The 55,780-nt window shown below is 70.9% G+C and carries 56 protein-coding genes and 4 pseudogenes (1 of these 60 running past the window's edge); 34 read left to right on the top strand and 26 right to left on the bottom strand.

What is annotated here, in order from left to right; translation table 11 throughout:
- From IEY93_RS03585 to IEY93_RS37795, 3 genes are all read left to right on the top strand, one after another.
- On the top strand, positions 1 to 414 hold the 3' portion of the coding sequence (locus IEY93_RS03585; protein ID WP_189161488.1) for a diacylglycerol/lipid kinase family protein. The gene continues 525 nt to the left of window position 1, outside the view; 414 of the gene's 939 nt are visible here — the last part of the coding sequence; its start codon lies beyond the left edge, outside the window; the stop codon is at positions 412 to 414.
- A 70-nt stretch (positions 415 to 484) separates the two neighbouring features.
- Positions 485 to 1,789: a WD40 repeat domain-containing protein gene (locus tag IEY93_RS03580; protein ID WP_229690820.1), complete on the top strand. Its 1,305-nt coding sequence runs from the start codon at positions 485 to 487 to the stop codon at positions 1,787 to 1,789.
- On the top strand, positions 1,786 to 2,085 hold the full coding sequence (locus IEY93_RS37795; protein WP_229690819.1) for a DUF6247 family protein: 300 nt from the start codon (positions 1,786 to 1,788) through the stop codon (positions 2,083 to 2,085). Before IEY93_RS03580 ends, IEY93_RS37795 begins: the two co-directional genes overlap by 4 nt.
- 77 nt (positions 2,086 to 2,162) lie before the next feature.
- On the opposite strand, the gene IEY93_RS03570 is transcribed toward IEY93_RS37795, so the two are convergent.
- On the bottom strand, positions 2,163 to 3,356 hold the full coding sequence (locus IEY93_RS03570; RefSeq protein WP_229690818.1) for a MalY/PatB family protein: 1,194 nt from the start codon (positions 3,354 to 3,356) through the stop codon (positions 2,163 to 2,165).
- A gap of 202 nt (positions 3,357 to 3,558) precedes the next feature.
- Here IEY93_RS03570 and IEY93_RS03565 point away from each other — a divergent pair, with 202 nt between their 5' ends.
- Together IEY93_RS03565 and IEY93_RS03560 are read left to right on the top strand one after the other, a co-directional pair.
- Complete coding sequence (locus tag IEY93_RS03565) at positions 3,559 to 3,927, top strand: DUF5335 family protein (protein WP_189161485.1); 369 nt, start codon at positions 3,559 to 3,561, stop codon at positions 3,925 to 3,927.
- 168 nt (positions 3,928 to 4,095) lie between these two features.
- Positions 4,096 to 4,533: an HIT family protein gene (locus IEY93_RS03560; RefSeq protein WP_189161484.1), complete on the top strand. Its 438-nt coding sequence runs from the start codon at positions 4,096 to 4,098 to the stop codon at positions 4,531 to 4,533.
- A 60-nt stretch (positions 4,534 to 4,593) separates the two neighbouring features.
- On the opposite strand, the gene IEY93_RS03555 is transcribed toward IEY93_RS03560, so the two are convergent.
- From IEY93_RS03555 to IEY93_RS03540, 4 genes are all read right to left on the bottom strand, one after another.
- Entirely contained in the window at positions 4,594 to 5,679 is a 1,086-nt protein-coding gene (locus IEY93_RS03555; protein WP_189161483.1) for a hypothetical protein, read from the bottom strand.
- 132 nt (positions 5,680 to 5,811) lie between these two features.
- On the bottom strand, positions 5,812 to 6,768 hold the full coding sequence (locus tag IEY93_RS03550) for a GlxA family transcriptional regulator (protein WP_189161482.1): 957 nt from the start codon (positions 6,766 to 6,768) through the stop codon (positions 5,812 to 5,814).
- Positions 6,769 to 7,087: 319 nt separating this feature from the next.
- Entirely contained in the window at positions 7,088 to 7,918 is an 831-nt protein-coding gene (locus tag IEY93_RS03545; RefSeq protein ID WP_189161481.1) for an oxidoreductase, read from the bottom strand.
- A gap of 16 nt (positions 7,919 to 7,934) precedes the next feature.
- Positions 7,935 to 8,810 (bottom strand): NmrA family NAD(P)-binding protein, encoded by an 876-nt coding sequence (locus IEY93_RS03540; RefSeq protein ID WP_189161480.1) that lies wholly within the window; start codon positions 8,808 to 8,810, stop codon positions 7,935 to 7,937.
- Positions 8,811 to 8,971: 161 nt separating this feature from the next.
- Here IEY93_RS03540 and IEY93_RS03535 point away from each other — a divergent pair, with 161 nt between their 5' ends.
- Positions 8,972 to 9,598 (top strand): TetR/AcrR family transcriptional regulator, encoded by a 627-nt coding sequence (locus IEY93_RS03535; protein WP_189161479.1) that lies wholly within the window; start codon positions 8,972 to 8,974, stop codon positions 9,596 to 9,598.
- Between the two features lie 22 nt (positions 9,599 to 9,620).
- Here IEY93_RS03535 and IEY93_RS03530 read toward each other — a convergent pair whose 3' ends face one another.
- Positions 9,621 to 10,289, bottom strand: a complete 669-nt coding sequence (locus IEY93_RS03530; RefSeq protein WP_203967941.1) for an HD domain-containing protein — start codon at positions 10,287 to 10,289, stop codon at positions 9,621 to 9,623.
- A 518-nt stretch (positions 10,290 to 10,807) separates the two neighbouring features.
- Here IEY93_RS03530 and IEY93_RS03525 point away from each other — a divergent pair.
- Positions 10,808 to 11,386, top strand: coding sequence for a carbonic anhydrase (locus IEY93_RS03525; protein WP_189161478.1), 579 nt, complete (start codon positions 10,808 to 10,810; stop codon positions 11,384 to 11,386).
- A 212-nt stretch (positions 11,387 to 11,598) separates the two neighbouring features.
- Entirely contained in the window at positions 11,599 to 12,543 is a 945-nt protein-coding gene (locus tag IEY93_RS03520) for a GlxA family transcriptional regulator (protein WP_229690817.1), read from the top strand.
- A gap of 96 nt (positions 12,544 to 12,639) precedes the next feature.
- On the opposite strand, the gene IEY93_RS03515 is transcribed toward IEY93_RS03520, so the two are convergent.
- Positions 12,640 to 13,290: an NAD(P)-dependent oxidoreductase gene (locus IEY93_RS03515; RefSeq protein ID WP_189161477.1), complete on the bottom strand. Its 651-nt coding sequence runs from the start codon at positions 13,288 to 13,290 to the stop codon at positions 12,640 to 12,642.
- Between the two features lie 213 nt (positions 13,291 to 13,503).
- Between IEY93_RS03515 and IEY93_RS03510 the strand changes: the two genes are divergently transcribed.
- Together IEY93_RS03510 and IEY93_RS03505 are read left to right on the top strand one after the other, a co-directional pair.
- Positions 13,504 to 14,421, top strand: coding sequence for a helix-turn-helix transcriptional regulator (locus tag IEY93_RS03510; RefSeq protein ID WP_189161476.1), 918 nt, complete (start codon positions 13,504 to 13,506; stop codon positions 14,419 to 14,421).
- A 139-nt stretch (positions 14,422 to 14,560) separates the two neighbouring features.
- Complete coding sequence (locus tag IEY93_RS03505; protein ID WP_203967942.1) at positions 14,561 to 15,139, top strand: HD domain-containing protein; 579 nt, start codon at positions 14,561 to 14,563, stop codon at positions 15,137 to 15,139.
- Positions 15,140 to 15,224: 85 nt separating this feature from the next.
- Here IEY93_RS03505 and IEY93_RS03500 read toward each other — a convergent pair whose 3' ends face one another.
- Positions 15,225 to 15,857, bottom strand: coding sequence for a permease-like cell division protein FtsX (locus tag IEY93_RS03500; RefSeq protein ID WP_189161474.1), 633 nt, complete (start codon positions 15,855 to 15,857; stop codon positions 15,225 to 15,227).
- A 135-nt stretch (positions 15,858 to 15,992) separates the two neighbouring features.
- On the opposite strand from IEY93_RS03500, the gene IEY93_RS03495 reads away from it, so the two are divergent.
- The gene (locus IEY93_RS03495) at positions 15,993 to 16,382 is read left to right on the top strand and encodes a VOC family protein (protein WP_203967943.1); all 390 of its coding nucleotides are present in this window, start codon (positions 15,993 to 15,995) and stop codon (positions 16,380 to 16,382) included.
- 34 nt (positions 16,383 to 16,416) lie between these two features.
- On the opposite strand, the gene IEY93_RS03490 is transcribed toward IEY93_RS03495, so the two are convergent.
- Positions 16,417 to 16,827, bottom strand: a complete 411-nt coding sequence (locus tag IEY93_RS03490) for a type II toxin-antitoxin system VapC family toxin (RefSeq protein ID WP_189161473.1) — start codon at positions 16,825 to 16,827, stop codon at positions 16,417 to 16,419.
- A 5-nt stretch (positions 16,828 to 16,832) separates the two neighbouring features.
- On the opposite strand from IEY93_RS03490, the gene IEY93_RS03485 reads away from it, so the two are divergent.
- A complete protein-coding gene (locus IEY93_RS03485) occupies positions 16,833 to 17,102 on the top strand; it encodes a hypothetical protein (protein ID WP_189161472.1) in 270 nt (89 codons plus the stop codon).
- Between the two features lie 207 nt (positions 17,103 to 17,309).
- Here the strand turns inward: IEY93_RS03485 and IEY93_RS37790 are convergent.
- Both IEY93_RS37790 and IEY93_RS37785 read right to left on the bottom strand, forming a co-directional pair.
- Positions 17,310 to 17,564 (bottom strand): annotated as a pseudogene (locus IEY93_RS37790) (IS110 family transposase); the annotation flags it as partial.
- Positions 17,565 to 17,734: 170 nt separating this feature from the next.
- Positions 17,735 to 17,961 (bottom strand): annotated as a pseudogene (locus IEY93_RS37785) (transposase); the annotation flags it as partial.
- 4 nt (positions 17,962 to 17,965) lie between these two features.
- On the opposite strand from IEY93_RS37785, the pseudogene IEY93_RS03480 reads away from it, so the two are divergent.
- Together IEY93_RS03480 and IEY93_RS03475 are read left to right on the top strand one after the other, a co-directional pair.
- Positions 17,966 to 18,193: pseudogene (locus tag IEY93_RS03480) on the top strand (transposase family protein); the annotation flags it as partial.
- Positions 18,194 to 18,525: 332 nt separating this feature from the next.
- Entirely contained in the window at positions 18,526 to 19,818 is a 1,293-nt protein-coding gene (locus tag IEY93_RS03475; protein WP_189161470.1) for a chymotrypsin family serine protease, read from the top strand.
- 92 nt (positions 19,819 to 19,910) lie between these two features.
- Here the strand turns inward: IEY93_RS03475 and IEY93_RS03470 are convergent.
- Positions 19,911 to 20,659, bottom strand: a pseudogene (locus tag IEY93_RS03470) (IS5 family transposase).
- Positions 20,660 to 20,874: 215 nt separating this feature from the next.
- On the opposite strand from IEY93_RS03470, the gene IEY93_RS03465 reads away from it, so the two are divergent.
- Positions 20,875 to 21,087 (top strand): hypothetical protein, encoded by a 213-nt coding sequence (locus IEY93_RS03465; RefSeq protein ID WP_189161469.1) that lies wholly within the window; start codon positions 20,875 to 20,877, stop codon positions 21,085 to 21,087.
- Here the strand turns inward: IEY93_RS03465 and IEY93_RS03460 are convergent.
- Complete coding sequence (locus IEY93_RS03460) at positions 21,061 to 22,662, bottom strand: NsdA family TPR-like regulatory protein (protein WP_189161468.1); 1,602 nt, start codon at positions 22,660 to 22,662, stop codon at positions 21,061 to 21,063. The two genes, IEY93_RS03465 and IEY93_RS03460, sit on opposite strands and share 27 nt — an antisense overlap.
- Positions 22,663 to 22,890: 228 nt before the next feature.
- Between IEY93_RS03460 and IEY93_RS03455 the strand changes: the two genes are divergently transcribed.
- The 7 genes from IEY93_RS03455 to IEY93_RS03425 all read left to right on the top strand — a co-directional run bounded on the left by IEY93_RS03455 (position 22,891) and on the right by IEY93_RS03425 (position 30,272).
- On the top strand, positions 22,891 to 23,460 hold the full coding sequence (locus IEY93_RS03455; protein ID WP_203967944.1) for an ATP-binding protein: 570 nt from the start codon (positions 22,891 to 22,893) through the stop codon (positions 23,458 to 23,460).
- Positions 23,461 to 23,582: 122 nt separating this feature from the next.
- Complete coding sequence (locus IEY93_RS03450) at positions 23,583 to 24,776, top strand: sensor histidine kinase (RefSeq protein WP_189161466.1); 1,194 nt, start codon at positions 23,583 to 23,585, stop codon at positions 24,774 to 24,776.
- 138 nt (positions 24,777 to 24,914) lie between these two features.
- Positions 24,915 to 25,688, top strand: a complete 774-nt coding sequence (locus IEY93_RS03445) for a LytR/AlgR family response regulator transcription factor (RefSeq protein WP_189161598.1) — start codon at positions 24,915 to 24,917, stop codon at positions 25,686 to 25,688.
- On the top strand, positions 25,685 to 26,380 hold the full coding sequence (locus IEY93_RS37780; RefSeq protein ID WP_203967945.1) for a DUF485 domain-containing protein: 696 nt from the start codon (positions 25,685 to 25,687) through the stop codon (positions 26,378 to 26,380). The genes IEY93_RS03445 and IEY93_RS37780 overlap by 4 nt, the downstream gene beginning before the upstream one ends.
- 7 nt (positions 26,381 to 26,387) lie before the next feature.
- Positions 26,388 to 28,118: a sodium/solute symporter gene (locus IEY93_RS03435; RefSeq protein WP_189161465.1), complete on the top strand. Its 1,731-nt coding sequence runs from the start codon at positions 26,388 to 26,390 to the stop codon at positions 28,116 to 28,118.
- 218 nt (positions 28,119 to 28,336) lie between these two features.
- On the top strand, positions 28,337 to 28,669 hold the full coding sequence (locus IEY93_RS03430) for a DUF485 domain-containing protein (RefSeq protein WP_229690816.1): 333 nt from the start codon (positions 28,337 to 28,339) through the stop codon (positions 28,667 to 28,669).
- Positions 28,662 to 30,272, top strand: a complete 1,611-nt coding sequence (locus IEY93_RS03425; protein WP_189161463.1) for a monocarboxylic acid transporter — start codon at positions 28,662 to 28,664, stop codon at positions 30,270 to 30,272. Before IEY93_RS03430 ends, IEY93_RS03425 begins: the two co-directional genes overlap by 8 nt.
- A gap of 118 nt (positions 30,273 to 30,390) precedes the next feature.
- On the opposite strand, the gene IEY93_RS03420 is transcribed toward IEY93_RS03425, so the two are convergent.
- From IEY93_RS03420 to IEY93_RS03410, 3 genes are all read right to left on the bottom strand, one after another.
- Positions 30,391 to 31,584 (bottom strand): sulfite oxidase, encoded by a 1,194-nt coding sequence (locus IEY93_RS03420; protein WP_189161462.1) that lies wholly within the window; start codon positions 31,582 to 31,584, stop codon positions 30,391 to 30,393.
- Positions 31,585 to 31,700: 116 nt separating this feature from the next.
- The gene (locus IEY93_RS03415) at positions 31,701 to 32,357 is read right to left on the bottom strand and encodes a response regulator transcription factor (protein ID WP_189161461.1); all 657 of its coding nucleotides are present in this window, start codon (positions 32,355 to 32,357) and stop codon (positions 31,701 to 31,703) included.
- The gene (locus IEY93_RS03410; RefSeq protein WP_189161460.1) at positions 32,354 to 33,502 is read right to left on the bottom strand and encodes a sensor histidine kinase; all 1,149 of its coding nucleotides are present in this window, start codon (positions 33,500 to 33,502) and stop codon (positions 32,354 to 32,356) included. The genes IEY93_RS03415 and IEY93_RS03410 overlap by 4 nt, the downstream gene beginning before the upstream one ends.
- An 86-nt stretch (positions 33,503 to 33,588) precedes the next feature.
- Between IEY93_RS03410 and IEY93_RS03405 the strand changes: the two genes are divergently transcribed.
- Entirely contained in the window at positions 33,589 to 35,076 is a 1,488-nt protein-coding gene (locus tag IEY93_RS03405) for a DUF1349 domain-containing protein (protein WP_189161459.1), read from the top strand.
- A 141-nt stretch (positions 35,077 to 35,217) separates the two neighbouring features.
- On the opposite strand, the gene polX is transcribed toward IEY93_RS03405, so the two are convergent.
- The 3 genes from polX to IEY93_RS03390 all read right to left on the bottom strand — a co-directional run bounded on the left by polX (position 35,218) and on the right by IEY93_RS03390 (position 38,447).
- Complete coding sequence (gene polX / locus IEY93_RS03400) at positions 35,218 to 36,906, bottom strand: DNA polymerase/3'-5' exonuclease PolX (RefSeq protein WP_189161458.1); 1,689 nt, start codon at positions 36,904 to 36,906, stop codon at positions 35,218 to 35,220.
- A gap of 113 nt (positions 36,907 to 37,019) precedes the next feature.
- The gene (locus IEY93_RS03395; RefSeq protein WP_189161457.1) at positions 37,020 to 37,994 is read right to left on the bottom strand and encodes an aldo/keto reductase; all 975 of its coding nucleotides are present in this window, start codon (positions 37,992 to 37,994) and stop codon (positions 37,020 to 37,022) included.
- A gap of 78 nt (positions 37,995 to 38,072) precedes the next feature.
- On the bottom strand, positions 38,073 to 38,447 hold the full coding sequence (locus IEY93_RS03390; protein ID WP_203967946.1) for a winged helix-turn-helix transcriptional regulator: 375 nt from the start codon (positions 38,445 to 38,447) through the stop codon (positions 38,073 to 38,075).
- Positions 38,448 to 38,506: 59 nt separating this feature from the next.
- Between IEY93_RS03390 and IEY93_RS03385 the strand changes: the two genes are divergently transcribed.
- The gene (locus IEY93_RS03385) at positions 38,507 to 38,896 is read left to right on the top strand and encodes an isochorismatase family protein (RefSeq protein ID WP_189161456.1); all 390 of its coding nucleotides are present in this window, start codon (positions 38,507 to 38,509) and stop codon (positions 38,894 to 38,896) included.
- A gap of 134 nt (positions 38,897 to 39,030) precedes the next feature.
- Here IEY93_RS03385 and IEY93_RS03380 read toward each other — a convergent pair whose 3' ends face one another.
- From IEY93_RS03380 to IEY93_RS03365, 4 genes are all read right to left on the bottom strand, one after another.
- Positions 39,031 to 39,969, bottom strand: coding sequence for an asparaginase (locus IEY93_RS03380; protein WP_189161455.1), 939 nt, complete (start codon positions 39,967 to 39,969; stop codon positions 39,031 to 39,033).
- Positions 39,970 to 40,053: 84 nt separating this feature from the next.
- Complete coding sequence (locus tag IEY93_RS03375; RefSeq protein WP_189161454.1) at positions 40,054 to 40,929, bottom strand: amino acid ABC transporter permease; 876 nt, start codon at positions 40,927 to 40,929, stop codon at positions 40,054 to 40,056.
- Positions 40,930 to 40,969: 40 nt separating this feature from the next.
- Positions 40,970 to 41,614 carry an amino acid ABC transporter permease gene (locus IEY93_RS03370; RefSeq protein WP_189161453.1) on the bottom strand — a complete coding sequence of 215 codons (645 nt, stop codon included), beginning with the start codon at positions 41,612 to 41,614 and terminating at the stop codon, positions 40,970 to 40,972.
- A 13-nt stretch (positions 41,615 to 41,627) separates the two neighbouring features.
- A complete protein-coding gene (locus IEY93_RS03365) occupies positions 41,628 to 42,536 on the bottom strand; it encodes a glutamate ABC transporter substrate-binding protein (RefSeq protein ID WP_189161595.1) in 909 nt (302 codons plus the stop codon).
- 175 nt (positions 42,537 to 42,711) lie between these two features.
- Between IEY93_RS03365 and IEY93_RS03360 the strand changes: the two genes are divergently transcribed.
- Entirely contained in the window at positions 42,712 to 43,857 is a 1,146-nt protein-coding gene (locus IEY93_RS03360) for an ROK family transcriptional regulator (RefSeq protein ID WP_189161452.1), read from the top strand.
- 9 nt (positions 43,858 to 43,866) lie between these two features.
- Here the strand turns inward: IEY93_RS03360 and IEY93_RS03355 are convergent, their stop codons facing one another.
- Entirely contained in the window at positions 43,867 to 44,841 is a 975-nt protein-coding gene (locus tag IEY93_RS03355; protein ID WP_189161451.1) for a magnesium transporter CorA family protein, read from the bottom strand.
- A 30-nt stretch (positions 44,842 to 44,871) separates the two neighbouring features.
- Positions 44,872 to 45,387: a spore germination protein GerW family protein gene (locus IEY93_RS37775; protein ID WP_229690815.1), complete on the bottom strand. Its 516-nt coding sequence runs from the start codon at positions 45,385 to 45,387 to the stop codon at positions 44,872 to 44,874.
- A gap of 73 nt (positions 45,388 to 45,460) precedes the next feature.
- Here IEY93_RS37775 and IEY93_RS03345 point away from each other — a divergent pair, with 73 nt between their 5' ends.
- The 3 genes from IEY93_RS03345 to IEY93_RS03335 all read left to right on the top strand — a co-directional run bounded on the left by IEY93_RS03345 (position 45,461) and on the right by IEY93_RS03335 (position 48,500).
- Positions 45,461 to 46,594: a GNAT family N-acetyltransferase gene (locus IEY93_RS03345; protein ID WP_229690814.1), complete on the top strand. Its 1,134-nt coding sequence runs from the start codon at positions 45,461 to 45,463 to the stop codon at positions 46,592 to 46,594.
- 128 nt (positions 46,595 to 46,722) lie between these two features.
- Complete coding sequence (pnuC, locus tag IEY93_RS03340) at positions 46,723 to 47,388, top strand: nicotinamide riboside transporter PnuC (protein ID WP_229690813.1); 666 nt, start codon at positions 46,723 to 46,725, stop codon at positions 47,386 to 47,388.
- On the top strand, positions 47,385 to 48,500 hold the full coding sequence (locus IEY93_RS03335; RefSeq protein WP_189161450.1) for an AAA family ATPase: 1,116 nt from the start codon (positions 47,385 to 47,387) through the stop codon (positions 48,498 to 48,500). Before pnuC ends, IEY93_RS03335 begins: the two co-directional genes overlap by 4 nt.
- Positions 48,501 to 48,515: 15 nt before the next feature.
- Here IEY93_RS03335 and IEY93_RS03330 read toward each other — a convergent pair whose 3' ends face one another.
- Positions 48,516 to 49,262 carry an SDR family NAD(P)-dependent oxidoreductase gene (locus tag IEY93_RS03330; protein WP_189161449.1) on the bottom strand — a complete coding sequence of 249 codons (747 nt, stop codon included), beginning with the start codon at positions 49,260 to 49,262 and terminating at the stop codon, positions 48,516 to 48,518.
- 233 nt (positions 49,263 to 49,495) lie between these two features.
- On the opposite strand from IEY93_RS03330, the gene IEY93_RS03325 reads away from it, so the two are divergent.
- From IEY93_RS03325 to IEY93_RS03300, 6 genes are all read left to right on the top strand, one after another.
- Positions 49,496 to 50,638: a phosphotransferase enzyme family protein gene (locus IEY93_RS03325; RefSeq protein ID WP_189161448.1), complete on the top strand. Its 1,143-nt coding sequence runs from the start codon at positions 49,496 to 49,498 to the stop codon at positions 50,636 to 50,638.
- A gap of 379 nt (positions 50,639 to 51,017) precedes the next feature.
- Entirely contained in the window at positions 51,018 to 52,499 is a 1,482-nt protein-coding gene (locus IEY93_RS03320) for a PQQ-dependent sugar dehydrogenase (RefSeq protein WP_189161447.1), read from the top strand.
- 398 nt (positions 52,500 to 52,897) lie between these two features.
- On the top strand, positions 52,898 to 53,665 hold the full coding sequence (locus IEY93_RS03315) for a bestrophin-like domain (protein WP_189161446.1): 768 nt from the start codon (positions 52,898 to 52,900) through the stop codon (positions 53,663 to 53,665).
- Positions 53,662 to 54,327 (top strand): hypothetical protein, encoded by a 666-nt coding sequence (locus tag IEY93_RS03310; protein WP_189161445.1) that lies wholly within the window; start codon positions 53,662 to 53,664, stop codon positions 54,325 to 54,327. The genes IEY93_RS03315 and IEY93_RS03310 overlap by 4 nt, the downstream gene beginning before the upstream one ends.
- 56 nt (positions 54,328 to 54,383) lie before the next feature.
- Positions 54,384 to 55,427, top strand: a complete 1,044-nt coding sequence (locus tag IEY93_RS03305; protein ID WP_189161444.1) for a LacI family DNA-binding transcriptional regulator — start codon at positions 54,384 to 54,386, stop codon at positions 55,425 to 55,427.
- A 102-nt stretch (positions 55,428 to 55,529) separates the two neighbouring features.
- Complete coding sequence (locus IEY93_RS03300) at positions 55,530 to 55,682, top strand: hypothetical protein (protein ID WP_189161443.1); 153 nt, start codon at positions 55,530 to 55,532, stop codon at positions 55,680 to 55,682.
- Positions 55,683 to 55,780: the final 98 nt, after the last annotated feature.

Raw genomic sequence — 55,780 nt, 5'->3', positions numbered from 1 at the left:
CTCACCGCGCTGAGCATCCTGCCCCGGCACACGCCGTTCCGCGCGGCCATCACCGTGGACGGCCGCCGCCACGAGCTGCTCACCCACCAGCTCAACATCGCCAACGGGCGCTTCCACGGCGGCTGGCAGATCGCCCGCGACATCAGCATCGACAACCGCCGCCTGGTGGCCTACCAGCTCGGCTCGGGCAAGCGCCTGCGCCTGCTGGCCGAGACCCTGGTACGCGCCGCCGGCGGGCGCTGGCGCAGCCTCGCGGGCGGGCCGTTCGTCACCGGCACCGAGATGCTGCTGGAGACCGATCCGCCGATGCCCGCCGACGTGGACGGCGAGGTCCTGCTGCGCACCCCCCTCACCATCAAGGCCATCCCCAACGGCCTGCGCGTCATGGTCCCCCCGGGCTTCGTCGACACCTGAGCCGGCCCCGGCATCCCGCCTTTTCATGAACGTTCCCGCCCGGACCACCGCGCATGAGTATCGTGGCCGGGTGCTGACCCAAGCCTGCGGACATCCCGCACACGCGGCCACCAGCCGGGTGTGCCCGCATCTGGTCGCCGTGCCGGAGAACCGGGACGTGGCCTACGCCCGGCTGCTGACCGGGCGGGGGATGGAGTTCGACCTCATCTGCCGCGATTGCGATGAGGCCGAGCGGCCTGCCGCCCTGGTGGAGGTGTGCGAGGGATGCGTCGACCGGCTGATCGACGCCGAGGAGATGCTCGGCTGGCGCGGACAGCCGGAGATCCTCGAACGGCCGGAACCGCTCGACGTCACGGTGTCGCGCTGGACGCCGCCGCCTTCGCTGGGCGAGGTGATCGACCTCGCCCCCGTCCACGACGCCGGCCGGTCCCGCTGGCTGGCACTGTGCGCCGACGGCAAGATCGCCGAGCTCGACCCGGACGCCGGCCGGGTCACCGTGCTCGCGACCGTCGAACCGCCCGCCGAGCCGGACCACAAACCCTGGAGCGACCACCCGCTGCGCCACCGGCTGCACGCCTCGGCCTGCGGCCGCTTCGCCGCCGTGGTCAACGACTACGGCAGGTACGGAAAGGTGGTCGATCTCGCGCGGGGCGTCGTCACGCTCCACCTCGACGGCGGCGACTACTACGCCAGCACCGTGCCGTTCTCGCTGGCCTTCGCCGTGGCCGGGGACCGGCCGGTCGTCGTGCACCGCACCCGCTGGAACCGGCTGGACGTGAGCGACCCGGCCACCGGTGAGCCGCTGACCGCCCGCGAGCACGACGAGACGCCGGAGAACGAGCGGCCGCCCCACCACCTCGACTACTTCCACGGCCGCCTGCTGTGCTCGCCGGCCGGCCGCACGCTCGCCGACGACGGCTGGATCTGGTCCCCGGTCGGGACGCTCGCGGTCTGGAGCCTCGGCGCCTGGCTGGACGGCAACGTGTGGGAGTCCGAGGACGGCCCGTCCCGGCACGTGCTGTGCCACCGCGACTACTACTGGGACGGGCCGATGTGCTTCGTGGACGACGACCTGCTGGCCGTCGGAGGCATCGGCGACGACGAGGACGCGATGCTGGACGGCGTACGGCTGTTCGACACCGCCTCGGGTGCCGAGGTGACCACCTTCACCGGGCCCGCCGATGCCTTCTTCTCCGACGGCCGGCGGCTCTACTCCGCGCACTCCGACGGCCTGCACGTCTGGGACCCGTTCACCGGCCACCGCACCGGCACCGTGCCGGGATTCGTACCGACCTGCCTGCACCGAGGCACCGGCGAACTCGCCGCCATCACCGACAACACCCTGCACCGCTGGCGGGTGGATCGGTCGGTATGACCGCTCACCCTTTGGAACCTGTCACGCCCCGTGATCCCGGGGAGGACCCTTCCGGGATTTTCGAAGCGCTTCCGCCGTCGCATCGTGCCCTGTTCCGGTCGGAGTATGACGAGGCGTTGGAAGCCGCGCACGAGCTCGTCCGTTTCGAGCAGGTGCGGACGCTGTTGCGCCGATGGCGCCTGCGTGCGATCGCGTACGCCCGCCCCCGCTACGAGGAGGCCGTCGAGGACGCTCTCCACGGTCGCACGGAGAGGTTCACTCGCTACGCACAGCCGGAGTGGGACGGCCGGGTGTGAACTTCAGGTTCGACGGTTCCACGGGAGTACCCTGCACGCCCTTGTCCCGATCCCCACGGACGGCGATCTCGTAGGGCTCAGGGTGCGTTCAGGGTGCTGGTGCGGCGGGTGGTGAGGGCGTCGGACATGCGGGTCATCGCGTCGGTGAGCAGGGCGGGGGAGGTGGCGAAGTTGAAGCGGGCGAAGCCGCTGCCGGGCGGGCCGAACTTCAGGCCCGAGTACAGCGCCACCTCGCCGTGGCGCAGGAACCACTCCGCCGGGTCGTCGCCGAGGCCGAGAGCACGCAGGTCCAGCCAGGCCAGGTAGGTCGCCTGCGGCGGCCGGTAGACCACCCCGGGCAGCCGTTCGGCCAGCAGTTCGCCGAGCAGGGTGCGGTTGGCGGAAAGGCCCGCCATCAGCTCGTCCAGCCACGGCTCGCCCTCGCTGAACGCCGCTTCAGAGGCCAGCACGCCGAACATCCCGGCGCTCTCGCTCACCTCCGGGTCGATGCCGGCGACGTCCGCGCGGGCCTCCTCGCCCGGGACGGCGAGCGCGGCCTTCAGCCCGGGCAGGTTCCACGCCTTGGACGCCGAGACCAGCGCGACCGACCGGGCGCCGGCCGGGGCGTCCAGCGACGGGAACGGCACGTGGCGCCCGCCCGGGTAGACCAGTGGCGCGTGGATCTCGTCGGACACCACCCGCACGCCGTACTCGTCGGCGAGCGCGGCGACGGCGAGCAGTTCATCCTCGCCGAGCACCAGGCCGGTGGGATTGTGCGGGTTGCACAGCAGATACGCGGCGGCCCCGGCCGCGAAGTCGCGTTCCAGCGCGGCCAGGTCCAGCCGGTGGCCGTCCGGGCCGAGGGCCAGCGGGCTCTGCACCACTTGCCGGCCGATGCGCGGCAGCCAGTAGAAGTACGGCGGGTAGGCGGGGGTGTTCACCACCACCCGGTCACCGGGCCGGGTGACCAGGTGCAACACCTCGACCACGCCTGCCATGACGTCCGGCACCAGGCGTATCGCCGCCGGGTCGGCGTGGTGACCGAACCGCCGGGCGGCGAAGGCCGCGTACGCCTCCGGCAGCCCGCAGGGCGTGGCGTACCCGGTGTCGCCGCGGGAGACGGCTCCGGCGAGCGCGGTGACGATCGGCTCGGCGAGCGGGGTGTCCATCTCGGCCACCCAGACGGGCAGCACCTGCGGCGGGTGGTGCCGCCACTTGGCGCTGTGCCGCCCGCGCAGCTCGTCCAGGCCGTACGCGGACAGGGGCCCGCCGGAACCGGTCCGATCGCTCACGCTGGATCCCTTCTGCGTAAACCCATCACGCCTGCTCTCCCAAACTCCGACGATTACACCCTTTCGGCAGTTATAGCCAGCCAAGTCACGCTCTGTAGTGATTTGTCATACTTTTAGTGGTTCGGTGCTGCGCCGATCGCCGGGTATGGCCGACCATGAGAACGGACGCGGCCCTCGAGGCCGCGCGGCAAGGGGGACCGGCATGAACCAGCGGCGCACCGACCTTCCACGTGGCGAATGGCGGGAGTTCTTCGACGCGATGACCCGCGACTACGAGGGCGTCGAGGTCACCGTCGAGGTGCTCAGCAGCGAACTCGGCGACCAGATGGAGGCGGAACGGTCACCGCTCGCCTACCTGGAGTACGACCCGAAGGACGACCAGTTCGCGGTGGGCCTGGGCGGGCGCGGGGGCGGCATGGTCACCCGGCACGCCGTCGACCACCCTCAGCGGATCATGGCCGACACCGTCCAGGAAGGGGCGGTGCGCGCCTTCGACGTCGTGGACGCCGAGGGCAGCGAGACCATCGTCACCCTGCGCCGCCCCCGCCCCGCCCCGCGGCCCCCGGCCTGATCCCGGCGGACGCCTCGACAGCCGCCGGGCACTGTCGTCGCCGCCCCCTACCCGGCGCGCCGCAGGCCGTCGTACCGGCTGTGCTCGCTGGCCTGCACGGTCGAACGCCGAGCCGCGACGGCCGGGGGTTTGCCGCGGAGGTGGGCCACAGCGGGCCACAATGAGTCCATGACCGTCCCCGACGACCCCACGTGCCCCTTCTGCGCCATCGCGGCCGGTCGCACGCCCGCGCACATCGTGCTGGCCGACGAGGTCGCGGTGGCCTTCCTCGACGCCCGCCCGGTGTTCAAGGGCCACGTGCTGGTCATCCCGCGCGGCCACGTCGAGACCCTCGGCGACCTGCCGGGGGAGACCCTCGGACCGTACTTCGCCCGGGTCCAGGCCGTCTCCCTGGCCGTGGAGCAGGGCCTCGGCGCGGCGGGCACCTTCGTGGCGATGAACAACCGCATCAGCCAGAGCGTCCCCCACCTGCACACCCACGTCGTCCCCCGCCACAAGAAGGACGGCCTGCGCGGCTTCTTCTGGCCCCGAGTCAAATACGAAGACCAGCCCGAAGCCGCCACCTACGCCACCCGCCTCCGCGAAGCCCTCGAAGCGATCTCATGACCCCCTACGCCACCGCAGGGGTCGAGCCGATCGGAGCGTCAGGCAGTGATCCTGGACCGTTCACCGAGGTTGTGAGCGGTCTCCGAAAATCTTGTGCGCCTTGGCCAGGGCCCGATCGTTCATCTTCCGAAGGTCGGCGATGTTCGCCTTGTGCTTTGCAAGGGCCGCCGCGTAGTGCTCGTCCTCGATCTTGCGGCGGCTCTGTGCGTAGCCGAGCGCCGTGTCGCACCTGGCGTCGGCCGTCGCCAGCCGTACTTCGTCGTTCTGGGCCTTCGCTGAGTCGATGCTCGGGTCGGCGTGTCCGCGGGCGGCCATCTCTCGGGCGGATTCCGGGTCTTTGATGCCCTCGTAGCCGGACTCGGCCATGCAGTCCGACCAACGCCGGTTCAACTCGGCGAGACGAACGTCCGCCGTGGCGTGCTGTTGCGCCTCGATGGCGAAGGATCCGGCGAAGGTGCTCCACTTCAGCCAGTCCCGCAAGGACCCGTACAGTCGTAAGCGTGCTTTGGAGAGGCATCCATCGCTCGACGTCTCGGTGGTGCCCCCTTGTGGCAAGGTCGCCCTGACGACAGGCGCGTCCTCCTTGCCGAAAAAGGCTTCGCCCCATCTCTCGCGATCCGCTGCCGAAAGCCGGCCGACGCCGGACGGGTCGGCATCCTCCGCGGTTCGGAGGCGTTCCGCGGAGCGATAGCCAACCGTGCTCGCCTCACTGAGAGGAGTGCCGTAGGAATCGGACGCCAGAGTGGGGTTGATGTCGCGATCAGGGGCCTGGCGCTTGACGTACGGCAGTCCCTTGCCCGTCATGCAGCGATATACCAACTCCTCGGTCGCGGCGAAGCGAACACCCTCTCCCGCGAAGAGCCCTTCGATCTCTCTGATCAGCTCAGGATCATGGCCGGACAGACGGCCGGTGGCCTGCGGCGCCGGAGCTTCTTGGCCGCGGCTCTGGGCAACCGGCGATGTGACAAGGACCGCGATGCTCGTTGCGCCCAACGCGCCGGCAACACACCCGGTCAACAGCCATTTCCGTCCTCGTACCATAAGACCTGAACTCCCTTGGCGCGTGACAACGGTCGAACGGCGACCGTGATGGCCGTGGAAAGGGGGCGTATCAGGGGCGCCCTCGCCATCATTCTCCTTTGCCATCGCCGGTTCATCAGATGAGTCGTCGTCTTAGCACCGCTGACGGGTGCATCAGGTCAGGAAAGTTCTTCCTCGATGCTGTTCAGACCGGGGAGCCCGGCTACAGAGCCGAGGGCACTGGCGAAGATGTGGCGGTCATGCGTCCACCTTCTCGTCCTTGTGGCGGAACAGGCTCCGGTATTCCTGAGGCGAAGTGTCAAGGTGCCGATGGAATGCGGCCCGCAAGGAAGCGGGAGCGCCGAGCCCGGTGAGGCGGCCGATCTGCTCGATGGGCACGGTGGTCGCCTCCAGCAGTTCACGTGCTCGGTCGATGCGTGCGTCGGTCAGCCAGGCCATGGGCGGGGTGCCGGTCTCCTTGCGGAAGCGGCGGATCAGCGTCCGCCGCGACATATGGGCGCGTTCTGCGAGGTCGTCGATGGTCATGGGCTTCGCAAGGTTGTCGAGCATCCACTGACGCAGAGGAGCAAGTTCGTCTCCGCTCGCTTCGGGGCGGAGTTGTTCGACGAACTGCGCTTGGCCTCCCCGCCGCCGTGGCGGCGCGACAAGATCGCGTGCACGTGTGTTCGCTGCCGCGGCGCCGCGGTCGGTGAGGATCAGGTGCAGGCACAAGTCGATTCCCGCGGTCACGCCGGCGGACGTGAGGATGTCACCGTCGTCGACGTACAACTGATTCGGCAGGACTTTGACGAGTGGGTAGCGCTGACGCAGTCGCTCGGCGAGCCGCCAGTGTGTGGTCGCGGGGCGCCCGTCGAGCAGTCCGGCTGCGGCAAGGGTGAAGGCCGCGGTGCAGATGGAGACGAGTCTGGCGCCTCGGGCGTGAGCCGCCTGTAGCGCCGCCAGAAGCTCGGCCGACGGGGCCGTGTCGATGTCGTCGTACCCCGGAATGATCACGGTGTCGGCCTCGTCCAGGGCCTCGAGACCGGCCGTGACCGTGATCGCAAAGCCCCGCCCTGGCACTCGTCCGGCCTCGGTGTCGGCGCACACGGTCAGCTCATAGTGAGGGTCCGTGGCGAAGATCTGTGTCGCGATACCGAACTCGAGCGGGAGCACACCGGGCAGTAGGAGCACCGCAATGTGGTGTCTGCCGGTCATAGTGGCACTATCCTAGCGACCATGGTCATTCGTGCCACGTGTGGGAAGTAGGTCTCGTACTGTCGGGCCATGACCGGCACCCTCGCTCTCTCGAAAGGGCTGCGGAACGGGGGACTCGATCTTCCTGGCACGTGACCGTGCCCCGCGCACCGGTCATGCGGAGGCCGCGCCGCCCCATCCCGGCGAGCAGACCGTGCATCCGCGCCTCGATGGCGTCGAGGATCGGGCTCGGAGGCCCGCGGCAGGGTCCAGGCGCGACCGAAGCTTCCGCCGGGCTTCGGACCGTGGTGCCGGAGAAGGCGGATGCGGCGTTGTCGTCCTAGTCGTGATCGGTGGAGAGCGCGACCTGCCGCCAGGCGTCCATCTCCTTGCGGAAGGTGTCCAGCTTGGTGTCGAAGGCGTGCAGGGTGTCGGCTCCGAGCGGGAGACGCAGCGGCGGCTCGGCGACGCCGGCCATCTCGACAATGGCGCGCGCGGCCTTGACCGGGTCGCCGGGTTGAGCGTGGTTCAGGCTTGCGGACGCTGCACGCATCGCGCCGGCGGTGGCCGCGTAGTCGTCGATGGTGGCGGGGCCGGTGTGCAGGCTGGCGGGGTCGAGGAAGTCGGTGCGGAAGAAGCCCGGTTCGACGAGCGTCACGTGGATGCCGAGGGGGGCCAGTTCGGCGTGGAGGGTCTCGGTGAAGCCTTCGACGGCGAACTTCGTGGAGGCGTAGATGCCCCAGCCCGGCGCGGTGGCGAAGCCCACGATGGAGCTGATGTTGATCACGTGGCCGGAACGCTGATGCCGCAGTACCGGCAACACGGCGCGTTGGACGGCGAGCGGGCCGAACACGTTGGTCTCGTACACCGCGCGGACCGCGGCGTCGTCGGACTCTTCGACGGCGGCGAGCAGTCCTGTGCCGGCGTTGTTGACCAGGACATCGATGCGCCCGAACCGCGCGACCGCCACGTCGACGGCCGCCTGGATGCTCAGCGGGTCGGTCACGTCCAGCGCCACGGTGTGCAGCGCGTCCCCGGCGTCGGGGAGCTGCTCGCGGACGGTTTCGGCCTTCCGTGCGGTCGCGACCACCTGGTGCCCGGCGGCGAGGGCGGCACGGGTGATCTCCAGGCCGAAGCCCCGGGACGAGCCGGTGATGAACCAAACGCTCATTGCTCTTCTCCAGTGTTCAGATGATGGGCAGGGCGAAGGCCGCCCGGTTCTGGGCGACGAACGTCTCGACGTCGAGGGGGTCGCTGCCGCCGATTCTCTTGATCAGGTCGTTGGTGCCGGCGAAGACGCCGTCGCGGTAGTCGACGGCTACGGCGAGCAGGTGCTGGATCAGGTGGTCCGGCGCGCCGCGCCCGTGCAGGATGGCGGCGAATTCGTCGAGTTCGATGGGCACGTAGGTGACCTCGCGGTCCAGCGCCCGCGACATCTTCTCGGCGATCTCGTAGTAGTCGAGCTCCTCGGCTCCGTACAGCGGGTAGATCTGGCCGGCGTGCGGGGCGGGGTCTTCGAGGATGGCCGCGATCACCTTCGCCTGGTCGCTTTCCGCGATGGGGGCGTGGCGTCCGTCGGCGAAGGGCAGGCGCAGTTCGCCGGTTCCGTCGGCCCAGGTGTCGATCAGCCACTGGGCGAAGAAGGTCGGCCGGAGGTGGGTGACGGGGACCTGAGAGTGGTCCAGGAGACGTTCGGCGACCCAGTGCTGGCGTGCCGCGTTGCTGGCGGTGTGGCGGCGGGCGGAGACCTGCGACATGTTCACGATCGCCTGGACGCCGTTCTCTTCGGCGGCCTGGGCCACGTTCGCGGTGGCGTCCATGAGGCCGGGGCGGATCGGATAGGTGAAGTACAGGGCGTCGATTCCCCCGGCCGCCCGGGCCAGGGAGTCGAGGTCGAGGACGTCGCCTTCCACGATGTCGGCTCCGAGTGCGGCGAGCCGCTCGGCGCGTGCGTCGAGACCGCGGACGAGTGCGCGGACGCGGTGCCCGCGCTGGAGCAGTAGTTCGGTGGTGTGGCGGCCGGTCTTGCCGGTGGCTCCGATCACGAGGAGGTGGCGTTCCATGAGGTGTTCTCCGTTTCTTGGGAGGGGGCCGGCGGGGCTCCCGCCTGTGGACGGGCGTCCGCCTCACAGAAAATGGGCTTGTAAGCCCTTTTTTGACCCGTCCCCAGGGAACACCATCAAGAAGGGGCTGTCAAGCCCTTTTTTCTGGTACCATGGTGACCATGACCACTGCCAGGGAAGCGCCGGCTCAGAAGCTGACCGCCAAGGGCCTGGCCACCCGCGAACGCATCGTGCAGGCGGCCGCCGAGCTGTTCTACGAACAGGGTGCGCAGAACACCAACAATGAGCAGATCCGCGCGGCCGCCGGAGTCAGCGGCTCGCAGTTGACGCGCCATTTCCCCATCAAGGAGTCCCTCGTGCGCGCGGTGCTCGCCTGGCAGGCCGACACCATCGTCGCCCGCCACCAGGCGCCCGAACTGGGCGAGCTGGACAGCTTCGCCGCACTGCGCCGGTGGGCCGACTCCTCCATCGCCTCGCAGGACATGGTGCGCGGCGGGTGCATATTCGGCTCCCTGGCCGCCGAGGTCGTCAAAGCGGAGCCCGCCCACCGGGACGCGGTGGCCGACGGCTTCCAGCGGTGGCAGGAGTTGTTCAAGCGCGGCCTGAGCAAGATGCGCGAACGCGGCGAACTGCGGCCGGAGGCCGACCCGGCCGCACTTGCGCACCTGCTCACCGCCGCGTTCCAGGGGGGAGCGCTGCTGGACCAGGCGGCCGGCGAGTCCGCACCCCTGCGTGACGCGCTGTACGGAGCCCTGGCCTACGTCGAGTCGTTCGCCACGGAACGCTGATCGCGCCGCGGGGTGTCGTCCCCTACTCTCCCCATGGTCCGTTGATCACGCCACGCTCCATGGATGTGACGCCGTCCGCCGCCCGTTCCTGCGCGAGTTGGTAGGTGAGCGTGTAGGCCGGCGCGGCCGTCTCGGAGCGGGCACCGTGGGCGAGGACTTCGTCCGCCAGATGGCGGACCATCTGAAGCCGCGGATAAGCGGCATGGATCCGGCTCTGCTCCTCGGCCACGAGGTCGGCGTTCTTTCCGAAGTCGATCCAGATGCCTTCGTGGGTCAGGTGGGTCAACAACCCCATTCGCTCGGGGATCTGCGGAGTGGTGTGCAGGGCGATGGCCTCCCAGACCTTGTCCACGTCCCGAGCCGGCGCGCCGAGGCCGGTCAGCACGGCGGCGGCGAGATCGGCGCTCTCCACCTCGAACCGGAGCAGGCCCGGTGCGTCCGGCCCGGTCGCCAGGTCGTGCATCACGTTCGCGGCGAAGAGGAGTTCCTCGTTGTAGTCCGCGTCGTCGAGCACTCCCTTGTGGGCGGCGAACAGGCGGGACCAGTAGAAGCCGCGGATGCAGTGGTTCAGCACGGACGGGTGCATCGCGGCCCGCGCCGCGGCGAAGCTCGCCTCGGCCAGCGGTCCGGAAGGCAGAGCGAGTACGTCGCCGTACAGCCCGTTCGGCAGGGCGGGCGGAGTCTTGGTCATGGATGTGACGCTATGAGAGCCGCACACAGGCGAAAAGTGGCACGGATGCCAACTACCGCTATAACCGTGCCACACGAAGAACGGGCACCGCGTCACCGTGGTCGTACCGACCGGTGTCCTTGCGCTTGAGTCCGGCACCGCGGGCGGATCTTCTCGACGGGCATGTGCCGCGAGCGAGCATCGATGATCAACGCGGATCTGTGGCCTGGCGGCGCGAGCGGCCGACGCGGCACAGGGGGCTCGGCCGCATCCAGCGGGTGGCAGGATTCGAGGTATTGCTGTCATTGCCGCCAACCAGCCGGCCACTTAACGTTGCAAGCGAGCCGATGACAGCGCATTCGCGGTCTCCCGGCCGTCGCCGGCCACCGCCATGCGTCCGGACGGCCGCCATATCCGGCACCAGGCGCTCCATTGGCCGACCCGCACAACGATTCCGGCCCTCACGTGCGGCGGCATCTGCAGGGACCCCCCGAAGTGCCTGGCGTGTTCCCATCGAATAGTCGTCAAGTGAGGAAAAGATGGATCTCAGCGAGTACGAATTCCGCAGCCAGCCGTGGTTCGATCAGGAGAACTTCCAGGGGTTCAATGAGGCGATCCCCATGAAGACCATGGTCGTGCACTGCTTCGATCCGCGAGCCGCGGACATCCCCGACGCCGTCGCCAAGCACTTCGGGGACGAGGTCTTCCCGGGCGAGAACGTCCTCGACGAGAACGGCAACCGGGTCGGCCATACACGCACGCTGTTCTCCCTGGCAAACGCCGGTGGGCGTGCGGTCGACGCGCTGCAGGCGGTCGCGACCATGGACTACCTGTTCCGCTTCACGACCGTCGTCGTGGTGCACCACTCGTTCTGCGGTGCGACGGCGTTCCGGCCGGACCAGCTCATCAACCGGTACCGCGACGAGCACAACGTGGATATCTCTGATGCTTTCCGTCGGGATGCCCTGACCATTCCGCACTTCGACGAGTCGATCAAGTACGACCTCGCCCTGCTCCGGAGCCACCCCGCTGTGCCGAGGTCCACCAAGCTCTTCGGGTTCTTCTACGAGATGAACACCGGCGAGCTCATCGAGATCGCGCGGGACGTGCCCGCGTAAGCTTCCCGTCCTGCCCTGCGGTGATCGCCACCTGGCCTTGGCCGGCGTACGCAGGGACCCTTCCGAGGCCGCGCGGTTCCGTCGTCCTTGCCGGGCGGCGGCCGGGCGGCATGAGCGCGCCCATCATGGACGGGGCGCGAAGCCATGGCATAAATTGCAGTATGCCCTCAGAAACTGCCACGGCTGCGATCGGAGACATCCGGAGGATCGTCGTGGTCGCCTACGACGGCGCGAAGCTCATGGACATCGCCGGCCCGCTGCAAGCGTTCAGCGAGGCGAACTTCCTGGACGGCCGTCCCGCCTACGACGTCGTCCTCGCCTCTACGGACGGCAGAGCCGTCACCACCGACACAGGCGTGCGGCTGGAGACCACACGGCTGGACGATGCCGTCCTCCACGGAGTCGACACCCTGCTGGTCTCGGGCAGCGACTTGAGATTGCCGCCGGCCTCGACGGCCGCACTGCGTTCCTGCCTGGCCGAGCACCTCGCCCGGCCGCGCCGGCTCGGCTCCATCTGCACCGGAGCGTTCGTCCTCGCCGAACTCGGCGTGCTCGACGGCCGGGAAGCGACCACGCACTGGGCGTTCTGCCGCCGACTTGAGCGCGAGCACCCCACCGTCAGCGTGAACCCCGACGCGCTCTTCGTCACTTCGGGCCGGATCTGGACGTCAGCCGGTGTGTCCGCGGGAATCGACATGGTGCTGGCGATGATCGAGAACGACCTCGGCCGCGAAACGGCCCTCAACATCGCGCGCTCGATGGTCCTCTTCCTCAAGAGGCCCGGCGGGCAGTCCCAGTTCAGCATCGAACTGCGACAGCAGATGCAGGACGTACGGGGCCGGTTCGACGACTTGCACGACTGGATCCGCGTGAACCTCACCACCGATCTGTCCGTTCAGGCACTCGCCGACGCCGCCCACATGAGCCCACGGAATTTCGCTCGCGTCTACGTCCGCGAAACCGGGGAGAGCCCGGCACGGGCCGTCGAAAAACTCCGGCTCGAAGCCGCGAGGCGCCTTCTTGAGGCGACGCGTGATCCCGTGCGTCTCGTCGCAAGGCGAACGGGTTTCGGTGACGACGAGCGAATGCGACGCGCGTTCGTCAAAGCCCTGGGCGTGTCTCCTCAGGACTATCGCAGCCGGTTCGGGCAGGTCTGACTTCCCGACTTGGACCATCCGACCGCCGCCCCTCTCGAACGGCCCGCCACTCCCCATCATGGGAAATGGCGGGCCGGACGCCTGTGCGCCTGTCGGTCAGTAGCCGACGGCGAAGCGCCGCCGGCGGTGGCCGGGCCGCTCGATCTCGTCGAGAAGGGCGACCGCGTAGTCCTCCACGGAGATGACGCTGTTGCCGTCGCCGTCGATGACGAGGTCGTCCAGGGCGGTGCGGTAGCCGCCGGTGCGGGTACCGGGTTCGATCATGGCCGCGGGGCTGATGCTGGTCCAGTCGACGTCTGTGACGGTCCGGTAGTGGTCGAGGGCGTCGCCGTGGGCGTGCATGATCTGCAGCAGGAAGTCGGGCAGGCCCGGGGCATCCCACACCTTCTTGCCGTCGGGGGTGTGCAGGGAGCCGGCGCCGCCGACGGTGATCAGGCGGGGTGCCTGCTCGCCGAGGGTCCGCAGTCCTTCGGTGAGGGCGACGGCGACAGGCTTGATGGTGGCGATGTGGCCGGGGCCGTCACCGCCGCCGACAGCGCTGACGACGACGTCCTGGCCCTTCGCGGCGGCGGCGACCGAATGGGCGTCGAGGGCGTCGCCGGTGATGACGGTCAGGTTCGCGTGGCGTTCGGTGACCTTGGCGCGGTCGCGGACGACGGCGGTGACGGTGTGGCCGCGGCCGAGGGCCTCGCGGACGATGGCGGAGCCGATGGTGCCGTTGGCGCCGAAGACGGCGATGTTCGTCATGGCAGTGGTTTCCTTCGTGAACTGTCGTGGTGGTTCGGTGGGTGGTCAGGCGGTGACGGATACGGTCTGCCGTTCGGGCTTCCCGACCTTTGGTAGAAGTCGGTCATCGATGCCGGCCGGGAGCCGCGCCGTCCTTACCGTCACGGATGCTCTCGACCGATTTCAAACGTAGGAGCCGCGAAAGGTTCCGCCCAGGTAGGGTGAGGTCTCGTCATGGTGAAAAACGGACACGAAGCGATCCCGGAGATCCGGTACGTCCCGTCGGAGGCCGGCACGGTCGGTGTCGAGGTGATGACGATCGCCGAGTTGCGCCGTCGCATGCATCGCCACGGCGAGGCGGAAGGCGCGCGAGACGCCGAGGGAGCCGGTCGCGCACAGCGCCCGGACTTCCACCTGCTCCTCACGGTGGAACAGGGGCTGCTGTGGCACATGGTCGACTTCGCCGACCACGCCGTCACCGACAGCACCTGGCTATGGGTCCGCCCCGCCCAGGTACAGCGTTTCGGCGACCTCAGCGCGGCGACCGGCACTCTGGTGCTGTTCCAGCCCGACTTCCTCGACCCCGCCACCGCCGGCGACGTCCGCCTCGACGACCCCTTCGGACGCACCCTGTGGCAGATCACCGCAGAGGACGCCCCCGCCTTGCGCCAGGCCCTCGACCACCTCGCGCACGAATACGGCACCACGCGCGTGCCGGCGCCCACCCGCTCCGCCATCCTCCAGCGGCTGCTCGCCGTGCTCCTGCTGCGCCTGACCCACTCGGCCGCACCCGCGGGCACCCCGCCGGCCGAGCACACGGAAACCTTCCAGCGCTTCCGCGCCGCCGTCGAGACCAACTTCACCTGGGCCCGCGACGTCGGCCACTACGCACGCGTCCTCGGGTACTCGCCGCGTACCTTGACCCGGGCCGCGCTCGCCGCGGCCGGCGTCGGCGCCAAGGAGTTCATCGACCGTCGGGTCGTGCTGGAGGCCAAACGCCTCCTCGCCCACGGCGACGAACCCGTCGGGAGCATCGGGGCCCGCCTCGGCTTCCTCGACACCAGCAACTTCGTCAAATACTTCGACCAGCGCACCGGCACCACACCGGCCGCCTTCCGCAGCCGGTACCGCCCGGCCCGGGCCGGGCGCTGAAGTGGCGCAGCGGGCAGGACGAGGACCACCACGTGGCGCTGATCAATTCGTCGACGTGATGGCCCGATCCTGGCGATGCACGGCACTCGGGCCGCTTCTCGTTGTTGCGCCGCGCTCATACGGTCGGGGCATGAACGACATGCTTGCCCTGCCGACGGGGCCGCTGGCCGACGCGAGCCTCGCCCTTGTCCAGAAGTCGGAGAGCACGCCGATCGCCGACCACAGCATCCGCAGCTTCCTGTTCGCCCGCCTGCTGGCCGAGCAGGAAGGCTGCCTGAACGACGCGGCTTACGACGAGAACCTGCTCTTCGCCGCCTGCGTGATGCACGATCTGGGGCTGGGCGCCCTCGCGGCCGGCCAGGCCCGATTCGAAGTGGAAGGCGCTGATCTGGCGGCATCCGTGCTGACCGAGCACGGCATCGCCGCGGCGGACGTCGACCGGGTGTGGGAAGCGATCGCCCTGCACTCCTCCCTGGGCATCGCCGACCGGCGCGGACTGCTGACGTACCTGACCCACAAAGGTGTCTTCACCGATGCCGGCCGCTTCACCGACCTCGGCGTCTCGGTGCTCCAGCCGATTTACGCGACATACCCCCGACCCGCCGACCCGCGCTTCATGCAGGACGCGATCGTCGAGCATGCCGCCCGCTCCCCGGCCGCGGCTCCGCCGTACTCGATCGCGGCCTGGTACCTGCACCAGCGACAGACCGGAGGGTGACCTCTGTCCTGCCGTCCGGTCGACTGCTCCCGCCGGCTCACCCGATCGGTCGTCATCTTGGCGGCGCTTGACGGGCGGCCTTCGGTCAGGAGAACTCTTCCTCGACGCTGTTCACGCCGGGGAGCCTGCCGACTGCGCGCCTGACGCGGTCGACGGCTTGCGGACCGTCGAGGACCAGGTGGTAGGACTCGGGAACGCGCGGGGAGAGCTTTGTGCTGTCCGGCCGGGCGAGCATCATCCAGTATGCGTCCTTCGTAGCATGCCTGTGATCCTCCAGGTAGATCGCCCCGATACCGTCGAGGGTGCGAAGGGTCTGGTAGATGGCGGCCTTCTCGGCCGCGCCGGCCTCGCCCCGCCCGACGCATGGCGAGTCCTTCTCCGGAGCGGTCTGCGGGCAGAGACGGATCACCACATCGGCCTTACCGGCCCAGAAGCTCGTCCCGCGCATATAGACGTCCGAGACTCCGGGTAGCGTCTCCACCTTCCGCTGGAAGTCTCCCGTCGCGGTGAGGTCGACCACGAATGATTCCGGCATGTCGGATTCGCGGACTGCCGCGCGGAGCGTGGCGCTCAGGTCCCACGCCTGCGTGAAGTCTTTGAGAGCCTCCGCGCGCGGCTGGAACCGCACGGCGGACACCTCGGGCAGGCCTTTGAGGGTGCGTTCGACCATCAGGCGCTGCGCGGCCGTGATCGCATGCCCGTCGCAGTTGTCCTGCACACTGCCACTCCCGCACAGAACCACCGACGCTTCCCCCGTCGTCGGCCACGGCGCATCGGGTGGCGGCAGAGGCCCGGCCTCTGCGCGGCGAAGGACCCACACCCCGCGCCGAGCCCGGCGAGCAGGACCAGCACGATGGCCACCACGGCCCACCGCTTCCAGCTCACACCGGAAGCGTCGTCTGGACCTTCTTCGAGGGACATGCGCACGACTGTGTCGGGCGAACGACACCGGGTCAATTCGTTTGATCTCAATGAGCTGCGCTCCATGGGCGTCAACGGCCCGGAGGATGACCCCACCGTCCTACTCGTCCACATCACCGGCAGGCTGCCGCGCATCTCCTTCCAACTCGTACCAGAGAGCAAGCAGGTCAAAAACCGGGTTCATCTCGACCTGAGCGCCACCGACGCGGTCGCGGAGGTTAAGCGGCTGTGTGCACTGGGGGCAACGGTTCAGGCCGAGCGTGAGGACTGGATCACGATGCGGGATCCCGACGGCAACGAGTTCTGCCTCATGCGTTCGTGAGCGCAACCACGTCCCGGCCATGAGGAGCAACGGGCTACGGATGCAACGCCAAGCCGTTGACGTGACGTGGACGCACTACCCGAAAGTGGCGGTAGTCCAACGTCGCCACGTCCCGAACTCCAAGACGTTCGGCTACCGCGATGACGGAGGCGTCTACTGTCCCCAGAGGGAAGTCGGCGTAGGAGGTGACAAGTTCCGCCATTCGGGAAAGATCCTGCAATGTCAGCGCTTCCAGGCGAAGTTCTTCATCGGCGACTGATCGGAGGAAGCTCGCCTCAACGGCCGGTCCGACTCTGGACTCCAGTAACCAGCAGACTTCGGTCAAGACGGGTGCGGGAACGATCAAGGGCCCACGGCAGCGTTCCAAGAACTCCAGACAGCGCTTGTGATCGGCATCGTCGCTGTTGAGGACCGCAACAAGCGGCCCTGTGTCGCAAAGGATCACGCCGTGTGCCGACCCAGCTCAGCTCGGATGATGTCCTCAGACCGTGCGGCAAGGTCTGCTTCGGCTGTCATGAGTCCAGCGAAGGAGAGCCGGCGGCGCCGACCCCCCTCAAGCACGGAAGCTGGCGGTTCTTCGTCCTGATGATCGCCTACGAGGTGGAGAACGACCGCACGCACGGCCTTAGCCTGGTCCGGCGTCAACTGGTCGACCAGACGGTGCAGATCTTCGTCCTTGTGCGCCAAGCTCATGACCCCGAGTTTACGCAGCGGAGTTGATCGTTTCCGGAGAGTGAGAAAAGCGATCGGAATCCGCCTGGCCTGCATCACTACAGCCACATCTACCCTGACCCTACTGGGACCATGCCTGCCGCCGGGTCCTTGGTCGCGTGTCGCATCTCGGGTCACACCGCTGGGTCCAGCGGGGGGATGGAGCGCGGGAGACTGTGAGGCGGGAGTCGTTGCTGCACATCGCCACCGGACCCAAGTCTCGAGGTTGCGCTGTCGGCCCGAGGCGCGCAGCAGGGCGTGCAGTCGGCGGGTGGTGAGCTTGACGGCGGCGCCGGGCGTCGGGGCGGCTTGAAGGACGGTGCGGGCCTCGCGGGAGGTCAGGCCGATGTTCTTGACGTGGAAGGCCTTCAACGCCGTGGGGAAGTACTCGCGCAGCAGTGACCGGAGCTGGTTGGCCAGCTGCTGACGGTTGCAGACCGCGTCCTGCTGGGCTCGGGCCGGCACGGCAATGAGAGAGCTCGACGGCTCGACATCCGATAAGCAGTTCGTGGCCCCAGCCGGCCGCAGGCCCGCACGTTGTGCATAGGGCTCGGCGGCCCCGGTAAATGCGAGCGATGTCTCCTGCGGCTGACTCACGCCACGATTCAGCCGAAAAGGGGCGAAGGCGGGCGGTGATCGAGAGGGACCGAGTCGCACTGCCTTAGACGTACCAGCGGCTCCAACGCCAGGCTGTCATGGGTGTTGGCGGCACTGACCGCGACACAGATCGGCAGACCACTCCGTTCGGTAATGAGGTGGATCTTCGACCCTTTCTTGCCGCGATCGACAGGATTCAGGCCTGTCAGATCCCCCCTTTGACCGCCCGGACACTGACCGAGTCGATCGCGCACCGCGACCAGTCCAGCTGCAGGGCAGGGATCCTCACCCTGACCGACAAGGGGTATCAGGGCTCTGGGGCCACCGTCGTGATCACGCCCTACAAGCCTGCCTCCCAGAAGCACGCCAACCGCTCCCACGCCAAGCTCCGCGGCCCTGACGAACGCGCAAACTCCCATCTCAGAAGCTGGCGCATCCTGCGCAAGCTCCGCTGCTGTCCGAACAAGGCCGGCCGCCTGGTCAAGGCCATCGCCGTCCTATAGAACCACCGCATAGCTCAGGCCGCGCGAGGATGAAATGAGTTCCTCGATGGGCAAGCGAGTCACGGTCTTAGGCATGTCCGGATGCGGACATTATCCGGTAAGCATCCTTTTTGCGAGGTTCCGGATGCCGTGAATTCGTGTGCCCAGGTGGTGGGCCAGATCACCTGCCCCTACCCCTGATAATCGGATGGTCGGATCCGGGCATTCGGGCATTCGGGCGGTGAACAATAAGCATTTACCATCGCCGACCGTAAGGGTCAAGCTATTGATCGGTCTTTATTAGCATGACATACCGGGGTTTGTCACCGTAATGCCCAAGGAGGATCAACCCGGTGAGTAACCCCCCCAGCACCTTGAAACTCTCACGATTCCGCCACCTCGCCGTGGCGACGGGAATCGTGCTCGCCGCCGCCGGCATGGGCACCGCCCAGGCCGCCAGCGCGCCCGATCCGATCAAGCCCCGGACCACCGGGGCCGTCGAGCACACCGGAGCGGTCCCCGGCGGCTACGCCTCCTGGAAGGATCTGCTGCTCGACCAGCAGAAGATGATCACAGCCGCCGACCGCATCACCGCCCTGGGCGGCAGCGGCTACGCCGGCGTCATCGCCGCGCCGGAGAACCGTGAACTGCGCGTGTACTGGAAGGGCAAGCCCCCCAGGCAGGTCAACGAACTGGTGGACCAGTTGCGGCGCGACGTGGGAATCAACGTCCTACCGGCGAAGTACTCGGCGCGTGAGCTGCAGCGGGAGGCGGACCGCCTCATCCGCGCCAACAGCAGCACGCTCACCTCCATCACGGCACTGCAGGACGGCTCGGGCCTGGCGGCCTCCAGCGCCGTCATCGACGCGGCCCGCACCGCGATCGCCGACGCGGCGGTGCCGGTCAGCATCGAGCAAGGCGTCAAGCCCGAACTGGCCACCCGCTGGAACGACAGCGCGCCGTGGTATGGCGGCGGCGCTTGGCGCAACGCCAGCACCGGTGGCGGCTGCTCGACCGGCTTCGCCGTGACTTACCAGGGCGTTCTCGAACCCGGCCCCGAGAAGAAGATGCTGTCCGCCGGGCACTGCGCGGCGATCGGCCAGACCGCGACCGACCCGACCAATGAGGTCATCGGCAACGTCACGCACGACAACGACAGCCGCGACGTGCTGCTCATCGGCACCAGCGCCGGCGGCCGGGTCTTCAACAACCCGGTCGACTCGCAAGGGCTCGCGATCGTTAGCACCGAGTTCAGCAACCCCGTGATCGGCACCGCCGCCTCGGTCGTCGGCACCTACCTCTGCGCCTCCGGCGCCTACTCCGGCACCAACTGCAACATCCGGACCACGCAGGTCAACGTCACCATCAACGTTGGCTACAGCATCACCGGCCTCGTCCGCGCCGAGCAGCAGAACATGGTCAACGCGGTGGGGCAGGGCGACAGCGGCGGCCCCGTTGAATACGTGAACCCGAGCAACACCACCCAGGTGTACGCGGCCGGTGTGGTCACGGCCATCGACACCAGCGCCTCGGTGACGTGCACCGGTTACGTGACCACCGGCCGTATCTGCTCCTGGCGCATGTACTACACCCCGTGGAGCAACGCGACCTTGGCGTTCCCCGGCATCGCCATCATCCCCGGATGATCGACGACATCTCGAATGATCTGATTTGAGCGATCAGGGGCCGGCGCTCTGGATGCCGACCCCTTTTCGTCGCCCGCCGCGTAAGAGGTGACTCATTTGGCCAGGCGGCGGTAGCAAATGAGGGCGGCGGCGATGGCGACGAAGGAAGAGAAGTGGTCGGCCCGGCGCTCGTAACGGCGGTGGAGGCGGCGGCAGCCGGTCAGCCAGGAAACGGTGCGCTCGACTACCCAGCGGTGACGCCCAAGCCGCTTGCTGGACTCGATGCCGCGGCGGGCGATGCGGGAGATGATGCCGCGCCCGCGCAGGAGGCGCGCAGGTGCGGATAATCGTAGCCCTTGTCTCCATGCAGCTTCCCGGGCCGGCGGCGACGTGGCCCGCGGCGGGAGCGGATCGGCGGGATGCCGCGCACCAGCGGCTCCAACCCCTGACTGTCACGCACTGATCCCGACAGAGATGGGCAGACCGGTCCGTTCAGTGATGATATGGATCTTCGACCCAGCCTTGCCGCGGTCGACAGGATTCGGACCTGTCAGGTCCCCCCTTTCATGGCGCGCACGCTGACCGAGTCGATCGCGCACCGCGACCAGTCGAGTTCCCCGCGCGCGCCGAGTTCGTCCAGCAGGATCCGGTACAGCTTGGCCCACACACGCGCGGCGCTCCATTCGGTGAAGCGGCGGTGCACGGTCTGCCACGAGGCACCGAAGACCGGTGGGAGCTGACGCCACGCGCAGCCGGTGGTGGCCACGTACACGATCGCCGCGAGAATCAGACGATCGTCGACCCGCCGCCGTCCCCCGCCCTGCGGCCGAGTCGGAGGGGGCGGCACCACCCGCTGGAACAGCTCTTACAGCTCGTCGGGGACCAACCGCTGCATGAAAGCATCCACGACCCATCCAACGATCAACCGCCAAACGAGTCACGGTATTAGCAGAGGGCTCCAGGCCCGGTATCGCAATAGGCGTTCACTCGGTCCCCGTCGAACACCACGAGCTCGCTCCGTCGCGCGGTCGGCACGGGAGTCATTAGGCGGTGCATCGCCCCTTCTCGGGTGGCCCGATGAGCGGCCACGCTCGTATCGAAGCTCCGCTCGGTGTCGAGTACGGGCTGGGGCTCGACAGCCTGGTGAAGACGCTCGGCCGATGGATGGTGGAAAACGGCGACGAAGTCCTCGACGCCTGGGAAAGCGCCGCGCGGACGCTGCGGATCACGGACGAGCGAGACGAACCGCACTTCCCATGGCTGTCAGCCGCCTTGTCGCCTGGCGATTAGAGGGATGCCCAGGGAAACGAGTTCTTCGTCCAGGGTGCGGACGTGTTTGTTGGTCGCCCAGGGTTCGAGGCGGGCGCGGGTCTGGCGGATGGTGTCGGTTAGGCGTCCGGAGCTGTGGCTGACGGTGATCCGGGCCGCCTGGCGAATCTTGTCGGTCGCGGCCGGTATTTCGCGCTTCAAAGCGAGTGCCCCGGCGTACTGCAGGAGGGTTATGCCGCGCGCGGGCTTGCGCATCGACCGTGCCGACAAGGCCCGTTCGGCTGAATCGATCGCTTCATCGGCACGTCCGCAGGCGAGCATGCAGGATGCCGTGTGCCTCTCCACACCCTGCGGCGTCCACCAGTAGAGGTAAGCGGGATCGGCTTCGGTTCTCGGTCGCTCGGCCAGATGGCGTGACTGGGCTAGAGCGCGTTCGCTGTCATCGGCACTGCCGTTCAGCGCCACGATGCGTGCGAGGGCAAGGAAGTGCACCGATCTGAGTGAAGCGCTCGGGCTCTTTCGCGCCCAGCCTTGTGCGGCGTAGACGTGATCGAGAGCCTCGCCGGCGTGGCCTTGGAAGCGAGAGATGTTGGCCAGGCAGGTGTGTAGGTAGGCGATGAGGGTTGGGTCGCGGATCTGGTGGGCTGCCGCGAGGCCCTCTTGGTAGCGGCGGCGGCCTCCGGTGTGGTCGAGGAGGTCGTGGTGGAGCCAGCCGGAGAGTTGGCTGAGTTCGGCGTAGGCGCGGATGAGGCGGTCGCGTAGGGCGGGGAGCAGCGACTCGCGGCGCAGCAGGTCGGCGACGAGGGAGCGCTGGCCGTCCACCACAGGGAGGACCTTGGCGGGGCCGTATTCGTCGTCCAGGCGACGGCAGCGGACGGTGAGTTTCTCGATCAGCTCGACCGTCGCGGCGTCGACCCGGGTGGCGGAGCGGATGGTGGTGGCGAGGCGGTCCTTCTCAGGTGGGGTGAGGTGGCGGAGCAGGGCCAGGGCGGGGGCGCCGCCGAGGGCCAGGGCCAGTTCGAAGAGCAGATCACGGCGCTTCACATCGGCCTCCTCGGCTGTGAGGGCACGCAGCAGCGCGGCGCAGTCCTTATAGCCGGGAACCGGGATCGCCGGGCGTGCCGTTTCCACTTGCTCACCCATGGTGACATGCCCGGGGAAGGCGGCCGGGACGGCAGAGGGCCGCCGGGGACCGAGGGACGAACGGTGGTCGGTGCGGTCGATGAGGTCGCGGTCGCGGGCGGTGTAGGAGACGTAGACCTGGTCGCTGACCAGGCGGCGGGCGGCGGTGCGGTAGACGTGCGCGAACAGGGCGATGGTGCGGGCGGTGGGGCGCATGCCGCGCTGCGGCCAGTGCTCGTACTCGTACAGCCGTGACTCGCGCAGCGCTGCGGTGCCGGCCGGGTCGTGGTCGTTGTACCGCGCGGCGGCCTCGGCGGCGGTGAGCCCGTAGGCGTAGCGGTACAGGCGGAGCCGGCTGACGTCGTAGCAGACCGAGAACAGGTCGGCGACCTGGTCGAAGGTGTAGCCCATGGCACGCAGTTCCTCGCTGCGTCGCCGGCATTCCAGCAGAGTGTGCACTCCTTCGCCCGACATGTCGGTGCCCCCTGACTCGAACAGGTTCCCGGATCACAGAAGTTACACGGTAAGTGTCGGGTTGACTACGGAGAATGATGAAAGCTGGGAGGCCGGGCAGGGTGACCGAGGGGTGATGATCGGCGGATGGAGCATGTTCGCGCACGTCATCGGGGTTTCCGCCTGAAGGGTCGGCGCGGGGGAAGCTGGGATCGGTGCGGAGCGCCCGCTCGTCCATCGTTCTGGTTCGTGTCCACGAGAACCGATCCCAGCGACGAGGCGCCGCGCGTGGCCGCCGCTCCCGTCACCTCGCCCGGCCTGCCGCACGCCGGGCATCCCTCTCGCGCCGTGCCGGTCAACGAGGCCGTCCGGCTCGGCCCGGAGATCCTCATCTGGCGGCGTGCCTTCCCCGGCGCGCTCGACCAGGCCGCCGAGGCCCGGCGCTTCACCCGATTCCTGCTCGGCAGCACCGCCTTCGCCGACGACGCCGAGCTGGTCGTCGGGGAGCTGGCGGGCAACGCCGTCCGCCATACCCGCAGCGGAACGCCGGAGGGTCAGTTCACCGTGGAGATCACGCTGACCTCGCCCGGTCACGAGCCGCTCGCCACTTCCGCGGCGGCGGCGAGCGTACTGATCACCGTCTACGACCTCGGCGGAGCCGGCATCCCGAGGTTCGGCGACGGCGACGGGGTGGACGTCCCGTGCGCGGAAGGCGGGCGCGGGCTGGCCATCGTGACGGCCCTGGCCGAACGCGCCGGCTTCCAGGGCGCCCCGGCCACCGGCCACAGAGTCTGGGCCTACCTCGCCCGCAGGCAGTGATCTCGCTCCGGCCCGTATGGAAAGGCGGTGAGCGGTCGGGGTGGGCCGTCCGGCGCAGCGGGCGGGCGTCCCGGCGCTCGGCGGGTTATGGGGGCGGGGACGCCCCGGTAGGCTCCGGCGGCGTGGAACCGCTGTTCGCCGTGCCCGTGCTCGCGGCCCTCGTCGGGGTGCCCGCCGTGGTGCTCTGGCGGGTGCTGCGCGGCCGGCGCGAGCTCGGCACCAGCCCCGCCGAGCGGGCCACGTTCGAGACCCTGCACACCGCGTCGCTGGCCGCGCCGCCGCTGCGGGCCGGGCTGACCGCCGCCGGCGCGCTCAAGGCGTCCCGCTATCTGCGCGAACTGCTCGGCTCGCCCGCCATCGCCATCACCGACCGCGAAGGGCTGCTGGTGTACGACGGGGCGGGGGAGCACCACGCCAAGGACGCCTTCATCCACGCCGCCGAGACGCTGGGCGACGGCCGCATCCAGGTGCTCGGCCCGGAGGCCGTGTGGTGCGAGTCCCCCGAGTGCCCCATCCGGCACGCGGTCGTCGTCCCGCTGACCACGGACGACCGGGTGGTCGGCTCGCTCGCCGCGTACGGCGACCACGCCTCGGCCGGGCTGGTGCGGGCCACGGGGGAGGTCGCGGCCTGGGTGGACTCCCAGCTCGAGCTGGCCGAGCTCGACCGTTCGCGCACCCTGCTCATGGAGGCCGAGGTGCGGGCGCTGCGCGCGCAGATCTCCCCGCACTTCATCTACAACTCGCTGACCACCATCGCCTCGTTCGTGCGCACCGACCCCGAACGGGCCAGGGAGCTGCTGCTGGACTTCGCCGACTTCACCCGCTACTCCTTCCGGCGGCACGGCGAGTTCACCACCCTGGCCGAGGAGCTGCGCTCGATCGACCGCTACCTGACCCTGGAGCGGGCCCGGTTCGGCGACCAGCTCCACGTCACGCTGCGCATAGCGCCGGAGGTGCTGCCCGTCGCGGTGCCGTTCCTGTGCCTGCAGCCCCTGGTGGAGAACGCCCTGCGGCACGGGCTGGAGAGCAAGGACGGCGTGGGGCACATCTCCATCACCGCCGAGGACGCCGGCGCCGAGTGCCTGATCAGCGTCGAGGACGACGGCGTCGGCATGGACCCCGAGCGGCTGCGGCGCATCCTGTCCGGCGACCGGGACGAGCGCTCGGGCAACGGCGGCATCGGGCTGGCCAACGTGGACGAGCGGCTGCGCCAGGTGTACGGCGACGAGTACGGGCTGGTGGTGGAGACCGCGCTGGGCGCGGGGGCCAAGGTCAGCGTCCGGCTGCCCAAGTACCGGCCGGGCGTCTCCGTATAGTTATCACCGCCCGGCCGCCGACCCGTTGACTTCCCCTGCCCGAGTCACCACCCTCTAGGGGGATGAAGAGCAACTCTCGCCAGGTCGGTCACTCGCACCCCGGCCCCTGTGCGAGCCCTGGCGAGCGGCGGCGGTGACGTGACGGGCCTGCGCGTGCTGGCGGTGGACGACGAGCAGCCGGCACTGGAAGATCTCGCCTACCTGCTTCGTGCCGACCCGCGCATCGGCGAGGTGGCCCTGGCCCGCGACGGGGCGTCCGCGCTGAAGATGCTCGACCGGGCGATGGCCGAGGGCAGGCCGATCGACGCGGTCTTCCTCGACATCCGGATGCGCGGCCTGGACGGCGTCGTGCTCGGCCGCCTGCTGACGCAGTTCACCCGGCCGCCGTGCATCGTGTTCGTCACCGCCTACGAAGAGCACGCGGTGGACGCCTTCGAGATCAAGGCCGAGGACTACCTGCTCAAGCCGGTGCGGCCCGAGCGGCTCGCCGAGGCGATCCGCCGCGTCTGCGCGAGCATCCCCGGTGACCCCGAGACGGCCGAGGAGGCGGGGCGTCCGGCGCCGGACACCGACACCATCCCGGTCGAGCTGGCCGGGGTGACCCGCTTCGTCGCCAGCTCCGACGTCCGCTACGTCGAGGCCCAGGGCGACTACGCGCGCCTGCACACCGCCACCGGCAGCCACCTGGTGCGCATCCCGCTGGCCGCGCTGGAGGAACGCTGGGCGGCGGCGGGCTTCGTCCGCGTGCACCGCAGCCACCTGGTCTCGGTCAAGCACATCGACGAGCTGCACATCGACTCCGGGCGCTGCATGGTCCGCATCGGCGACACCGAGATCCCGGTCAGCCGCCGCCACACCCGCGAGCTGCGCGACCTGCTCGTCCGCCGCGCCAGGAAGGGCCGCGCGGAGTGAACGCCGACCCCGGCGAACGCGACCCGGGCACGAACGCGGGAGGCGGCGCGGCCGACGTACACGAGCCCGTCCTGCCGGACCGCGCCGAACGCCCCGGGCATTCGGGCCGCGTGGAGCATCACCGAAGTGCCGGGGTCGTCGACGGTGCCGGCCGTACGGCTCGCGCCGACGGCCTGGACCGTGCGGAGTGCCCGGACCGTTCCGACCGTGCCGAGCGCCCGGCGCGTCCAGAGCGCCCGGAACGGCCCGAGCGGGTCGTGCGGGGGGACGGGCAGGAGGGGGGACGGCGGCGGATGGGCCTCGGGCCCGCGCTGGCCAAGGCGTCCGAGCGGCCCAAGCGCGAGGTCGTCACCAGCCCGCGCACCACCGCCGCCCGCCGGCCCCGCCACCCGGTCACGCTGGAGATCGACGAGCAGACCCGCCTCGGCGAGGTGTACATGCGCTCGCTGGTGCGCACCCAGTTCCGGCTCGCGCTGTTCGTCTGCACGGTCATGTCGTGCCTGATCGGCGGGCTGCCGCTGCTGTTCATGCTGGTCCCGGAGCTGCGCGAGGTGCGGTTGCTCGGCGTGCCGCTGCCGTGGCTGGTGCTCGCGGGCCTGATCTACCCGGCGTTCGTCGCGGGCGCCTGGCTGTACGTCCGGCAGGCCGAGCGCAACGAACGGCACTTCGCCGAGCTGGTCGAGCGGCGGTGACCGGCCGGTGAACGCCGGGCTCGGCGTCGCGGCGGTCGTGGCCGTGGTCGTCGCGGCCGTGCTGATCGGCGCCTTCGGCCTGCGGCTGTCCCGCACGACCTCCGACTTCTACGTCGCCTCCCGCACGGTGTCGCCGCTGTGGAACGCCTCGGCCATCGGCGGGGAGTACCTGTCGGCGGCCTCGTTCCTCGGCATCGCCGGGCTGATCCTCGCCTACGGCGCCGACATGCTGTGGCTGCCGGTGGGCTGGACCGGCGGCTACCTGGTGCTGCTCGTGCTGGTGTCCGCGCCGCTGCGCCGGTCCGGCGCCTACACGCTGCCCGACTTCGCCGAGGCCCGGTTGGAGTCGATGGCCGTGCGCCGCATGGCGACCGTCCTGGTCGTGCTGATCGGCTGGCTGTATCTGATGCCGCAGTTCCAGAGCGCCGGCCTGGTGCTGCGTACGATCACCGGCGGCCCGGCGTGGGTCGGCGGGCTGGTCGTGGCCGTGGTCGTCGCGGTCAACGTGCTGTCCGGCGGGATGCGCTCGATCACCTTCGTGCAGGCGTTCCAGTACTGGCTGAAGCTCACCGCGCTCGCCCTGCCGGTGTTCTTCCTGCTGTCGGCCTGGTACGCTGGCGGCAGGCCCGCCCCGGAACGGGAGACACCGCCGGTGTTCACCGACGCGGTCACCGTGTCGGTCGCGGCCGACGTCACGATCCGCGTCGAAGAGCCGGTCGTGGTCACCGCGAAGGGCAAGGTGGACGGCCGCGTCCGGCACGGCGAGCCCGTCGCCCTCGCCCGCGGCGCGCACGAGGTCACCGCCGACACCACGCTCGGCTTCCCGGCCGGCGCGCGGGTGCCGCACGCCGAGAACCTGCCCGTGCTCACCGACCACGAGTGGGCGCTGCCGCTGCACGGCCGCGAGCACCCGCTGTACGCGACGTACTCGCTGATCCTGGCCACCTTCCTCGGCACCATGGGACTGCCGCACGTCCTGGTGCGCTTCTACACCAACCCCGACGGCCGCGCCGCCCGTCGTACCACCCTGGCGGTGCTCACGCTGCTCGGCGCCTTCTACCTGCTCCCGGCCGTCTACGGCACGCTCGGGCGGATCTACACCCCCGAGCTGCTGATGACCGGCCGCACCGACGCCGTCGTGCTGACCCTGCCGATGCGCATGGTCGGCGGCACCGCGGGGGAGCTGCTCGGCGCGCTGGTCACCGCCGGCGCCTTCGCCGCGTTCCTGTCCACCTCCTCCGGTCTCGCGGTGTCGGTGGCCGGGGTGATCGGGCAGGACATCCTGCGCGGCGGCGTCCAGTCGTTCCGCGCGGCCACGCTGCTGGCCGTGGCCGTGCCGCTGGTGCTCGCGATCGGCGCGCGTTCGCTGGCGGTCGCCGACGTGGTGGGCCTGGCCTTCGCGGTGGCCGCCTCGTCGTTCTGCCCGCTGCTCGTGCTCGGCATCTGGTGGCGGCGGCTCAGCGCGGCCGGGGCGATGGCCGGGCTGCTCGTCGGCGGCGGCCTGGCCGGCGCGGCGGGCATCGCGGTGGTCACCGGCGGCCCGTACGCCGGGTGGACCGGGGCGCTGCTCGCCCAGCCGGCGGCCTGGACGGTGCCGATCTCCTTCACCGTGATGATCGTCGTATCGCTGCTCACCCCCGGCGGCGTCCCGCGCGGGGTGGCCCGCACGATGGTGCGGCTGCACACCCCCGAGACGCTGAACGTCGACCGCGGCGACTGGCGGCCCCGCTCCACCTGACCGGCGGGTCGTTCCGCCTGATCACACCGGCGACCGGCGGGCGAGTGCGTGCGGCGGGGGAGACCACTCGTCGCAGGGATCGGCCCATTGGGCGCAGTAGCGCGCCAGATGAGCGATCCTTCACTACGGCTTGGCGACCACCCCGCGCGCACCCCTGCGCAGCGGCCGGTGACCCCTTCTACGGTATGCGTGATTCAGATCACAACGTGGGAGGTCTTGTGACCACTCGACACGACGCGTCATCGGCATATGAACAGGTGCAGGCCAGTCCGGACTTCCAGGAGCTGCGCCGGCGCTACCGCAACTGGGCGTTCCCCGTGACCGTCGCCTTCCTTGTGTGGTACCTGCTCTACGTGATCCTGTCCGGGTTCGCGCGAGGGTTCATGGGCACCAAGGTCTTCGGCAACATCAACGTCGCACTGATCTTCGGCGTTCTGCAGTTCGTGTCCACGTTCCTGATCGCCTGGGCGTACGCCCGCCACGCCGACAGGAAGCTCGACCCGCTGTCCGACAAGCTGCGCGGGGAGATGGAGAAGACGTCGAATGAATGACCACGCGCTGTCCATCACCCTGTTCGTGGTGTTCGTCGCCGCGACGCTGGGCATCACGTTCTGGGCCAGCCGCAACACCAAGAGCGCCACCGACTACTACGCGGGTGGCCGCTCGTTCAGCGGCGTCCAGAACGGCCTGGCCATCGGCGGCGACTACATGTCGGCCGCGTCCTTCCTCGGCATCGCCGGCATCATCGCGCTGTCGGGGTACGACGGCTTCCTGTACTCGATCGGCTTCCTGGTCGCCTGGCTGGTCGCGCTGCTGCTCGTCGCCGAGCTGATGCGCAACTCCGGCAAGTTCACCATGGCCGACGTGCTCGCCTTCCGGATGAGCCCGCGCCCGGTGCGCACCGCCGCCGGCGTGTCGACGATCACGGTCAGCATCTTCTACCTGCTCGCCCAGATGGTCGGCGCGGGCGCCCTGGTCGGCCTGCTGTTCGGCATCACCTCCGACGCCGGCAAGATCGGCACGATCGTCGTCGTCGGCCTGCTGATGATCATCTACGTGGTGGTCGGCGGCATGAAGGGCACCACCTGGGTGCAGATCGTCAAGGCCGTGCTGCTGATGAGCGGCGCCGCCCTGGTGACGCTGCTGGTGCTCGGCCACTTCGGGTTCAACCTCTCCAGCCTGCTCGGCACCGCCGCCCAGCAGAGCGGCAAGGGCGACGCCTTCCTCAACCCCGGGCTGAAGTACGGGGTCGAGGCCAAGGGCATCGTCGGCAAGCTCGACCTGATCAGCCTGGGCCTGGCCCTGGTGCTCGGCACCGCGGGCCTGCCGCACATCCTGATCCGCTTCTACACCGTGCCGACCGCCCGCGACGCCCGCAAGTCGGTGCTGTGGGGCATCGGCATCATCGGCGTGTTCTACCTGCTCACCCTGGTGCTCGGCTTCGGCGCCGCCGCCCTGGTCGGCAGCAAGGCCATCGCCGAGCAGAACAAGGCGGGCAACACCGCGGCGCCGCAGCTCGCGCTGGAGATCGGCCAGCGCCTGTTCGGCGACGTCGGCGGCACGGTGCTGCTGGCGATCATCGCCGCGGTGGCGTTCGCGACGATCCTCGCCGTGGTCGCCGGCCTGACCCTGGCGTCCTCCTCCAGCTTCGCCCACGACCTGTACGCGCACGTCTTCAAGCGCGGCCAGGCCACCGAGCAGCAGGAGATCAAGGTCGCCCGCATCGCGGCGTTCGGCATCGGCGCGGTGTCGATCGTCCTCGGCATCTTCGCGCAGAACCTCAACGTGGCGTTCCTGGTGGCGCTGGCCTTCGCGGTCGCGGCGTCCGGCAACCTGCCCGCGATCCTCTACAGCCTGTTCTGGAAGCGGTTCAACACCGCCGGAGCGGTCTCGGCGATCTACGGCGGCCTGGTGTCGGCCGTGGTGCTGGTGATCTTCTCGCCGGTGGTCTCCGGTACGCCGACCGCGCTGTTCCCCGGCGCGGCGTTCAACTGGTTCCCGCTGGAGAACCCGGGCCTGGTGTCCATCCCGATCGGCTTCCTGGCCGGGTACATCGGCACGGTGCTCAGCAAGGAGTACAACGCCGGCAAGTACGCCGAGATCGAGGTGCGGTCGCTCACCGGCGCCGGCGCCGAGAAGGCGACCGGCCACTGAGAACCCTCCGGGCGGCGCCGCGCGGCGCCGCCCGGAGCGCCGCCTCCCACAGCCGCCCGGCCGCGGGCCTCCCCCTCCGCCCCCGGCCGGGCTTCTCGCTGCTTCCGGCCTCCCGGCCTCAGGAGACGACGGTCACCGGGTGTTCGACCAGGCCGTCGAAGTGGTAGCCGAGCATGTTGAACCGCGCCCGTGCGGGCTGGACGGCCCCGGTCTCGTCGGTGGCCCTGGCCATCAGCACGTGCGGCCCGGGCCGGTGCGGCACCCAGGCGAGGTGCCAGGGCGCCCACGCCCGGGCCAGTCGCGGGCCGCGGGTCTCGGCCCGGGTCCAGGTGCGGCCGCCGTCCGTGCTGATCTCCACTCCCACGACGCGCCCGGTGCCCGACCATGACCGGCCGTGCAGAATGTGCTGCCGCCCGGCGCGCAGCGTCGCCTCCCAGGGCAGCTCGAAGGCGCTCTTGACCACCTGCGCGGCCAGCGGCGCGCCGCCGATCGGGTGGCCGGGGCCGAACATCCGGTAGGAGCGGGTGTTCCACGGCGACGACAGCGGGACGGTGGAGACCTCGACGTCGCCGAGCCACTTGATCGAGGCGATGCCGCTCCAGCCGGGCACCACCAGGCGGGCGGGGAAGCCGTGGTCGGCCGGCAGCGGCCGGTCGTTCATCTCGTAGGCCACCAGCACGTCCTCAAGCGCCTTGGCGAGCGGCAGCGGACGGCGCACGTGCCCCTGGTCGACGCCGTCCTCGACGTACACCGGATCCAGGCCGCGTGGCATGACGTCCACCGCGCCGGGGGTCAGGCCGGCGCGGTCCAGCAGCGCCGCCAGCGGCACGCCGCGCCAGCGGGCCACGCCGACGGCGCCGAGCCGCCACTGGATGCCGGGTGCGGGCTGGTCCTGCTGGGTGTCGAAGAAGGCCCGCCCGTTGCCGGCGCACTCGATGGCGACGTCGGCGGTGGTGGCGGGCAGCGCCAGCAGCTCCTCGTAGGACAGGCTGATCGGGCGGCGCACGCCGTCCCCGTGGATCAGCAGCCGCCAGGTGCGGGCGTCGATGAGCGGGGTGACGGTGTGGTTGCGGACGAAGAACCGGTCGGCGGGGGTGTGGTACCCCTGGCCGCGCATGGCCTCCCAGCGCATCTCGGCGCTGCGGCCGTGCCGGATGAACAGGTCGGGCGGCAGCGGCTTGACGATGCCGCCGGGCTCCGGCGTAGTCTCCGGGCGGGCGGCCACGCGCCGCATCGGCGGCACGAGCAGGGAGTCGCGTTCGGCCGCGGGCCTGGTCTGCGTGGTGTCGCCGGTCCGGTCGTAGAGTTCCATGGGGACCCCCCGTCCGGGTCAACAATTACTAATTCCCTACCAGAAAACCATGTTATAGATCTCAGTCTACTCCCCGAACCCCTCCTACGGGAGAGCCATCCGGCCCTGACGGACGCTCAGGCGATCCGGTAGCCGACTCCGCGCGCCGTCGCGATCACCGGCGGGTCGCCGAGCTTGCGCCGCAGCCGGCCCACCGTGACCGTGACGGTGTTGGTGAAGGCGTCGGCGTTCTCGTCCCATACCTTTTCGAGCAGGGTTTCGGTGCTCAGGAAGCCCGGGCTCGCCCGCAGCAGTGCCTCGAGCACGGCGAACTCTTTCAACGAGAGGTCGAGCCGCTCGCCGTCGCGAACGGCGGTGCGGCTCACCGGGTCCAGCGCGATCCCGGCCACGTGCAGCACGCGGGGCCGCGCGTCCGGCTTGCGGCGGGCCAGCGCCCGGATGCGCAGGATCAGCTCCGGGAAGTGGAAAGGCTTGGCGAGATAGTCGTCCGCGCCCAGGGTCAGCCCGCTGACCCGGTCGCCGGGCGCACCGGCCGCGGTCAGCATCAGCACCATCGGCCGGTCCGCCCGCTCGGTGATCATCTGGCACAGGGTGTCGCCGTGCAGGCCGGGCAGGTCGCGGTCCAGGACCACCACGTCGTACGCCGTGAGATCCAGCTTGGCGGCCGCGGTGAGCCCGTCGCATGCCAGGTCGACGGCCATTCCCTGGTCGCGCAGCCCTTCGGCGACGACCTCGGCGAGGTCGTCGTCGTCTTCGACCACCAGGATCCTCACGTCCCCACCGGCACCTTCGCGGCCGGAAGGGTGATCGCCACGCGCAGGCCGCCCTCCGGCCGGGCGAGCAGGGCGAGCCGGCCGCCGTGGGCGGCGGCCACGGCCGCCACGATCGACAGGCCCAGACCCGAAGAGCCGGTACGTTCGCCGCCGAGCCGCTCGAAGGGCTGTGCCAGCCGGTCGACCTCGCGCTGATCGAGGACGGGCCCGCCGGTCTCGACGATCAGCACCGTCTCCTGTGCGTTCACCGACCCGGTGATCTCGATCCATCCGCCGTTCTCGTTGTGGGTCACGGCGTTGTCGACGACGTTGCCCACCAGCCGGGCCAGCAGCGCCGGGCTGCCCACGGTCGCCGTCGCCGGCGGCAGGTCCACCGTCACCCGCAGCCCCTTGCGCCGCACGTCCGCGGACCTGTCCCGCAGCGCGGCGTCGGCGAACTCTGCGAGGTCGACCGGTGCGGCGTCGGCCAGGGCGCCGTGCTGCGCCCGGGCCAGCACGAGGAACCCGTCGAGCAGATGATCGACCCGGTCGAGTTGCCGGCGCAGGCGGGCCGCGAGCGCCACCGTCGAGGGGGCCGGGTCGGGCTTGGCCACCGCGACGTCCAGCGATGCCCGCATCGTCGCCAGCGGCGTACGCAGCTCATGGGAGGCGTTGGCGGCGAAGCGCCGCTGCGCGGTGAACGACGTCTCAAGCCGTCCGAGCAGCTCGTCGATGGTGTCGGCGAGATCCTTCACCTCGTCCGACGGACCGGTCACGGCCAGCCGCCGATCCAGGCTGTCGGCGGAGATGCGCCGGGTGACCGCCGTGATGAGCCGCAGCGGCCGCAGGACGCGCATGGCCAGCACCCGGCCGAGCAGCAACGAGACGACGGCCATCACGATCAGCGCCAGCAGTGCGCCGACCAGCAACTGGCGGGACTGCTGCGCGTGCACCGCGGCCAGCCGGCCCTCCAACTCCCGGACGCGCTGTTGCGCCGCGGTGAGGCCGCCCTGGCCGGGGAGACCTCCGGCCGGGACGACGTCGCTCACGCCGCCGCCGGAGAGCAGGAAGGCCAGAACCAGCAGCCCGGCGCCCGACAGGAGGAACACCACGGCGTACAAGATCGTGAATCGTGTTCCCACGGTCCGGCTACGCAGCCTCTTCATGCAGCCAGCATGCCCTGGGCGACCTAACAGCAGCATGACGGCACCGCTTCGGGTCGTGTTAGGCACCGAACCGTAGAACCGGCGGCATGTCGACCACCGAACTCCTCCGGCGGGAATGGACCGCCTTCCGCCGCCCGGGCCGCCTGATCGCCCTGGCCGCCGCGGCCCTCACCGTCATCGCACTGGGGCTGCTGGTCAGCCTCAACAGCCACTCGTCCTGTCCGGGCCCCTGCCCCGCCGTGCCCGTCGCCGGTGACGGCTCCATCGTCAGTGACAGGTTCTGGTTCGTGCACCGTGACCTGGGCCGCGAGGGCGGCATCACCGTCCGGATGACCTCGATGACCGGGACGATCACTTATCCACCGCCGAAACACGACCAGATCGTGTCCGGGCTGGTGCCGTGGGCGAAGGCCGGGATCATCATCAAGGACGGCCTGCGGCAGGGCTCGCGGTACGCGGCGATCATGATGACCGGCGGCCACGGCGTTCGCTTCCAGCACGACTACCGCGACGACGTCGCCGGCGGCGCAGGAGGCGTCTCGGCGGCCTCCCCCCGCTGGCTGCGCCTGACCCGCTCAGGCGATACGCTCACCGGCTCGGAGTCCGCCGACGGCAGCCGGTGGCGCACCGTCGCGACCGCGAGGCTCGACGGGCTGCCGGACACCGTGCAGGTCGGCCTGTTCGCCACGTCCCCCGGCGACCTCACGCTCCGCGAGGTCGGTCTCGGCGGCGCCATCGAGGAGGTCCGGTTCACCCAGGCCGTCGGTGTCTTCGACAACGTCACCGTCCAGGGCGGTGCACCCGGGAAGTGGGACAGCGACCCGATCGGCACGATGAACCAGACCGACTGGGAGAAATTGCACAACGCGTCGGGAGCCGTGGAGAAGGACGGCGTCATCACGATCAGCGGCACCGGCGACATCGGGCCGCTCAGTGAGGAGGGCACGCGTACCGTCGAGAACGTGCTGCTCGGCCTGCCGGTCGCGCTGATCGTGCTGGTCATCGTCGCGGCTCGCTACGGCACCCGCACGGCCCGCGAGGCGGCGTCCCGGCGAGTGATCGTCGCCCGGGCAGTCGTCGTCGCCGGGGCCTGCTTCGTCACCGGCCTGGTCGCGGTCGGCATCGTCATCCCGGCTGGCATGGCGGGCATGGAAGGCAACGGCTTCGTGCTGCCGTCGCTGCCGGTGGCGACCGGTGCCCGGGTGATCGCCGGCCTGGCGGCGGTGCTCGCGCTCTGCGCCGTCGTCGCGTACGCGCTCGGCGTGCGGCTGCGCCGCGGCCGGTCGGCGATCGTCATCGGGGTGGCGCTGATCGCCGTTCCCTATGCCGTCACGGCGCTCCCGCTGCTTCCCGACGCGGTCTCCGCCTGGCTGCTGCGGGTCACGCCGGCCGCCGGTTTCGCGGTCAAGCAGACGATGGTCGCGTATCCGCAGGTGACGGCGCACTACGCGCCGTCGGCCGGATACTTCCCGCTTCCCGGATGGGCCGGGCTCACCCTGCTCTGCGCGTACGCGGCGGCCGGCATGCTGATCGCCGCCGGCCGGAAACGGGCCGGAGAGGCCGGCCGGCGATAGTGCACGGTGCCTGGCCACCTCTGATCGCGCCGAAGGAGGACGACGCCATCAGCGGCACCCCGGATCGCGCGAAGGGCGGCCGCGCCGGATCTCGTCGGCCGACGGCGAGGCCCGGCTCGGGAGGCACGATGCGCGGAGGCTTCAGTCGTGGTGCAGGAGGTCGAGCAGACGGTCCACCGGCCAGGTGTTGACGACGTCGTCGCCGGTCAGCCAGGCCCGCTGGGCGATGCCCACCCCGAACCGCAGGTTGCCCAGGTGCGGCACGCTGTGCGCGTCGCTGTCGATGGAGAACCGCACCCCGTGGTGGCGGGCCAGCCGCACCAGGTCGGAGGGCAGGTCGGCCCGGTCGGGGTAGGCGTCGATCTCCAGGATGGTGCCGGTGCGCGCCGCCGCCGCGAACACCGTCTCCCAGTCGGCGTCCACCGGCGGGCGCTTGCCGATCTTGCGGGTGGTGGGATGGCCGATGACGTGCACGTAGGGGTTCTCGCAGGCGGCGACGAACCGGCGGGTCATCTCCTCGCGCGACTGGGTGAAATGCGAGTGGACCGAGGCCACGCAGATGTCGAAGCCGGACAGCACCTCGGCCGGCCAGTCGACCGAGCCGTCCGGCGCGATGTTCAGCTCCGTGCCGTGCAGCAGCCGCATGCCCGGATAGGAGTCCTGCAGCCGGCGCAGCCGCTCGCGCTGCTCCAGCATCTTCTCTAGCGTCATGCGCTGCATGAACAGGTTGGGCGCGTGGTCGGTCACCGCGTAGTAGGCGTACCCGCGGGCCGCGGCCGCCGCGACCATCTCCTCCAGGGTGGCGATGCCGTCGGTCAGGTCGGTGTGGGTGTGCAGGTCGCCCTTCAGGTCGTCCACGGTGACCAGCTCGGGCAGCGCGCCGCGCAGGGCCGCCTCGAACTCGCCGCCGTCCTCGCGCAGCGGCGGCGGCACCCACTGCATGCCGAGCGCGGCGTAGATGTCCTCCTCGGCCTCGGCGGCGATCACCCGCTCGCCCTCGAACAGGCCGTACTCCGAGAGCTTCCAGCCACGCTTCACGCACATCTCGCGCAGCCGCACGTTGTGCATCTTCGAACCGGTGAAGTACTGCATCGCGGAGCCCCAGGAGCCGGCCGGCACCAGGCGCAGGTCCACCTGGACGCCCTGCACCGTGCGCACCGACGTCTTCAGCGCGCCGCTCGCGATGACCTCGGCGACGTACGGCTGCCGCTTGAAGTCGTCCATCAGCGACTCGGGACCCACGGCGAGGATGTCGACGTCGCCGATGGTCTCCTTCATGCGGCGCACCGACCCGGCGCAGGCGATCTTCTCGGCGGCGGGCAGCGAGGCGATGACCCGCTCGGCGAGATCCATCGCCACGCCGAGGTGCACCCGCTCGCCCGAGGTGCGGAGCTGCTCGATGCCCTTGAGGATGTTCTCCTCGGACTTCGGGCCGAAGCCGCGCAGCCCGGCGAGCCTGCCCTCGCCGATGGCGCGGGCCAGCGCCTCGGGGGAGTCGATGCCGAGCTCGTGGTACAGGAAGACGGCCTTCTTCGGCCCGAGCGAGGCGATGCGGGTGAGCGCCCGCACCCCATCAGGCACCTGCGCCCGCAGCGCGTCGAGCTGCCGGAAGCTGCCCCGCTGCAGGAACTCCTCGACCTTCTTGGCGATCGCCTCGCCGACGCCCGGCACCACCCGGACGTCCACCCGCGAGATGTCCTCCGGGTGGCCCGCGATGGCCTTGGCGGCCTTCTGGTAACTGCGCACCCGGAAGGCGTCGCCGCCGGTCATCGCGAACAGGTCCGCGTACTCCTCCAGCGCCGCCGCAGCGTCGTCGTTCACCCGCCCCATGGGGCTCAGCTTACGGAGACCGCCCGACATTTCCGCCCCCGGCCCCGCCGACGCGCCTCCCGGTGTGCCGCGGGGGAGTGGCGCCGGCGGGACCGTCGTCCACGCGGGGTCAGTCAGTGGATGACCGGGCGGGTGATGTAGGGCTCGGCGAGGTGGGTCAGTTCCTCGTCGGTGAGCTTGAGATCGACCGCCGCGATGGCGTCGTCCAGGTGGTGCTCCTTGGTGGCGCCGACGATCGGGGCGGTCACGCCGGGCCGGGAGAGCAGCCAGGCCAGCGCCACCTGGGCCGGGGGGACATCGCGCTTGCCGGCCGTCTCGGCCACCCGGGCGAGGACGTCGCCGTCGCCCGGCCCGCCGTACAGGTGCTCGATGCGCCAGTCGGTGCCCGAGCGCGTCGTCCCCTCCTGCGGCACGTCCGCCCGGGCCAGCACGCCGCGCGCCAGCGGGCTCCACGGGATCAGCCCGACACCCTGGTCCAGGCACAGCGGGATCATCTCCCGCTCCTCTTCTCTGTACAGCAGGTTGTAGTGGTTCTGCATGGTCACGAACTTCGTCCAGCCGTTGACCTCGGCGACGTGCTGGGCCTTGGCGAACTGCCAGGCGTACATGGTGGAGGCGCCGATGTAGCGCGCCTTGCCCGACCGTACGACGTCGTGCAGCGCCTCCATGGTCTCCTCGATGGGCGTCCAGTCGTCCCACCGGTGGATCTGGTACAGGTCGACGTAGTCGGTGCCGAGCCGCCGCAGCGAGGCGTCGATGCCGTCCAGGATGTGCTTGCGCGACAGCCCGCCGTCGTTGGGCCCCTGCCCCATCGGGAAGAAGACCTTGGTGGCCAGCACGTAGTCCTCACGGCGCGGGAAGACCTTGCGGAGCAGGCTCCCGGTGACCTCCTCGCTGGCCCCGGCCGAGTAGGTGTCGGCGGTGTCGAAGAACGTCACCCCCGCCTCGGCCGCCTTGCGTACGAGCGGCTCGCTGTGCTCCTCGTCCAGCACCCAGTCCTGCCATCTGACCGGATCGCCGTAGCTCATCATCCCGAGGCAGATGCGCGACACCTTCATGCCGGTCGTGCCCAGTCTTACGTACTCCACGTGCCCCTCCTCGACTACCCGACATATCGCATGTAACGGTAGTCCGAGACATTGGGCCACGCGCCGGGCTCGCGGCGGTCACGCCTCGGCGGGTGAACCGCTCCTCGCGAGCTGAACCGTGTCCGGCTCGCCCTCGGCGGGCAGCCATGTCTCGGCCCAGGAGGAGATCTCCCGGACGGCCGCCTCCAGGGCGCGGCCCTTGTCCGTGAGGCGGTACTCGATGGTCACCGGGGTGGTCGGAAGGACGGTGCGCTCGACGACGCCCTCGCTCTCGAAACGCTTGAGCCGTTCGGAGAGCAGCTTGTCGGTGATGTCGGGGATGGCGGCGCTGATCTGTCGGAAGTGCGTGGCTCCGCGGAGGAGCTCACGAAGGATCACCCCGGCCCACCGGCGGCCGATCATCTCCACGGCCTGGTGGTAGCGGGGGCAGAAGTCAGGCTCGTACGTCGACACGCTGGCAGCTTACCAATGGATAGCGACTTGTGCTACGGGAAGACGTGTACTAGCTTGCAGTGATCGACCGGTCCCACATCAACGCCTGGCAGGACGGAGCCTTCCGGGCCGCGGTCGAGGCCACCGGCCGGCGCCGCCTGATCATGGCGGGTCTGTGGACCGAGGTCTGCCTGACCTTCCCGGCGCTCTCGGCGACCGAGGCGGGCTACGAGGTGTTCGCCGTCATCGACGCCTCCGCGGGGTCCAGCACCGCGGCGCACGACGCCGCGATCGTCCGGATGAGCCAGAAGGGCGTCATTCCCGTCAGCACCGCCAGCGTGCTGTCGGAACTGCAGCGTGACTGGGCCCGGACGGAGACCTACGACGCCGTCAACGAGATCGTCAGCCAGCACATGGGCGCCTGGGGGCAGGGCGTCAACTACGTCAACGCGGGATTCGCCAAGAAGTGACCGAAGGCGGCCGACCAACCTCGACACCGTGATCGTCCCGCACCGGGCCACGGCCGGCCCCGGCCCCTGCCCGCCGCCTCCCCGGCGGCCGCGGGGCCGGGGATAGAGGGCGGGGCCGAGGTCGAAGGCGCCGGTCAGAGAGTGGGACGGATCTCGCCCACGGGCAGGCCGCCGCCGAGGACGGGGACGGTGGTGAACGCCTGCGCGCCGGTGGTGACCGCGCCGAGGCGGGCGAGGGCGGCCAGGGCGATGGCCGTGGTGGCGCGGGGGCCGCCGTCGATGGCCTTGACCGCCACGGCGTGCCCTTCCGACGTGGCGACCACCAGCACGCCTTCTGCCCCGCCCTTCACCACGGCCCCCGGCAGGGCGCGCATCAGCTCGGTGTTGGCGTGCCCCGTGCCGCCGACGTACTCGGGGAAGTCCCGCATGGCGTCGGCCACCGCACGCTCGGGGGTGCCCTCGGGGGAGAGGGTGAGCGCGCGGACGGCACGGGCGAGCCCGGCCAGGGAGAGCGCGAACAGCGGGGCGCCGCAGCCGTCCACCGCCGTGTGGGTGCTCTTCTCTCCCGACAGCCGCTCGGCGGCCGACCGCACCCGCTGCTGGAGGGGGTGCGCGGGGTCGAGGTAGGAAGCGGTGTCCCAGCCGGACGCGGCGCAGGCCGTCAGCATCGCCGCGTGCTTGCCCGAGCAGTTCATCCGTACCCGGGCCGGGCCCTCACCGGCTCTGATCATCGCGTGCCGGGCGGCCTCGTTCTCCGGCCAGTCGGCCGGGCAGCGCAGCGCGCCGGTGCCGAGCCCGGCGTCGTGCAGCATCGCCTGGACGAGCTCGGCGTGGAGGTCCTCGCCGGTGTGGCTGCCGGCGGCGATCGCCAGGCGCGGGCCCGCAAGGGCGGCGCCGGACGAGAGGCAGGCCAGGGCCTGGAAGGGCTTGGCCGACGAGCGGGGCAGCATCGGCTCGTCCACGGGGCCGAGCGCGAACGCCAGGGTGCCGTCCGGCGCGAGCGCCGCGACGCTGCCGAAGTGGATGCTCTCCGTGAAACCGGACCTGACGACCTCCGCCAGACGCGCGTACATAAGGGTGCCTTTCTCGGGTGGTGCGATGCGCGGCAGGACGCCGCGCCGCCGGTGCCGCCGGAAGATGCCTCCGGGGCGGGAAGGTCAGGCGTGCAAGGCGGCCTCGGGGGCGGCGGGCGGCGCGGGACGGCCCGCGTCACCGGTCGCGGCGCGCCGGGCGGCGCCCGCCTGGCGGGCCTCCAGACCGCGGGCCAGCTTGGACAGCGAGGCGTTCACCACCAGGTAGACCAGCGCCACCACGATGTAGGTCTGGATCAGCAGGTGGTTGTAGTTGGCCAGCACCCGGCCGCTGTACAGCAGCTCGGCGTAGCTGACCACGTAGCCGAGCGAGGTGTCCTTGAGCAGGCCCACCGACTGGCTGACGATGGACGGCAGCACGCGCCGCGCCGCCTGCGGCAGCACGATGAGGCGCATGGCCTGCCCGCGCGTCAGCCCGACCGCGAGGCCCGCCTCGGTCTGCCCGCGGTCCACCGACCTGATGCCGGCCCGGAAGATCTCCGCGAAGGCCGCCGCGTTCGACACCGACAGCGGCACGACGAGCTTCCAGAACAGCGGCAGGTCCAGCCCGTAGCGCGGCAGGCCGAACAGCACCACATAGACCAGCAGCAGCGCGGGGACGGTCCGCACCACCTCGACGTACGTGCCCGCCGCCCAGCGGAGCGCGGGCCGGTGCGACACCCGGCCGAGCGCGAGCAGCAGCCCGCCGGCCATGGCGAGCGCGGCGGAGACCACGGCCGCCAGGAACGTCGACCACAGGCCGCCCAGCAGGTAGCGCCACATGGGCCAGGTGGCGTACGGCTGCCAGCGCGCCGCGTCGAGCTGGCCGTTCGCGGCGAACTGGCGAACCGCGAGCGCGGCCAGTGCCAGCAGCGCGAGCGCCGAGACCAGCGTCGCGACGCGGGTGCGCCTGCGGGCCCGCGGCCCCGGCTCGTCGAACAGCAGACGGCTCCCGGCGCTCACCGGGTCACCCCCGCGGCGGGGCGCGAAAGGGGAAGGCGGCTCATCGCGGCACCGCCAGCCTGCGCTGCAGCACGCCGGTGGCCAGGCCGACCAGCGACGACAGCAGCATGTACGCCAGCCCGGCCCCCACGAAGATCGGGATCGGCCGGGCCTCGACGAGGTTCACCCGGTTGGCGGCGGCGGTCAGCTCGACCACGCCGACCGCGGCCGCAAGGGAGGTGTTCATGGTGAGCATGATGAAGACGGTGCCGAGCGGCTGGACGACCGTGGCGAGCGCCTGGGGGAGCACCACGTGCCGCAGCGACCCGGCGAAGCCCAGGCCGAGCGCCCGCGCCGCCTCGCCCTGCCCGGCGGGGACCGCGTTGATCCCCGACCGCAGCGCCTCGGCGACGTAGGCCGCCTGGTACAGGGCGATCACCACGACGGCCGTGGTGAACAGCCCGGCGCGCACCCCGATCTCGGGCAGTCCGAAGACCGCCAGGATGAGCAGCACCAGCAGCGGGATGTTCTGCAGCGTCTCCACGTAGACCGTCCCCGCCGCGCGCAGCACGGGGACCGGGCTGACGCGGGCGGTGGCGACCAGCACCCCGGCCACCGACGCGCCCGCGAACGCGAGCAGGGTCAGCCGCAGCGTGGTGAGCAGACCCTCCCACAGCGCCGGGAGGTTGCCGAGCAGGGCGTCCATCGCGTGCGGCCGGTCAGGAACCGGGGACCGAGCCGATGGCGGGCGGCGTGGGGGCCGGGCCCTGCACGACTGTGCCGATCGACCTCTTCCACGCCTCCTGCCACAGGCCGGCGTCCTGGATCTTCTTCAGCCAGCCGTTGACGAAGCTCTTCATCTGGTCGTCGCCGTGTTTGAGCCCGATGCCGTACGGGTCGGTGGTGAACGGCTCGCCGACCACCTGCAGGCCGGGGTCGCTCTTGCCGTCGGCGACCAGCAGTGACTGGTCCTGGACATAGGCGACGCCGCGGTCCTGCTTGAGCGCCTGGACGCACTCGGGGTCGCTGCCGAAGGTGACGATCTTGGCGTTCGGCGCGAGCTTCTTGATGGCCGGGATGGCGGGGGTGTTGGCGCCGGCGATGACGGTCTTGCCGTCGAGGTCCTCGGGCTTGGCGATGCCGGTCGTGCCCTTCTTCACCGCGATCGCCAGGCCGGAGACGTAGTACGGGCCGGCGAAGGCGACCTGCTCGGCCCGTTCGGGGGTGATCGTGTAGGTCTGGAAGACCACGTCCACCGTGCCGTTGGACAGCAGCGCCTCGCGGGTCTCCGACGCCGAGTTGACGATCTTCACGCTCGGCTTGCCGATGATGTACTTGGCGAGCATCTTGCCGAGGTCGGCGTCGAAGCCCTCGACCTGCCCGGTCACCGGGTTCTGCTGGGAGAGCAGGGGCGCGTCCAGCGAGCCGCCGACCAGGAGCTCGCCCCGCTTCTTGATCTTCTCCATGACCGAGCCGGCCGGGATGTCCGAGGCCGCCGCCACCGGTGCGTTCGGATAGGGGTCCGCCGCCTGGGCTCCCGCGTCGCCCCCGCCGGGCGGGACGGCGGCCGAGCCGCCGTCCGAGCAGGCCGCGACGGTGGCCAGCGACAGCGCCGACAACGTGGTCATGACGGTCAGCGCCGCGCGGCGCGTGCGAGTGGAGGCTGGAGCGTTTCCGCGCAGCTCGATCATCAACGTACCATCCGACTTCATTCGGAATCGAACTTTGTCCGGACGATAGAGGCCAATCTCGACCTAAGTCAATCCATTGCCGCATTAAGTAACAACATGGTATTCATCTGCTGTGTCAGGTAAAGGGGAGCTCCTCCGTCTGGTCGCGCTGGGCCACGCGGAGTCCCGGGCCGAACTCGCCCGGCATTCCGGCCTCGCCCCGTCCAGCGTGTCGCTGCGCGTCGAGGAGCTCATCGAGGCCGGGCTGCTGCAGGAGGAGGGCTCCGGGCTGTCCACCGGCGGACGGCGTCCCCGCCGGCTCAAACTCGCCCCCAATGCCGGTCTGCTCGCCGTCGCCGACCTCGGCTCCCATCACGCCAGGCTGGGCCTGGTCGACCTGGCCGGCACGCCCCTCGCCGTCGTCGAGCACCCCTGCGACATAGGAGCCGGAGCCGCCGCGACCCTCGACTGGCTCGCCGGCCGCCTGACCGAACTGGTCGCGGCCGGCGGGGCCGGGCTGCCCGTACGCGGCGTCGGCGTCGGCGTCCCCGGCCCGGTCGACCCGGCCGGCGGCACGGTGATCTCCCCCTCCCGCATGCCCGGCTGGAACGAGTACCCGGTCGCCGCGCACATGGCCCGCCGGTTCGACGTCCCGGTGCTGGTCGAGAACGACGCCAATCTGATGGCCGCGGGCGAGCACCTGGCCTGGCCGGGCTGCGACAACCTCATGGTGCTCAAGGTGGGCACCGGCATCGGCTGCGGCATCATCGCCGGCGGCCGGCTGCACCGCGGGCGCGGCGCGGCCGGCGACATCAGCCACGTACGGGTGCGCGCCGACCGGTCGGTGATGTGCTCCTGCGGCCACTCCGACTGCCTGGAGGCCTACGCCAGCGGCGCGGCGCTCATGGCCGCCCTCGCCGGGCAGGGCATCGAGATCGGCCACCCCGCGGACATCGCCGCCCTCGCCGCCGACGGCGTCCCCCAGGCCACCAACCTGGTGCGCGGCGCGGGCCGGCTCATCGGCGACGTGCTCACCGCGCTGGTCAACTTCTTCAACCCCGACGCCGTGGTGATCGGCGGCAGCCTCTCGGCCGCCGAGCAGCTCATCGCCGCCGTCCGCGGCGCGGTCTACGAGCGGTGCCTGCCGCTGGCCACCCGCGATCTGAAGATCGACGTCACCCGGGCCGGCCCGAACGCCGCCATCCTCGGCGCGGGCTCGCTGCTACGCGACATCGTCCTGTCCGGCGACTGGATCGAGGAGGCCGCCGCCCGTCCCTGACCGCCGGCCTCAGAGCCAGTCCCGCCTGCGGAAGATGACGTAGAGGACGTACGACACCACGACGATCAGCAGGCTGGAGGTCCAGAACCCCGCGTCCTTCGCGAAGCCGGGGAACGGGATGTTCTGCCCGTAGAAGCCGGTGATCAGCGTGGGCACCGCGATGATCGCCGCCCAGCTCGTCACCCGCTTCATGATGTCGTTCATCCGATAGCCCTGCAGGTTCAGGTGGGTCTCGTACACGTTGCCCACCAGGTCGCGCAGCGACTCGGTCCAGTCGGACACCCGCAGCACGTGGTCGTACACGTCCTGGTAGTAGGGCGCCATGTCCGACGCGACCACGCCGAGATCGCGGCGCAGCAGCCCGTTGACCACCTCGCGCATCGGCAGCACGACCCGCCGGAACCGCACGGTCGTGCGCCGGATGTCGAACATGCGCCGCTGCATCCCCCGGCCGTTGCCCGGGTTGTCGACGAACAGCCCGTCCTCCAGCTCCTCCACCCGGTCGTCGAGCCCTTGGGCGACGTCGAAGTGCCCGTCCACGATGTAGTCGATCAGCGCGTACAGCAGGAAGGACACCCCGTGCGCGGCCATGTCCCGGCTCGCGTCCCAGCGCGCGACGATCGCGTCGATGTCGCAGGATTCGTCGGAACGGACGGTGACCAGCGCGTTCTTGGTGACGAAGACCGAGACCCCGGTCAGGTGCAGCCCGGCCGAGCCGTGCTCCAGACTGACGGCGTACAGCGTCAGGAACAGATGGGTGTCGTACAGGGCCAGCTTCGGCCGCGGCGGCGGCTGCAGAACGTCCTGGACGGCCAGCTCGTGCAGGCCGAGCTCCTCACGGACCACGGCGAGCTTCTCCGGGGTCGGGGCCAGCAGGTCGAACCACACGGTGTTCGCCGGGTCGCTCAGGTGCTCGGAGATCTCGGCGTACGGGAACCCCTCGGCCGTGAGAACACCGTCGCGGTACAGGCGGGTGCGTACCATGACCGCCACCCTAGCCCCGTCGCCGCGAGGTCAGGACCTGCGCAGACCACTGCGCAACGCGAACACGACCAGGGCGAGCCCGGCGAGGATCTGGGCGCCGAGGACGATGCGGTTGACGTCCACCGCCGGCTCCCAGGACACCCTGCCGTCCTTGATCACGTACGCGCCGACCGGGCGGGCGATCGTCCCGCCGCCCCCGCCCCGGCCGCCGGAGACCTGCCCCCGCACGTCGCCTTGGCCGAAACCGCCGCCCGCGTGAACCGATACGGCGGGGATGACCGTGGCGCCGTCCTTCTCATAGGGCTGCCCGTAGACTCGCTGCGCCCCGGAAAGATGCTCGAAGAACTCCCTCAGCTCCATGTTCCCGTCTCCCGCACTCGACGACGATCCAGAACCAGTGAAGGTCATGATGCCGCACCCCGCCAGCCCGGAGCCCGGCCCCCACGACGCCGAGCCGGCCTCGTCACCCGCGCCCGCTTCGGCCCCCGACTCGGGGCCGGCCTCCGCGTCCCTTCCGGACGCCGAGCCGGGTCTGGTCTCTGCCACTCCTTCGGCCCCCGCCCCTGGATCGGCCTCCCCGTCCCTTCCGGCTTCCGAGGCGCCCTCGGCGTCCGCGATCGTGCCGGTCCTCGGCGCCGGCTGGGAAACGGGGTACGTGGTCCGCCGCCCGGAGCCACAGGACGCGCCCGCCCTGTACGCCCTGGTGTCGGCCTGTGACACCGCGGTGCTGGGCCACCCGGACATGACCGCCGACGACGTGGCCGACATCCTCGCCGACCCCGATCTGGACCTGGCCCGCGACTCCTGGCTGGTGCACGCCGTCCCGGCCGCCGCCGGGCAGGAAGCCGGCCCGGCGGCCCCCGAGCCCGCCGACGACCCCGAGCGCCCTGAGAACTCCGAGACCCCCGAGCCCGCTGACGACCCCGAGCGTCCCGAGAACTCCGAGCCTCCTCGCGACCCGGCGGGCGACTGCGACGGCGGCACCGACCCGCCATCCGATGCCGGGACGCTGGTGGGCTGGGGGTACGCGCGACGCCAGGGGGCGGACGGGACCGCGGAGATCGAGGTGTACGCCACCGACCCGAACGCGACCGCCTGGCTCTGGGACGCCGCTCTGCGCCGTGCCCGCGAGCACGCCGACGGGCTCGGCCTGCCCCGCGCGATCGCCGAGATCGGCGTCTACCGCCAGGACGACGGCAAGCGGGCACTGGCCGCCGCGCGCGGATTCCGCGCCGCCACGAGCTTCCACCGGCTGCGCGCCGACCACTCCGGCCCGGCCGGCGACCCGCCCCCGCCGCCCGGTGTGCTGATCCGCCCCGCCGGCGGCGTGGAGGAGCTGATGCGCGCCGCCCACCGCGTCCACCAGGACGGATTCGCCGAGCACTTCGGCTTCGTCGCCAAGGACTACGACCGGTGGAAGGCCGACTTCGACTCCTCCGCCACCCACGACTGGGCGCAGCTCCTGCTCGCCCAGGCGGACGGCGTGCCGGCGGGCATGCTGCTCGGCTCGGACATGTTCGTGGCCGACGAGAACTGCGGGTACGTGCGCATCCTGGCCGTGCTGCCCGCGTTCCGCGGCCGGGGGATCGGCCGGTCGCTGCTGCTGCACGCCTTCGCCGCCGACGCGCGCCGGGGCAGAGCCGGAACGTACCTGCACGTGGACGCGCACAACAGCACCCCCGCCCTCGACCTCTACCTCTCGGCCGGCATGCACCCCGTCCTGGCGATAGACGTCTGGCGCCGCGAAGTCTGACCGGCGGAGCGGCCGTCGCCAACTGACGTCGGCCTCTGCGCGACCGAGGGAAGGGCCTCGGTGGAGCGGCCGGTTGGTTGGTGGCATCTGTTGCGATTCGGTGGGTTATCGTCTACCGACGATCAACCATGGGAGCCTCGTTGGCACTGCACGACCTGCTGGGACCACTGCTTCGACCGGTCTTCTTCCTCGGCGGAGTGCCCACCACCTGGGCGGAGTTGCTCGGCTTCGTCACGGGCGCGGTCACGGTCTGGCTGGTGGTGCGGCAGAACATCTGGAACTGGCCGCTCGGGATCGCGAACGTGGTCCTGCTCGGTCTGATCTTCGTGGAGGGCCGGCTGTACGCCGACGCCGGGCTGCAGGCGGTGTACGTCGTCCTCCAGTTCTGGGGCTGGTGGTCGTGGCTCTACGGCGGTCAGGCCCGCACACGCCTGACCGTTCGGCGGACGTCTCGCGTCGAGTGGAGTGTGCTGACCGTCGCGGGGCTCGTGGTGACGGGCGTGCTGACCTGGCTGCTGAGCACGTGGACGGACTCGGACGTGCCCTTCTGGGACTCCGTGACCACGACGATCTCGCTCATGGCGACCTACGGCCAGAGCCGCAAGCTGCTCGAATCGTGGTGGCTGTGGATCGCCGCCGACCTGGTGTACATCCCGCTCTACGCCGTCAAGGGGCTTCACCTGACCAGCGTGCTGTACTTCGTCTTCCTCGGACTGTGCGTGGCGGGGCTGGTGGACTGGCGGCGTGACCGGTCCGCCCGGCAGACGGTCACCGCCGCGGAGCCGGCCGGATGAGGTTCCGGCACGGCCTGGTCATCGGCAAGTTCTATCCGCCCCACGCCGGCCACCATCATCTGATCGACACCGCCGCCGCCGACTGCGCGCGCCTCACCGTGGTCGCCGCCGGGTCCAGCGTGGAGAGCATCCCCCTGGCACTGCGTACCGCCTGGTTGCGGGAACGGCATCCGCAGCCGCATGTCGAGATCATCCCCGTGCTCGACGACGCGGAGATGGACTTCGAGTCGGACGCCATCTGGGAGGAGCACGTCAACGCCTTCCGGACCGGCCTGGCCACGCTGTCCCGGCCCGAGGGCGGAACAGGCGCTGTGCCGCCGGTCGACGCGGTCTTCAGCTCCGAGCACTACGGTGCCGAACTGGCCCGCCGATTCTCCGCAGTGCACGTCCCCGTCGATCCGCGCCGTGTCCGGTTTCCGGTGAGCGGCACCGCCGTGCGGCTCGATCCCGTGGCGTGCTGGCAGTGGCTGTCTCCGGCGGTCCGGGCCCATCTGGCGCGCAGAGTCGTCGTGGTCGGCGCGGAATCCTCGGGGACGACAACGCTCGCCCGTGCCCTGGCCGGGCATTACGCCGCTCGCGGTGGTGCGTGGGCCGCCACCCGATGGGTGCCGGAGTACGGCCGGCTCTACTGCGAAGAGAAGCTCGCCGCGGCCACACGCGCGCACGGGCGTCGCGGTGAGCTGTGGATCGGCGATCTTTCCTGGACGTCGGAGGAGTTCACCGTCATCGCGGAGCGGCACCTGGCGTTGGAGGACGCGGCGGCGCGCGCGGGCTCGCCGCTGCTGGTCTGCGACACCGACGCCCTCGCCACCTCGCTGTGGCACGAGCGCTATCTCGGTGGAACATCCGCGGACGTCGAACGGCTTCACGCTCGTAATCGGCATGACCTCTGGATTCTCACCGACACCGCGGGAGTGCCGTTCGAGCAGGACGGATGGCGCGACGGTGAGGCCATCCGGGAATGGATGTCGGGCAGGTTCCGCGAAGAACTCGAACACCGGGAGCTGCCGCACATCGTCGTGACCGGCTCCGCCGAGCACCGTCTGGACCTCGCCGTCGACGCCGTCGACGCCCTGCTGGCCAAGGGGTGGACCTTCGCCGACCCTCTGTGATCGCCGCTGGGGAGGTCAGGTGCGGAGGTGGGAGGCGCCGTTGAGGTCGATGATGGTGCCGGTGGCCCACTCGGCCTCGGGGGAGGCCAGGTACAGCACCGCCGCGGCGATCTCCTCGGCGCGGGCCACCCTGCCGAAAGGGCTCTGGGCGCGGATGGCGTCGCCGCGCGGGGCCTTGAGGTGCTCGTTGGTCATGTCGGTCTCGACGAAGCCGGGGGCCACCGTGCCCACGGCGATGCCGTGCGGGGCAAGCGCGATGGCGAGGGACTGGCCGAAGGCGTTCATCCCGGCCTTGCTCGCGCCGTACGCCGGGGCCTCCGGCTCCCCACGGAAGGCGCCGCGCGAGGACACGTTGATGATCCGCCCGCCGCGAGGCATGTGCCGGACGGCGCACCAGGCCGCGTTGGCCGCGCCGAGCAGGTTGACCGCCAGCGTTCGCCGCCAGGCGTCCTGCCACTGCTCGTAGGACACCTCGGTGAGCGGGTGGTGCAGGAAGACGCCGGCGTTGTTGACCAGCACGTCGATGCCGCCGAGCGCCGCGGCCGCCTCGTCCACCATGCGCCGCACCTGCTCGGGGTCGGCGATGTCGGCCTGCACGACGACATGCCCCTCGCCGGGGAGCGCGGCGCGGGCCTGTTCGGCGAGGTCGGGCGAGTCCCGGTGATGGACGGCGACGCGGTCGCCCTGCCCGGCGAACGCGGCCGCCACCGCCCGCCCGATGCCCCGCGACGCGCCTGTGACCAGTACCTTGCGTCCACTCACGCCGCCGAGGTTACGCTCCCGGCGACCACCACCGTACGGCGGCCCCCACCCGGGACGCGCGCGTGGGAGCGGGCCGGGCAGGTCGCGGTGGGTCGGCGGGGCGCTGAGGGTGATGGACGGGAGCGCCGGCGGCCCGGTGGAATCGGTGGGACCGGACGTCCCTAGGATGGTCCGCCGGTCCGGCGTCCCGGACCGTGAGCCGCCCGTCACGCCGACCTCGTGAAGGAGAACGCATGGAGGTCCAGGACCACTCCGGCGGGTACGAGACGCACGCGCAGGTGCCGGCGTGGCACGGAGACCATGACCTGTCGGCCGGCGGCGAGGTCCTCGGCCGCGTCGCGGACGTCGCCCGCCTGGCGCTGCGGCGTTATGACCTCACGCCGGACGCCGAGGCGAGATTGATCAACGTGTCGGAGAACGCCACGTTCCTGGTCACCGACGCGGGCCGGCGGCTGATCCTGCGGGTCCACCGCCTCGGCTACCACTCCCGCGAGGCCATCGGCTCCGAGCTCGACTGGCTCACCGCGCTGCGCGAGGAGGCGGGCGTGCCCACCCCCGCGGTGGTGCCCGCGCTGGACGGGGCGCGGGTGATCGCCGTGGCCGGTCCGGACGGAGCGGCACGCCAGTGCGTGATGTTCGAGCACGTCCCGGGCGGCGAGCCCGCCGAGGACGCCCTCGGCGAGCACTTCGAGCCGCTGGGCGCGATCACCGCCCGCATGCACCTGCACGCCCGCCGCTGGCCGCGGCCGGCCGGGTTCACCCGGTTCCACTGGGACGAGGACGCCGCCTTCGGCCCGTCTCCGCGCTGGGGCCGGTGGCAGGACGGGGCCGGCGTGGACGGCGAGGCGCGCGCGGTGCTCGGCAGGCTGGAGACGGCGCTGCGCGACCGGCTGGCCCGGTTCGGCAAGGGGCCCGGTCGGTACGGCCTGATCCACGCCGACCTGCGGCTGGCCAACCTCCTGGTCCTTCCCGGCCCTGTTCCCACCGCTGGTCCGGACGTTCCCAAGGCGGGGCCGGACGTCCCGGCCGCCGGTCCGGACGGGCGGGCGCCGGGCACGGCGGGGGCGACCGTCATCGACTTCGACGACTGCGGCTTCGGCTGGTACCTCTACGACCTGGCGGCCGCGCTCAGCTTCATCGAGCACCGCCCGGAGGTCCCCGAGATGGCCGAGCGCTGGCTGACCGGCTACCGCACCGTCGCCGGCCTGCCGCGAGAGGACGAGGCGGAGGTCTGGACGTTCATCCTGCTCCGCAGGCTGCTGCTGGTCGCCTGGATCGGTTCCCACCCCGCCGTGGACATCGCCCGCGAGCTCGGCGCCCGCTACACCGAGCAGAGCTGTGACCTGGCCGAACGCTACCTCGGCTCGCTCAGGTAGCTGCCGCGTGGGTGGCAGGGCCGAAGGCTTCGACGTCGCCGGGCCGCGGCGTCGCATGTCACCGGCGCGCGCGGTGCGCGCAGGGCCGCTTCGAGGAGAGCGGCGGTGTGGGGAGACCGCTTCGCCCCGGGGGCGACCGGGTATGGCCGCCACGGGCGGACCGCGAACGCGTCCCCGGCCGGGCGGCAGGAAGGTGGGTGACCGTGTGGTGAAAGTTTCCGCGGCGCCGCGCGCTCGTGCCCGCTCGGCGACGCCGCGGCCCCAGGTCGGGGAGCCGCGCAGTGCTCCGGGGGCCGGGCCGTGATTGCCGGTGATGTACACCCTTTATACGGTCGGGGCAGGCTCTGACACTTTCCCTTACTTCGAGTAGGGAGTACCGATGTCCGTCCAGCCGGTGACGCGAAAGCGTCTCACCTCAGTCCTCACCGTGATCGTCGCCGCCCTCGCCGCGGCGGCGGCGCTCGTCCTGACCAGACCACCCGCCGCCGGAGCCCTGGCCACCGGCGGCTTCGACTTCACCCGCGCCCAGGTCGCGAACACCGGGCTGCAGGTCCCCTGGGCCATCGCCTTCCTGCCCGACGGCACCGCCCTGGTCACCGAACGCGACACCGCACGCATCATGCAGGTGCGCCCGGGAAGCACCCCCACCGTCGCGGCGACCGTGCCGAACGTCGTGCCGTCCGGCGAGGGCGGCCTGCTAGGCATCGCCGTCTCGCCCACCTACGCCCAGGACCAGTACGTCTACGTCTACTACTCCGCGAGCTCCGACAACCGGGTCGTCCGCCTCCGCCTGAACGCGCCGGCCACGCAGCAGGTCATCGTCTCCGGCATTCCCAAGGCGAGCTTCCACAACGGCGGGCGCATCGCCTTCGGCCCCGACGGCATGCTGTACGTGGCCACCGGCGACGGCGGGACCACGTCGAACGCGCAGAACCGGAGCAGCCTGGGCGGGAAGATCCTGCGGATGACCGCCACCGGCGGGATGCCGCAGTCGGGCAACCCGTTCTCCGGCTCGCTGGTCTACAGCATGGGCCACCGCAACGTGCAGGGCCTCGCCTGGGACGGGCAGGGACGGCTGTACGCCAGCGAGTTCGGCCAGAACACCTACGACGAACTCAACCTCATCGTCGCGGGCGGCAACTACGGCTGGCCCACCTGTGAAGGCATGTGCACCAACCCCTCCTTCCGCAACCCGCTGGTGACCTGGACCACGGCCGAGGCGTCGCCGAGCGGCCTGGCCTACGCCGGCAACACGCTGTTCGCCGCCGCCCTGCGCGGGACCCGGCTGTGGACCGTCCCGGTGAGCGGCGGCGCCGTCACCGGCTCGCCGGTCGCCGAGTTCCAGGGGACGTACGGCCGGCTGCGCGCCGTCGTCGTGGGCCCGGACGGCTGGCTGTGGGTGTCGACGACCAACCGCGACGGCCGGGGCACCCCCGCGAGCAACGACGACCGGATCATCCGCGTTCCCCCGTCCGGCACCACGCCGTCCCCGTCGGCCACCCCCACCCCCACGCCGACGGTGACCCCCACTCCGACGCCCACCCCGGCTCCCGAGCGGGCCTGCGCGGCCACCTACCGGGTGACCAGCCAGTGGGGCGGCGGCTTCCAGGGCGAGATCGCCGTGCGCAACTCCGGGACGGCGGCCCTCACCTCGTGGGCGGTCACCTTCACCTTCCCGAACGGGCAGACGATCAGCCAGATGTGGGGCGGCCGGTACACCCAGTCGGGATCCAGCGTGACCGTGCGCAACGAGACCTGGAACGGGTCGCTCGCGCCCGGCGCCTCCACCACGGCGGGCTTCACCGCCGCCTTCTCGGGGACCAACGGCACGCCGAGCGCACTCGGCTGTAGCGCGACCTGACCAGCACGGCAGAACACAAGGGCCGACGGCGGGAGAACCGCCGGCGACCCGGCACCGGAGGCGGCGTCACCACGACGCCGCCTCCTTCGTCGTCCGGCTCCGTGCACGCCGGAAACGCTCCCGAGGAAGCTGGAGCCACCGTTCCGGCCGGGCGCCACAAAGTACACGCAATGTGATAGCTATGTGACGGCATGCGATCGGTAACGCCATGTGCCCAACCGTTCGCTCACTGCCGTGAATTCACCGCGCCCTCAGGGGAGCGGCTTCTCGCCCTCCTCTGCCGAGGTGGGCGACGGACGAACCTGCCCGCATTCGAACAGCAACCACATCAGAAAAGCGATCCCTTCCCGCCGGGTGCACCCCGGCGGCCCCCCTCGCTGATATCTAGGGAGACGGTCATGCTGGTCTGCGTACTGGCGGTCGCGGCGGCGGTCGGCGTGGTGGCCATCGCCGCCTTTCTCTTCCGCAGGCTCGGTCAGGGCACCGAAGACGGCGCCCCGGACGGTCCGACCGCCGGCCACGCCGGCTCCATGCTCTCCTCCCTTTTCCTGCTGGTCTTCGCCATCGCGATCGTCGTGCCGTGGACCACGGCGGACGCCGCGCGGCAGAACACCTACGCCGAGAGCCGCGCCGCCGTGGACGCCTACTGGGCCGCGGCCCGGCTCCCCGTCCCGGTGGGCGCCCAGGTGCAGCAGCAGATCAGGGACTACGTCCAGTTCGTCCTGCACAAGGAGTGGCCCCTCATGGCCGAGGGGCGGCTCAGCCTCGAGGGCGACTCCCGGGTGGACGCGCTGCGCGCTCAGGTGAGCGGTCTCGTCGTGACCGGTGACCAGGCCGTCGCCGCCAAGGCCGAAACGCTGGAGGAGATGAAGGGCCTCTCGGCGGCCCGGCGCCAGCGCGGGGCCGACGCCCAGGCCGAGCCACCGGCCGGTGTCCTGCCGCTGACCATCCTGACCGGGGTGATCGTCCTGCTGTTCCCCTTCATGGCCGGCGCCAGGCCGCGAGGCCGCACACTGGTGCCGCTGTTCGTGATGGCCGCGCTGCTCGGGGTCGGCGTCTTCCTCACCTGGCAGATCTCCCGCGTCTTCGACAGCGGGCTGTCGGTCGGGCCGGAGGCGTTCCGCGCCGCGCTCTCGGAGTTCCAGCGCATCCCCTGGAGCGGATGATGACCATCGCCGGCCGGAGCGTGACGGCGGCCCTGGCGACCGCGCTCGCCGCGGCGCCGCTGACCGGAGTCGCCGCCGCCGACGACGGCCTCCTTCCGCCGGTGCCCGATGTCACGGTCTGCCTCGACGTCGATGTGCTGGTGCACCTGCGGGTCGGCATCACCGTCGCCGGCCCGCCGGCGTGCCGCCGCCCCCCGGCACCGCCGCCGCCCGCCCCCACGCCGCCTCCCGACCCACCGGCGCCGCCCGCCACCCCGCCCGCACCTGCGCCCACCCCGCCTGCACCTGCGCCCACCCCGTCCGCGCCCCGGCCCACGGCCACGGTCCGCCCGCCTGCCCCGAAACCGAGCGCGCGCCCTCCATCGTCCCGCCTTCCCGTACCACCACCAGCCACCGCCGCGGCGGTGCCACGGCCACCGGCACGCCCCCAGGCCGCCGCCTCCCGGCCGGCACCCGCCCCGGCCACGCCGACGCCCGCGCCGTCCCGGGTCGCGCCCACTCCGGCGCCGTCGACGGTCTCCCCGCAGCCCGCCGTCCGCCCGCTGCGGGCGGACGTCCCGCCAGCGCGCCGCAAGCAGCCGCTGGCGACGGTGATGGTCGTCGTCGTCCTGTCCCTGGTCATCGCCCTCGCCGCCGGCCTCGCCTTCGGCACCACCCGCTGACCGGTGAAGTCGCCGGGGACGCTGAGCGGGGCGAGGGCGGTGCGTAGACTGATTCGGTGACCACGACGGATGCCGGGCCGGCCGAGGAAGGGGCGCGGCGGCGCGAGCTGACGGTGGCCAAGATCGCCAAGCTGGCCGGGGTGTCGGCGCCCACCGTGTCCCGGGTGCTCAACGGTCAGGCGGGGGTGTCGCTCGACACCCGGGAGCGGGTCGAGGCGGTGCTGCGCGAGCACGGCTACCGCCGGCGGGACACCGGCACGTCCATCGCCATCGTCGAGCTGGTCTTCCACGCCCTGGAGAGCCTGTGGGCGCTGGAGATCGTCCGCGGCGTCGAGCAGGTGGCTCGTGAGCGAGGGCTGGCCGTGGTGCTCACCGAGATGCAGGGGCGCCTCACCCCGGGCAAGGCGTGGACCGAGCAGGTGCTCGCGCGCCGCCCGAGCGGTGTCATCGCGGTCTTCTCCGAGCTGACCGTCCAGCAGCAGTCCCAGCTCGCCACCCGCTCGATCCCCCTGGTCGTGGTGGATCCCACCGGGGAGCCGCTGCACGCGACCCCGTCGGTGGGCGCCACGAACTGGACCGGCGGGATGGCCGCCACCCGCCACCTGCTCGAGCTCGGCCACCGGCGCATCGCCATGCTGAGCGGCCCGACCAAGTGGCCGTGCTGCCGGGCCCGGCTCGACGGTTACCGGGCCGCGATGGACGCCGCCGGCGTGCCGATCGACCCCGGCCTGGTGCGGGTCAGCACGCTGTACGTCGAGGGCGGGCTGCAGGACGGCGCCGAGCTGCTGCGCCTCCCCGATCCGCCGACCGCGATCTTCACCGCGAACGATCTGCAGGCCTTCGGCGTGTACGAGGCGGCCCGGCGGGCCGGGGTGCGCATTCCCGACGAGCTGAGCGTCGTCGGCTTCGACGACCTGTCGTTCACCCAGTGGGCCGGCCCGCCCATGACGACCGTGCGGCAGCCGCTGGTCCAGATGGGCGCCGTGGCGACCCGGATGATCGCGACCCTCGCCGCGGGGGAGCGCCTCGACCAGCACCGCGTCGAGCTGGCCACCGAGCTGATCGTGCGCGAGAGCACCGCACCCCCATCCCGCAGCTGAAAGCCGCGCTGAGCTGGCGATATACCGCCGATATACACGTGTTCAGTACGGTTTTCCGCATCGGCGAATGTGCCGCCGGAGAAGAAGGATTGGGGGAAAGCCGTGCCGAGAATGCGCCGGTTCGCTTTCGCGGTGGCAGGGGCGCTGGCCATCGCGCTGGCCGTCGTGATCTACCACGGGTACGCCGCGGATCTGTTCACCGTACCGGCGACGGTGATGGCCGCTCCGTTCGACTGGTTCGTCCCGCCGCGCTGACGGGCGGCCCGTCGTACGGAGGACGGGAACGGGGGAACGGGGAGCACGGGGAGCACGGGGGATCGGGGGAAGCGGGGGATCGGGGGAAGCGGGGGAAC

It is taken from the genome of Sphaerisporangium melleum (assembly GCF_014646695.1).
Lineage (GTDB): Bacteria > Actinomycetota > Actinomycetes > Streptosporangiales > Streptosporangiaceae > Sphaerisporangium > Sphaerisporangium melleum.
Note: the sequence above shows the minus strand (reverse complement) of the source record. Positions and strands in the feature narration are given on the sequence as shown.

Coding starts and splice junctions, on each gene's coding strand:
- IEY93_RS03420 (WP_189161462.1), bottom strand. CDS start 31,584: ATGGAACTCTACGACCGGACCGGCGACACCACGCAGACCAGGCCCGCG.
- IEY93_RS03355 (WP_189161451.1), bottom strand. CDS start 44,841: ATGGTACGCACCCGCCTGTACCGCGACGGTGTTCTCACGGCCGAGGGG.
- polX (WP_189161458.1), bottom strand. CDS start 36,906: ATGGGGCGGGTGAACGACGACGCTGCGGCGGCGCTGGAGGAGTACGCG.
- IEY93_RS03405 (WP_189161459.1), top strand. CDS start 33,589: ATGTCGACCACCGAACTCCTCCGGCGGGAATGGACCGCCTTCCGCCGC.
- IEY93_RS03310 (WP_189161445.1), top strand. CDS start 53,662: ATGATGACCATCGCCGGCCGGAGCGTGACGGCGGCCCTGGCGACCGCG.
- IEY93_RS03465 (WP_189161469.1), top strand. CDS start 20,875: ATGAGCGGCCACGCTCGTATCGAAGCTCCGCTCGGTGTCGAGTACGGG.
- IEY93_RS03325 (WP_189161448.1), top strand. CDS start 49,496: ATGGAGGTCCAGGACCACTCCGGCGGGTACGAGACGCACGCGCAGGTG.
- IEY93_RS03555 (WP_189161483.1), bottom strand. CDS start 5,679: ATGGCAAAGGAGAATGATGGCGAGGGCGCCCCTGATACGCCCCCTTTC.
- IEY93_RS37795 (WP_229690819.1), top strand. CDS start 1,786: ATGACCGCTCACCCTTTGGAACCTGTCACGCCCCGTGATCCCGGGGAG.
- IEY93_RS03560 (WP_189161484.1), top strand. CDS start 4,096: ATGACCGTCCCCGACGACCCCACGTGCCCCTTCTGCGCCATCGCGGCC.
- IEY93_RS03335 (WP_189161450.1), top strand. CDS start 47,385: ATGAGGTTCCGGCACGGCCTGGTCATCGGCAAGTTCTATCCGCCCCAC.
- IEY93_RS03515 (WP_189161477.1), bottom strand. CDS start 13,290: ATGACGAACATCGCCGTCTTCGGCGCCAACGGCACCATCGGCTCCGCC.
- IEY93_RS03370 (WP_189161453.1), bottom strand. CDS start 41,614: ATGGACGCCCTGCTCGGCAACCTCCCGGCGCTGTGGGAGGGTCTGCTC.
- IEY93_RS03425 (WP_189161463.1), top strand. CDS start 28,662: ATGAATGACCACGCGCTGTCCATCACCCTGTTCGTGGTGTTCGTCGCC.
- IEY93_RS03510 (WP_189161476.1), top strand. CDS start 13,504: ATGGTGAAAAACGGACACGAAGCGATCCCGGAGATCCGGTACGTCCCG.
- IEY93_RS03410 (WP_189161460.1), bottom strand. CDS start 33,502: ATGAAGAGGCTGCGTAGCCGGACCGTGGGAACACGATTCACGATCTTG.
- IEY93_RS03550 (WP_189161482.1), bottom strand. CDS start 6,768: ATGACCGGCAGACACCACATTGCGGTGCTCCTACTGCCCGGTGTGCTC.
- IEY93_RS03315 (WP_189161446.1), top strand. CDS start 52,898: ATGCTGGTCTGCGTACTGGCGGTCGCGGCGGCGGTCGGCGTGGTGGCC.
- IEY93_RS03505 (WP_203967942.1), top strand. CDS start 14,561: ATGCTTGCCCTGCCGACGGGGCCGCTGGCCGACGCGAGCCTCGCCCTT.
- IEY93_RS03495 (WP_203967943.1), top strand. CDS start 15,993: ATGGCCACCACGGCCCACCGCTTCCAGCTCACACCGGAAGCGTCGTCT.
- IEY93_RS03365 (WP_189161595.1), bottom strand. CDS start 42,536: ATGACCACGTTGTCGGCGCTGTCGCTGGCCACCGTCGCGGCCTGCTCG.
- pnuC (WP_229690813.1), top strand. CDS start 46,723: ATGGGAGCCTCGTTGGCACTGCACGACCTGCTGGGACCACTGCTTCGA.
- IEY93_RS03530 (WP_203967941.1), bottom strand. CDS start 10,289: ATGACCAAGACTCCGCCCGCCCTGCCGAACGGGCTGTACGGCGACGTA.
- IEY93_RS03565 (WP_189161485.1), top strand. CDS start 3,559: ATGAACCAGCGGCGCACCGACCTTCCACGTGGCGAATGGCGGGAGTTC.
- IEY93_RS03540 (WP_189161480.1), bottom strand. CDS start 8,810: ATGGAACGCCACCTCCTCGTGATCGGAGCCACCGGCAAGACCGGCCGC.
- IEY93_RS03525 (WP_189161478.1), top strand. CDS start 10,808: ATGGATCTCAGCGAGTACGAATTCCGCAGCCAGCCGTGGTTCGATCAG.
- IEY93_RS03380 (WP_189161455.1), bottom strand. CDS start 39,969: ATGTACGCGCGTCTGGCGGAGGTCGTCAGGTCCGGTTTCACGGAGAGC.
- IEY93_RS03545 (WP_189161481.1), bottom strand. CDS start 7,918: ATGAGCGTTTGGTTCATCACCGGCTCGTCCCGGGGCTTCGGCCTGGAG.
- IEY93_RS03320 (WP_189161447.1), top strand. CDS start 51,018: ATGTCCGTCCAGCCGGTGACGCGAAAGCGTCTCACCTCAGTCCTCACC.
- IEY93_RS03535 (WP_189161479.1), top strand. CDS start 8,972: ATGACCACTGCCAGGGAAGCGCCGGCTCAGAAGCTGACCGCCAAGGGC.
- IEY93_RS03460 (WP_189161468.1), bottom strand. CDS start 22,662: ATGTCGGGCGAAGGAGTGCACACTCTGCTGGAATGCCGGCGACGCAGC.